Below are 57,671 nucleotides of genomic sequence, written 5' to 3'. Positions count from 1 at the left end.
GCTGATCCGATGCGCGATGATAATCGTTGTTTTATTTTTGCGGGTCAGCCGCAGGTTCTCGATAATTTGTGTCTCCGTTACCGCGTCGACGGCACTGACGCTGTCATCGAGAATAAGTATCGGAGCGTTCTTGATCAGGCCTCGCGCGAGGCTCGTTCTTTGTCTTTGCCCGCCCGAGAGCGTAACTCCGCGTTCGCCGAGCTTCGTCTCGAACTGGTCGGGGAATTCCATAATGTTGTCGTGAATTTGCGCTTGCTTGGAAGCCGTGGCAATCGGCTCGAACGGCAAGCTTCGGTTATGAAACGCGATATTGTCGCGGATCGTCGTGCTGAACAGGAAGCCGTCCTGAGGCACATAGGCAACATCGCTGCGCAGGCTCTCCAGCGTAATATGGCGAATATCCTCGTTGCCGATCTTAATCGTTCCTTCCGGAGGATCGTAAATCCGCAGCAGCAGCTTGACGAGCGTCGTTTTGCCGCTGCCCGTTTTTCCGATGATACCTACGGTCTTGCCTGGCTGTATTGTCAGATTAATATCATGCAGCGCATCCTTGGACGAATCCGGGTATGCAAACGTTAAACCTTCCATGCGAATCCCTGCGTTATTCACCTTGAGCGGCTTGGATTCGGCGTATTCCTGAATGTCCGGCTCAATGCCGAGCAGGTTGTTGATTCGCTCGAGCGAAGCCCGCGAACGCTGCATCGTGTTGATAACGTTGCCAATTTGCTGAAGCGGGTTCACCATCATGCGCAGGTACAGCGTAAGCGAGACGAAATTACCGAGCGTAATTTCATTTTGAATCGTCAAGTAGCCTCCGTACAGGATGGATACGATCAGAGACAGCGCCCCGAGAAACGGCAGTGTTGCTTGGAAGAGGGAAGACATCCGTACCAGACTCACCTGATTTTCAATGATTTGATCGACGGTTTTGCCGAACCGGTTGCGCATAATGTTTTCTACAGCGAACTTTTTGGTCACTCGGATGCCGCCGAACTGCTCTTCCGCACTTTCGGTCATTTTGGCCAGCGATTCCTGAACCTTCATGGACCGTTTGCGAATAACCGGGCCGAAATAGACGACGACAAACGGAATGGCAATCAGAGGGATAATACTCGTTAAGATCAAATACAATGGAATATTGCTGATGTACATCATGAAAATAACGGAAATGATGAGAATGACGGCGTTCGTCGTCTGGTTCAAACCGATCGAGATGGACTCCCTGACACTCGTTACATCGTTCATAACATAGCTGAGCAGCCGGCCGACACCGTGCTTGGAGTAGTAATTTTCACTCAGCGTCGTAAAATGCTGGAACAGTTTTCTGCGGGTGAAAAATTCAAATCGGCGTCCCAACCGCATAACCGTGTACTGTCCGCTTCCGACAAGAATGCCGAACACGAGGCCGATCGCCAGCAGCTGCAGGCTGTAATCCTTGATGATTTCCGGTGTGATGCCGTCCGTTTGCAGCTGGTCCGTGAAATTTCCGAGCACTTTCGGATAGTAGGACTGCGTAATATTCGCTACGGTGATGAACAAAATGGCCAGCACATAAAAAAACCAATGCGCCTTAAGATAATCTGTTAGCAATCGTCGGTCTTTCAATAGGTACCACATCCTGATTTTTTAATGTTGGTTCATCGCCGGTTATTCCCTAACGCTTCATGTGCTAAGGAAAATAGTATGTCACGACTACCAATTATACTTCGGCAGCCTAAATAATTCACCCGGGCTTTCCTTTCTGAAAGGGCTATATTCTGAGCAGTACCCCGACTACGGCAAGCTGATGCCGGGTATTCTTCCAATATCTCCATTTTACGGCTTCTCTAAGGGGGGGATGGAAAAAAAGACAAGACGAATGAACGGATTCATTGCGTCTTGCCTTGAATTACAGCGTGGCAGCTGCTTTTTTCAAAAAAGTGGAGTCTGCGCTCCGGTGCTTAAGGAGTTTCATTTTCCGGCGGTAGCGGCACCTCGAGGCTTTGAACAAAGGAGCTGGCAGGCGTATCGAAGTAAGATGAGCTGGTGATCACATTGGCATCCCCGACCAGAACGAGCGAGGAGCTGCCGACGCCTTCAATAACGAGTTCCCCCACCTGTATGCACTTATTGTTTACCGTCATCCTCATAGGCTCACCCTCCTGATTCGGTCATTTCGCATGGGAATCTACACTATCGTACGCGGAAGGGGCATAAATTATGTTTTTTGCAGCGGATGGACAACGGGTAGTATGAATACATGCAAATGCCCGTCATAAAGTATAGTAAGCACATTTTCATAAAAAGGGATGTTGTGCCATGCCGGCTATTGTTGGTGCTGTAAATGTTATCACCGTCAGCGGTGTGTTCAATATCGGGGATGTAGGCATCATTTCACCTACTACGTACAGTAAAACCTATGCCGGCGGCGGTTCTTTCAATACGGGCAAAAGGTTGAACGTCACTAACGCGCCAAGCGTCATCAACGTATACGGATCGACAGCGTACGATCAAATGACGGTCGGACCGCCATATCGAACTACCGTGAAGGAGGCTGATGAGACTTGAATTTGTTTATTCAGCAAAATATCGTCATTCATTCGATACGGGTTGACGGCATTTCGAACTCATCGGTATTGCAAATCGGCAGCGCCGGAATCATCAAGCCCTTATCCCAGCTGTTTAATACGGGGGGATTCAAGGGGCCCGCGCCTCAGGCGGAGTTTTCTTTTATCCCGTTTATTCCTTTAACAGAGCCTACCGCCTAGATATCCAGCAGACTTTGTAGCGAAAGGTTGATTGATATATGTACATGAGTCCGGAGTTGCTGCGTTTCCTCCAACAAGTGAATGACTATTTACAATATCAAAATCAACAAATCCAGCAGTTGAACAGCAAGCTGGACGGCTTGATCCAGGAGATGAACCAGCTGAAGCAATCGAACGACGACAAACAGCAGCCGCCGCAGCCGCAGCCGCAGCCGCCCGTCATCCGCAACGAATACCACTTCGATCTGTTAAAGGTGGAGAAGCTGGAAGGTACGTTGAACATCGGTATTAATCCGAACGGATCGGATTCCAGCATTGACGAGATGTCGGTAGGACAATCCGTAGATGCTCCTTCCGTGACAACCGGGCCTGCGGAGCAGCCGGACCCGCTCATGTACAATTCCATACAGGAGCAGATTCACGATTACTTGCGCGGCGAAGCCTTTCATGCGCTGAAAGCTTTTGAAGCTGAATATGAATATCCGCTGGATGATCCTTACAGGAGCTTTATCGTCAATGACGTGAAGAAGCAGATCGATAAGCGGATCCGCTACTATATGAGCAAGCTGAAGACGCGCCCGGCCAATGCGGAGCAAGCGGCAAGCATGCAGCAGCCTATCATCGAGGAAGTAAAGCGGGACATTGAGAAGACGTTCGAAGCGTTTATCAAAAATCTCCCCAGAAAGGACGGGAACGGGACCTGATGGATTTCGATGTGATTAACGGTGAAATCAAAGTATGCCGGATCGATATTACTTACCTGAGCACATCGTCGACATTGATGGTAGGAGATATCGATACCGTAGTTTTGGTCAGCGCATTCGAAACGCCTCCGGAGGAGGTCATCGTTGGAGTAACGAGCGAGTAAACCGGGGTATCGGGAGGGCAGCGGTATGGACGCTAGAATATCTAGAGTAGGTACGATCAACATCACGACGCTGGGATCGGCGACAGCTATGGAAATCGGCGATTCCAAGGACATCGCGCCCTTTAACAATACGATAGCCGTACAGCGGGAGCGAGCGGTTTTTTTGCAGAGCGAAATGGATTTCCAGGACTACAGCTTATTCTCGAGAGCACTCGCCGTTCCTATAGTTCATGAACCGATTCGCATAAACCGGATCAACACGTGTCCTCTCATTTCCGTAGACCATATTCATGTATTTATCATATCGGGATCGGCGGTAGTGCATGTCGGCTCCAGCGAAAGACTAAGATCCGAGACACGGATCAAGCACATCCGGCATCTACTAAGAGAAGAGCCCGCACCGACTGAATAGCAGATGGGCAGCGAGAAGCCGTCCATCGGATGGGAGGGATGCGTTTTGCCGTCAATTGTGCAATCCGTAAATATTAACAGCAACTCCGGGACCGTCAATTTCGGAGATACCTTGAGCATTTCGCCGGTATCAAGCTCCAAGGCGGTATCTGGGCAAGGCGGCGGCAACACCGGGAACGTAGTCAATACGCTGAACGGAGCCAACATTAACAACGTGCTGGATGCGGACTTGATCGATCAGCCGACCGCGAGCGTATAGGCAGTCTTCAGGAAAAGGAGGAGCTGTGATGAACGACAACAGGAACCCGTTTTCCGGTGTGGATTGGGAGCAATTCCAGAAATATTTTGCCGGAACGACCCCCTTTCCGCTGCATGACCATAAAGACAGTACAACCTGGGTCGAAAAATACGTACAGAGCATTCTGAAGCAGACCGTACCGGAAGGGACGGCTGCGCGTCAATATGATACGGAGCTTGTGGAAACGCATCAAGCGATCATTATGAAAATCCATATTCCCGACGTCAATCAAGCCAAAAACATGAGAATTCACGTTGCGTCGAATCAAGTCAAGCTGGAAGGGGCGGAAGGTCAACACCTGCAGCTGATCCGTTTGTCTCATCCGGTGGTCCCTTCCGACTGCAAGGCGGTCTACAAGGCTGGAATCATGCAGTTACATATGAGGAAGCAGGACCGGGACGAACATTTTTATGAAATCGATGTTAAATTTGTATAAAAAAAGAAGGGCGGACGAACCTAAGTTCAATCCCCCTTCTTTTTATTTGTATGCCCGAAAAAACGGTGGGACTTTCGCTGGCTGTTGCGTCAGCGCTGTCAGTTTTTCCGCTCGATGCAGTAAAGGCGGCCCGTTTCCTCCCAAATTTCGCCTGGCGCAAGCGACAGGAGACCGATCTGCTCGGCAGGCAGGGAGACGGAAGGCGCGTTCACCAAGTTGATCTGCGGCTCGGGGCAGAAAAATCCTTCGGTCGCATTGTTATTCCATATCATCCAATGTTTGAAGGCGGTACCGACGTCATATACGAGAGTGACTTGAAGACGGGTATCCGTCAGCTCCATCCGGTTGCGTCCGTTTTGCGGCTCCGATGTATAATGGTTATCCATCGGCTCGAAGAACGGGGAGATCCCGGTCGATTTCATCAGCTCCTCCTCCGGCTTGAGAGGCTGGAACTGACCGGTCGGCAGCATTCTGTCGTTCAACTCCCAGCGTTTTCCGGTAGTCATAGTGAACTTGTAGTCAGCCGCCGTGCTGCCAGGGGCGAACGGAGCGTTGATGGAGGTATGAAACGCCAACAGGCAAGGCATCGCATCCGTGCCGTCGTTACGGACCACAATATGCTGCTGCAGGCCCAGGTCGCTCAAGACATAGCTTAGCTTGATCGTAAATTCATGCGGAAGATAACGGTACACGGGATGTCCTTCGCGAACTTGCTGGACAAGCGTAATCCGGCTTGCATATTCGTCAGCGGCGTATTGCTCTACCGTCCAAGGAATGTTGTGAAGGAAGCCGTGCAGATGGTTTCCGGTGCTTGGTTCGTTAACCGGCAGCTGATAGCAGGTTCCGTTCCATGGAAACTTGCCGTCCTCGTAACGGTTCGGTGGAAAAAGCACGGGGATGCCGTGGATGATCGGCTTTTCCTTAAACGATTCCATCTCTTCTTCTGCCGGCTCGTGAAGAAACCGGTACCCCTTCTCCTTATCGCGGAAAGCGATCAAATTGCCGCCGATCTCGGGAAGTACAGCGGCCTCATACCGGCCGTAGGAGAGCCATACCGCTTTCTCTCCTTGATAGAGGCCTTCATAGGCTTTTGATTCCGTAGTAATCATTAGTCAAGCTCCTCCTATACGCTAATCCATATTCCTATTCAGCATACCATATGGCCGCGCGCATGGATATGCCGCATTGTCAGCCAAAAAGTATGACCCGGGTTCATCTGGTCGGATCGTCCTATTTTTCATCTTTCTTGTTACCGGCAGAGGCAGCGAACCGTATAGCTATGTAGCGCTGTATGGTTGTAGGCAGTAAAACTAACATGAAATCGGGTGATTCGAATGAGTGATCTGTTGATGTGGACGTCCGTAGTAGGCACGGGCGTCTTGGAATTATGGGCGGCGATACCGCTCGGCTTCACCTTGAAGCTGAATCCGGTCACGACGGCGGTCTTGAGCGCTTTGGGCTCTATGATCAGTGCGGTAATCGTTATTTTTTTCGGCACCTCGCTGCGCAATTGGCTCATCCGGCGGTTTCAGAGCAAGAAGGGCGGCAGAGGCGGCAGCATGGCCCGGATTTGGGACAAGTACGGCATTCCGGGGTTAGGGTTCTTGTCGCCGTTGCTTACCGGGGCACCATTGGGAGCGGCGATAGGCATTTCGTTCGGAGCGGAGCCGAAAAAGCTGTTTGTATGGATGGCGACCGGGATCATTTTTTGGAGCGCAGTATTGACGTGGGCCGTAGCCATGGGCTTGACCGCATTCATGCCGGGGCTAGCCCTATAGCGATAAGCACGTAAGAGGAGCGGGCTAGGATGAATACGGAGCCGGGAGAGCGAGGCATACTTTAACGGTAATGCCAATGTAAACGAGAGGAGGAGTACCTATGTCCCGCAACAATGCTAACAATAACGGGAAAAAGTCGCAGCCCGGCAACAACCAGGATTCCGAGGTAGCCGGCTCCAGCAATAGGAAGAAGGAATAGCGCGCATGAAGCATCCGACCGCCAGCAATGGCGGTTTTTTTAATGGCCGCTCCTTTGTGAAAGGACCCCGATATAGGTTTTTCTCATTTGTAGGTTACCTTTTGTAACAAAAGCGAAAGGGGAACTTTCGGCTTGTGTAGAATGTGTAAACTAACGTAAATTCCCAGTATAGGAGGACCATTGTCCGGTGAGCCAGTATGACCAAATCAGCCATCCCGGTGCTACCCCGTACCCGCTGCTTAGCACGAAATTATACATTCCCAAGCAGCCGTCTTATCTCGTGACCCGCGAGCATTTATTGAAGAAAATGTCGTGGGCGATGAAGCGGAAGCTGACGCTGCTTACCTCGCCCCCGGGGTTTGGCAAAACGACGATCGTCAGTCATTGGGTGCATAATGAACAAATAAACGCAGGGTGGGTCTCTCTGGATCAGGGGGACAACGATTTAATGAGGTTCTGGAGCTACGTAATCGCCGCTTTCGATCGGCTCCATCCTGGGGTCGGACATAAATCGCTTCCGCTGCTGCAATCGATATCATTCTCATTTGAACAGATGATCGGCTGGCTCGTTAATGACTTGTTTGAAATCGACGGCGAAGTCATTCTTGTACTGGACGATTATCATCTGATCGTTTCGGAGGAGGTGCACCGCTCGCTTGCATTTTTTCTGGATCGGATGCCGCCGCAAATTCATCTTTGCATTATGAGCCGTCAACAGCTTCCCATCCCGGTGGGAACCCTTCGCGTACAAGGTGAGCTGAATGAAATCGGGCTTTCGGATTTGAAATTTTCCGAACGGGAAATATCATCGTTCTGGCATCATCAAACCGGTGATGTGCCTGGAGAATCGTCGCTGAAATTGCTTTCTGAACGTACGGAGGGCTGGGTCGCCGGAGTTCAACTGGCGGTTTTGTCCCATGTATCCGGCCAGCAGGATACACTGAGCCATTTTATGGGGAATCATCGTTATGTGGCCGACTACTTGATGGAAGAAGTAATACTTCACCTTCCCGAACGGCTGCGTCTGTTTTTGCTAAGAACCTCCGTTCTGGAAAGGCTCAATACCGAGCTATGCGCCGTATTGACGGGCGAACAGGTTGAGGAGGGACTCCTGCGGGAAATCGAGAGGTCGCATTTGTTTCTCATTCCTCTCGACGGCGAGGGACAATGGTTCCGGTATCACCATTTGTTTGCCGATTTTCTTCGCAGCCGTCTTAAACAGGAACGAGCCGAGGAACTGGTCACCCTGCATCAGAGGGCAAGCGTTTGGTACGAGCGGCACGGCCTGGTGAGGGAAGCGATCGAGCATGCTTTGGTAGGAGGCGTGACGGAGAAAGCATGCAGCCTCATACAAAGCATCGCGACTGAGATGCTGAAGCTGCGAGAGCTGACAACGCTGCATCGTTGGCTGAAGCAGCTGCCGGATCCGTTCCGGCATAGGCCCGGTCTGCTTATTCTGCAAATATGGACCGAACTGCTGCTGGGCCGCAAGGAGCCATTGGATGAGTATGTGATCTTATTCCAAAAGGCAATGGACCCGCTTAGCAAGGAAGAAGCCGCTCATTATGCGGGAGTTCGGGAGGATCTGGTCGTAGCGCAAATTTATCAGGCGATGCTTGTCGCGGATAACAAGCGCGCATACTCCCTTATGGAAGCATTGGCCATGCGCGAAGATATACCCGAGATCGCGGGCTTGCCCATGCTGTTCGGACTCGGTATGGAGCTTAATGACCGAATCGTTCCTTTTACCCGCGGTTATTACGGTTTCAACGGACAATTGAAGCTCGCCGAGCGATATCACCGGCTATACCATACATTTATTTCCAACCATCATTTCGATAACTTTCCTTTTACGGCTTATCAACGCGCAGCCCTGGGCGAGATTTGCTATGAACGAAACCAATTGACGGAATCGCTGCAGCTGGCGGAGGATGCGATCCGTATCGCCAAGCAAAGCAGCGTATGCGGGGCTTACGTTCCTGCGGTTATCGTACGGTCCAAAATATATTGGGCTCAAGGAGCCGAAGGTGAAGCGCTAACCGTCATCTGTGAAGCGATGGATTGGCTGCAGCAGACGCCCTATCGTTACTCTCATTGGATCGACCTGCTGCAAACCCAGCTCGTTCGCTTTTGGCTGCTCCAAGGCAATACGAGTGCGGCTAATGCATGGCTGGACCATGTCCCCTGGAGCAAGCAGCAGGACTGGAACGACCATCACGAGTTTGAAATGCTGACCTCCATACGAGTATTAATAGGAAAAAAAGAGGTTCAGACCGCCTATACGTGGTCGGAGCGGCTGTTGCAAAAGGCGAAGCGTTCCGGACGCATCCTGACGGAGCTTGAAGCGCTGCTGTGTCTCGCTGAAATTCATCATGAACGGGGGAACCTCCATACATGTATGCTGCATTTGCACGAAGCCCTTATCATCGGTGAACGGGAAGGATATGCGAGAATTTTCGCCGATCATCCTGCGGAGCATTTGTTAAGCCAATATGCCGAAGTGCGAAAAAACCGGTACATGCCGGAAGTCCAGACTCCGGGCGTTTCCTTGCCCTACTTGCAGCAAATCATGGCGCTGTCTTCGGCAACAAGCTTATCCGGCGATCCTGCGGCGCTTGACCGATCAATTGTAGTCCCGTTAACGGCAAGGGAGCAAGAGGTGCTTCAATTAATCGCTGAGGGTTTGTCCAACAAGGCGATTGCGGAAAGGCTCGTCTTGGCTGAAGGTACGGTCAAGCTTCATCTGCATCGGATCTACGGCAAGCTGCAGGTGAACGGGCGTATTCAGGCGATCCAAAAAGCGAGCCAGCTTCGGCTTCATTGAGAGCAATGGCTTAGCTGCTGCCGAGTTGAGTTAGCATAAGCTAAGCAATGATTTCCTTACAGTACGGAAAAAGATATAACCGTCGCATATATCGTTCGTCAGATGGTTCCCGGTACCTCTTCTGATATGATGAAAAAGTTGATATCGACTAAGCTTTTTATCATCTGATTTCATTTCGGAAGGTGTGTGAAGGGAACGATGAAGCGAATATGGGCTTGGATGCTGGTTGTGAGCCTGCTGCTGGAGCTCGCCATTCCGGCAGGGATAACCGCTGAGGCAGAAGCGTCCGGAGCATGGCGGCAGGAGCACGGTGGACCCACCGGCGTTCCGCTGCAAACCGTCAGCCGGAAAATCGGCGATCTGACGGCGGCGGTGATTCCCGCTGTGTATGAAATCCCTGCTTCGCCGAAGGGAAAGGAGCAGGGGAGCACTGTGTCTAAGGCGGTATATCTGCTGCCGGAGGCGCCCCGTTTATTGCCGTTACCTGCCTTGACCAATCTGCAAACGGTCGAGGTTGCCGGAACGGCTGCTTTGCATGCCGTCGTTACAGTATATGCCAGTGTGGGCGGACACCATCGGGAGGAGATCGGGCAAGCCGAAGCATCGGTGGAGGATGGACCGGGCGTAGGACGGTTTCGGCTGACCCTTCCCCTTACGTCGGAGGGGGAGTACAGGGTTACTGCTGCAGCGGAAGTGAACGGACAGGTAAGTCCGGAGTCAGAGCCGGTCCAATTTACGGTCGATCGTACTGCTCCAACGCCCACGTGGGAGGTGCGCTGGACGAATGTAGGCTATAACGAAATAGAGCTGCAGTGGGATCATCCGATGATGGAGGACCCGAGCCATCCGGGCACTTACATAGAAGATCCTACCGTCGATCATTACGTAGTCGAGAAAAACCGCCAAGTCGTTGCCGTCACGAAGGATCGGTACTATTTTGAAGGCGGCCTGGGTGAGATGGAGAAGATAGAATACGGCGTCCGTTCCATCGATAAGGCAGGCAACCAGTCGGAAGAATACAATCTGTGGACATCCACCTTTCATAAAAATGCGCTGCTTGTAGCCAAAATTCCGGATCAAGCGGAATATCGGGAGGCGTACTGGCAGCCGACATTGAGTAAAGACGGCAAATCGGTCGCTTATATCGCCTATGATGCGAATCCGGCTCCGCCCCGACAGAGCGGTTACGGTATTTACGTATACGACATCCCGACAGGGCAAACGGAATGGATTGCCGAAATGTTCGATGTCCAGTACAGGCTAGAAAGCGAGCAGCTGATCGACATCAGTCCGGATGGTCGATACGTAGCCTATTTCGAGAATACGGACAATGGCGGGAACAACGTGGCGGTTTACGATAGAGTGGCGAAAACCAAAGACAGGCTCCCGCACGAATTCGGCAGCATGGCGTTGTCGGTATCGATGAGTGACGATGCGCAATGGCTCGCTTTCTCATCTGTCGCCGATGACGTCGTCAGCGGCGATACGAACGAATATAGCGATGTGTTTCTATATAACCGGTCCAGCAAGGAGCTGAAACGAATTTCCGTTTCCGCTGAGGGCAATCAGGGGAATGATGCCAGCTACAAATCGTTTATGTCCGCTGACGGCCGTTATGTCCTGTTCGTGTCGCTAGCCGGCAATCTGGTCACAGGGACAACGCAGTCCATGTGGAGACTGTACCAGTATGACACAGCAACCGGGAAGCTGGAGTATGTCCCTGCGCTCAGGGAGGGCGGAATTGAGCTTCCCGTCTTCGATCCGAGCCTGTCGTCGGACGGCAGATATATCGTGTTTACTTCGGCATACGGAACCGAGGATAAGAGACTCTATATTATGGATCGTCAGACCGGACGAAGCGAAATCGTAATATCGTTCCCGCGCAATGAGGATATAGGCATCAGGGATCCGAAAATGAGCAGCGACGGTAGATTTATCAGCATGGAATATTACAATTACGATCCCGGCAGCAGACCGGGGCCATTGGGTATGTTTGACTCCCAATGGGGCGCCTTGCGGTATGACCGGGTAAACCAGGAGTTTCAGCGGCTCGGCAACCGGGCTGGAAGCACCTATGATACGAGCTTGAGCGGTGACGGCTCCAGAGTCGCATTTACCGTTGGCCGAAATTCGGTGTATGTCGTCTGCTTTGCGGAAGAGGAGCAATGCGACTTTTCGTCCGGGCAAGAGGATCGGATCATGCGGCCCAGCTGGTCGCTTAATCAATCCGTATCCGGTTTCCCTGTAATGGGCGGCAGCTTTACCGTTCGCGCATACAGCGAAACAGGGGGAAGGCTAGAAGCTCTTGTTGATTACAAGGCACATGCCGGAAGCGGGGCAGTGGCGAAACAGCTTGTATTGCCGATGCCCGAGGCGGCAGGAAGCCCGGGATTATTTCTTGCCCAGGTTCAGGTGCCTTCGGATGCCCTCGAGCTGACCGGGATCAAAATCCGCTTAACTGACGAACCGGAACAGTTTAAGCAATTGACTTCGCTGCCCGTAAAAATAGCAGGGAAGCTTAAGGTGACGATCCAGACCGATTATCCCAATGCTTTGAGCGGTACTTCCGTAAACGTCTGGAGCAAATCGAAGCAGCTTGGTAACCGAAGCAGCCTGTCCAGACAATCCAATGCATGGATTGCTGGGATCGACTTGGCTGAAGCGGACGATTATGAAATCAAGGTTGTCGATTCTTCCGGCAAGATCTTACAGATCCAAGAAGGGATAGCTGTGCAAGGCGGAAGGGAAGCAAGCGTATCGGTTGCCGTTCGTCCGCAGGCTGAGCTTCATGTCAACGTGCGCAAAGATAACAACGGGGCTTCCGGCGAGCAGGTTGAATTTTACGATAGCCAGGATCGGCTGCTGTTCAGCGGTAGAACGGACAGTAACGGAGACATATCGTTGTGGGGAGCACGGTTTGCCGGAGAGACCATCGGCATTCGCGTTGCTGCACGTTCCCCGTATGCTGAGCCGGACAGGATGTCCGTCCGCCTCGAGCCGGGCAGAAATGACCAATCGTTCTCTCTGGTCAAGATGACGACGGGGACGTTAAAAGGAAAAGTGACCGACGAAACAGGAGATCCGGCCGCGAATGCCAAAGTCGAGCTGTTTGCACAAGAAAAGGGATTGTGGCACGAGACGGTTACGGACGAGTCGGGCGTTTACCAGCTTTCAGCAGACGTAGGGAGCTATCTCGTTACTGCGAGCAGCGTTCGTCCGTTTGCCCAATCGATCCAGAGCCGGGTCGTGCAAATAATTCCTGGCGGAGCCTCGGTTGCAGATTTGACACTATATAAGCAAATGACCGGCACCATAGCTATCGATGCCCGAATGAAGCCGATTGACGGCGATTGGCAGCGGATCGATATAGCCGATTGGAGGACGGCTGTACATTACGGCTTGCAGATCAAATCGCCTCGCAGCTCGTTTTACTATAACACGGATAGCGTCATAGGAAATAAGCTGTCCGTAGGCAATTCGACAGAGGGCGATACATTAGGCGTATGCATTAACGGGCGGGAGGCCGGACTGTCCGACCACTGCGATGAACTGGTTCTCGATGAGCGGCTTAGCGGTACGGCGGAGCTTCGTTTGGAGGAGAAGGGAAGAATACGCGGCGTTCTGGTTGGGGAATCGAAGCTGTCCGATTACCGTATTTCGGTCTTTTCCAAAGGGAGCGGGGGATCTTATGGCTTCAGCCATTACGGCAGCATGGACGGGAACGGCAGCTTTGCCGTATCGGTTCCGAAAAGCGGCGATTATCGAATTACGATCAGCAATATATATGGATATTACTGGAACTCCCCTCGAAGCTCCTATTCCATCGATGTAACGGTGGGGGAAGGCGAACTGAGGGATCTTGGCCCGGTATCGATCCCTCCGGCCAATGCACTATTCCAAGGGAAACAGGGCAACGGCTACAATTCTCAGGAAGCAAGAGCTATGCCCGGCGATACGGTGACGATGCGAGGCAGCTACCGGCTTGCTGACGAAGCAGCGGTGAATGATGCTTCCATTGCCGTTTCGGTGCCGGCCGGTACTTCGCTTCTGAACGAAAGCGTCATGCTAAATGGCGTACTCGTCATGCCGATAGTGAAGGATGGCATTGCGACGATTCCTGTTGGCCGGATCGAGAAAGGGATAGACGGCTCTATCAGCTACCGGTTAAAGATCGAAGACCAAGCGTCACCGGATATTCAAGCACAAATGAATATTCAGTATTCGCGGCGCAGCGCGGTTGAGCCCAACGTCGAGCTGCTCGGCACCTCCTTCATCCGGGTCGGCCCTATTACACTGGAAGCTCCCGCCCGGTTTTTGAAGCACACGATGAAAGTGGGAGGGCGTGCGCCTGCTGGACAGACGGTAACTATCTATGCCGACGGGCGGATAGCAGGCCATGCCCAAGCGACACCGGGAGGACTTTGGTACACCGATATTACTCTTCCCGTGAAGGAAGCGGATGCGGTATGGGGAGATATCAGCCGTTACCGGCTCCTTGCCAAGACGGAGAATGAGGAAGGGATGTCCCAGTCGCAATCGGTCATTGTGGCGATAGACCCCAATCAAGCCGTAATGACCAAGTTTACCATGAAGCAAGCCGGCGGACGCGTCATTGAATTTGATCCGGGTGAAGGCATTGCCCGATTCCCATTCGTTATAGTTCCCGGTATGCCTATGCATTTGGCAGCAGCCTTCAACGACCCGGAGAGAGTATCGAACGTGAGGGTGACTATTGGCGAGGAAGAGCTGACGGCGCAATGGAACGAGTCGTCCAAAACGTATGAAGCGATCTTTATTCCTTCAAACGGGGTTGGCACCGGTGTTTATATCACATATGACGAAAAGCCGAAGGATTACAAACCGAGACCGATCCCATCGACGAGGGATTGGGAAGCCTCGCTCAGCGGGCTTCCGGATATTTGGAGCCAGGCCGTCTATGAGACGGTGGAGGAAGAGGAGCTGCCGCCTTCGAAGCAAGCAAGCTTGGCCGACGACGGATATTACCGATCCAAACCGTTGAAGGTGACGTTTCCGACGAAAGATAAAGAAACGCTGTACGTCAGGTGGAAGATGAAGCCTGCGCCCAAACCGGCCGGCACCAGTAATAAACGGATTCCGTATGGGGATTATTCCATGGATGTCAATGAAGCTGCTGGTACCGTCACCATCAAAGCGACACTGCCGGCCTCCTTGTTAAGCCCTCAACAGCAGCAGGAGCTGTCGGCAGCATTTGGCGCCAAAGGAATTGAGGATCATGTAATCAACGTTCTGGAGCTAGTATTTAAAGACAGCGAAGCGTTCGGCAAGTTCGCAACCGGCATGGATTTGAAAGACTATGTCATGGATAGTATGGACTTCGCCAAATACGCGGACGATTTGATTGCATTCCAGGATTATGTCATTAACAGCGAATGTCACAGTCCTACAGTCAACCACTACATTAAGATGACGGATATGCTGTACGAACAGGCGGCAAGAACGTTAATCGTCAAAAATACGATGACCGGTCTCGGTTTGGTTGCAGGAACGCTGACCTTGGCGGTGCCTCCTGTTGGCGGCTTCGTTTTGGCCACTACGTTTACCGTCATCGGGGACATTGCCAAAGACAGCTGGGAGGAGAACTTGAACCAGCTCAAAGCCGAATTCGAGAAGGATAAGCAATGGCGGGACGACATGGCCGCTGCAGGAGCGATAGACCGCTGCAAGAAAAAAGATGATGACGACGAAGATGAAAAGAAAAAACGGCGCAAGGATGACGATAAAGTAGCCGACCCGACATGGATCTGGGATCCGAGCGGGTATGTGTATGAAGCGGTTCCGGATAACCGGGTGGAGGGGGCGACCGCGACGCTGCTTCAGTTGGATCCGTCTTCAGGCCAGTGGCATGTATGGGATTCATCGTGGTTTGGCCAGCAAAATCCATTGATTACCGACAGCAACGGACGCTACGGCTGGGATGTGCCGGAAGGCAAGTGGAAGGTACTGTATGAGAAGGAAGGGTATCTTCCTGCAGAGAGCGCGGAGCTGACCGTATTGCCTCCGCATTTCGATGTCAACGTCCCAATGACATCACTTGAGGCGCCCAAAGTGTCCGTAATTGAAGCTGTGTATGGATCGGGAGTTCAGGTAGGCTTCACGAAGTATATGCTGAATGAGACTGTGACCGGACCATTCTCCATCAAGGTTGAGACGGCTGAAGGCGATGGGATTGCCGGCACGGTAGTGCCTGTCAATCCCCAAATGGATGGGAGCGGCCGGCCGGTCGCCAAGCGCTTCCGGTTCATTCCCGACCCGGCTGACGGCAAGTTCAAACAAGGTGCCGCCTACAAAGTCACCGTGGCTGCACAGGCGTTCAGTTATGCCCACGTGGCAATGGAGGCCGATCAAGTAGCGGATTCGATTATCGTGAAGGCCGCCGATGCGGCTCCTGCTGACGCTGCATCCGGTTTAGTCGCGGCAGGCGGCTCCAAACAAATCGTTGTCGAATGGGAAAAAGCGCAGAACGCCGATTTCAAGGCGTATAAGCTTTATTGGCAAAGCAAGTCGGGGACATCTTCAGGATCCGAGGAAATAAGCGCCGGCCAGTCGTTCGCTGTTTTAAGGGGACTGCAGCACAGTATGACTTACGACTTGAAGCTGGTCACTGTCGGCTACAACGGCATGGAGTCGCCTGGACTCAGGACGTCGGCCGCAACGATAAAGGAGGAAGAGCTCGTCATGGATACAATCGGTCCGGGACAACCGGCCGGGATCGCAATCGTTGCCGACAAGAGCGCACTGACGCTGAACTGGGCGGATCCGGCAGATATCGATTTGCGCAAAATGCTCGTTTCCTGGAAGCAGGAGGGTGATGCCCGGTTCGGCAATCCGGAGTATGTCAATAAGGGCACTCAGACATGGACCGTGAACGGCCTTAAGCCTGGCACCGATTACATCGTTCGCCTTGTTGCTGCGGACACGTACTGGAATGAATCCGCAGCGGCAGAAATAAAAGGCCGCACGCTGAATTATGAGGGACCGGATGAGACGCCGCCGGGTAATGTAACTTCAACGGCCGCCAGCGGAGCGTCGGGGACCATTCACGTGAGCTGGAAGGATCCTGCAGATACGGATCTGGACCATATTCTTATCTCGTGGAAAAAAGAAGGAGCATCCGGAACGTTCACTAATCCGGTCATCGTAGCTAAAGGGACTCAAGCATACGATATGACAGGGCTTCCATCGAACACGCTGTATGAAATCAGACTTGTCGCCGTGGATACGAGCGGCAATGCGGCGCCTGGCGTATCGGTTAGCGCCCGTACTTTTGCATCTAGCCGCTCAAGATCGGGCGGTGGAGTAGGGGGGATTGTACCGCCTGCAGATCCGAACGGATCTGCGGAAGCCGTTACGGTTCCTGTATTTCCGGAAGCCCAAACATGGAGCGGATTCGGCGGCACAGTGAGCCTGAATATTCCGTCGGGAGCCTTTGACGAAGCCGGGCAGTTGACGATTCGGCGTCTGAAGGAAGACGAGGTGGCGATTCCGGCCGCGTTCAACCGATACAGCGAAGCGTTTCAGCTTCAGTTGGATAGGGGGAGTATGGCAAAGCCGGTCAATCTAACGTTGAAATACGAAGCGGCTCAACGGCTTGATTTCGATGCGCGCAAGCTGGGATTGTTCCGGCGGGATGAGGCGAACTTGACCCAATGGCACTATGCAGGAGGAGTGTACGACTCCGGTTCAAGCACCGTTACCGCCAAGATAGACAGCGCCGGTATTTATGCCATCATGGATTACAACCGCAGCTTCGCCGATTTGAACGGTCATTGGTCGAAGCGGGATATGGAGGTGCTGATATCGCGCCGTATCGTGGATGGCATGACGGAATCCGAATTCCAGCCGGATCGTCCGATCACAAGAGCCCAGTTTACAAAGCTTCTTGTTGAGATGACAAAATGGCCGAGTCACGCAGAAGTATCACCGGCTGCTGCAACGGCTTCTACAGCAGCTTCCAGCAGTGCTTCTTCTGCCGTCGAGGAACCGTTCCGGGACGTTCCGAACAACGCATGGTACTACCCGTACATTGCCGAAGCGAAGAAGCGGGGGCTTGTACAGGGTGACGCAGCGGGAGCCTTCCGCCCGGATGAGTCACTAACGCGGGAAGAGCTTGCCGTACTGATTGTTCGTGCCCTGGGACTGGAAGGGCAAGCGGCGGACAAAGCAAAGCAGCTTGAAGCTGCTGATGCCGTTCCGGGCTTCACAGACGGCAGCGCAATTGCCGCATGGGCAGCCGGCTATGTTGAGCTGGCCCGGGAGCAGGCGCTTATCGATGGTGTCGGCGAAGACGTATTCGCGCCGCAGGCAACCGCCTCCCGAGCGCAAGGCGGCGTCCTGGTGTTAAGGGCGATGAGCAAGCTTGGACAGATCGGACATTAAGCGGTACCGGTCAGCTTTTCTCTCTTTAATGGATTGCGGCAGAGGGCTGACCGGGCTGTATTTAGCAGTGGAAGGGTGATCGCTTCATGACCTTGGAAAAGGTTACGGCCAGTCTCGGCTTGATTGCCGTCATTAGCGGAATTTCCAGAATGCTTATGGCTCCGTTCGCATTCATTTGGGGAAGCAATAGCATGCCTGAGCTGTGGGCGGGTCTCATAGCCTGCTATTTGATGGCTGTCGGATCGCTTGGCCTTTACTTATACCAGACCATCCGGACGGGGGTTGTCGGCTTGGTCGGCTGCCTGCTCCTATCGTTCAGCAATATGATCACCGGCTGCCTCGTCTGGAGCACCATGTTGAACGCGCAGCCTGTCGATGGGGTGACGATACTGCCAATAATTAATGAAGTGACCATGCTGGCAGGGATCATTTTATTTTCCGTCGTCTCCATAAAAGCACGGCAGCTGCCGCTATGGGCCAGCATTTTGCTCCTAGTCTGGCCGATTCTGGGCTTCATTCCGGCATTAAGCCAATGGTTCACTCTGTTATGGGGATTAGCTTATGTAGGGCTAGGGTACAAAGTATGGAGAAGCGGATTTCCGGGCAAGTATGACTCCGCATTGACTTTATAAAGCTTCAGCGGGAAGCGCCTGATCTCGAGCTAATGGCAGCATTGGCGGGAATCAGGTGCTTTTTTCATTGTTGTAAAAACATGAACTTATTTCCTCTTTTTGAAGGAGTTCCCCTTCGTACTGCAGAATAAGCAAGAATCCACACTATGGTTGAGAAGAGGTGCAAAGCTGTGATGCAAAAGTATGGTCAATGCCAAATTCCTATATTACCGGTCAGCAATTTTCAAGAATCGGTCCGGTATTATACCGACGTGCTCGGCTTTGAGGTTGCATGGATTTGGGACGAGGACGGTTACGGAGCGGTATCGTGCGGAGGAATCGAGCTTCATCTCGACCGGCAGGACGTCATTTCGCCTGCAGCATTCTACTGGTTTGTCCATAACGCGGACGAGGTGTACTCATATTATAAAAGCCAAGGTGTCGATATCGTAAAGGACATCGAAACGAAGCCTTGGGGAGTTAGAGAGTTTACATTCAGGGATCTGAACGGCCACATGGTCCGCATTGCACATAACGTGGAAGATCACAAAGGATAGACGATAGAAGCAGAAAGCAGCAGCTTCTTCCCGGTTATTAATAGCCCGGGCAAGAGGCTGCTGCTGCACGTCATACTTATAAATCGCTCTCGATCCACTCCGCGCGGGAGTATTCCCGCTGCGCCTTAGGCGGCTCGGCGAACGTTACCTTGAACACTGTAAAATGAGGCTCGCTCGGCATGTCCGGCAAATCCTGCAGGATGAGCCTTCCGAAGCCTTCCTGACGATAAGCGACGGATTCGCCGCTTCCGACTATCGTTACCGACTCGACCTTACCCTCGATTCGGACGCTCCAAAACTCGCGGCCGCTCCATCCGATGGCAGCCAAGTAGTGCACCCGCGGATCGTCGGAGCCGATCCATCTGCCGAGGCAGCCGTTCGGTCCGTGTGGACCGAATTCGTTAAGCGGGCTACGTCTCGCATGGTACACCATCTCCGCATTCCGCTTGACCCAATCGCCTGCTTCGAGGATGCTGCCGATCTCGGTTTCATTCATGGAGCCGTCCGGCTTCGGTCCGGTATTCAGCAGCAAATTTCCGCCTCCGGCGGCGATCTCGATCAGATCCCGGAGTATAGCGGCTGCAGTTTTCCGGTTAGGACTGTCCGGCACATAGCTCCAGCTGAGCGGGCATATGCTTAAGCAGCTTTCCCAAGGGAGGCCTTCTTTGGAGGCTTCAATTTTTCGTTCCGGCGTTACATAATCTTCGACCGTGCCGGAGCGGTTGTTGATGACAATGTGCGGCTGCAGCCCGCGAACCATGGCGTTCAGCTCACGGGCTCTCCAGAACTCGGCGATATCCTCGTGTTCCTTCCATTCCCAGGTCGTCACCTGCGCCCCGTCATACCAGAGCAAATCGATGCGGCCGTAGTCGGTCATCAGCTCGCGGACCTGATCGTGGGCTTGCTGTACCATTGCAGCCACTGATTCCGGATACCGGTCATGATCCCAGGCTCCCTTGTATCTCCAGTCGACCAGCGAATAGTATAGGCCGACCTTCAGTCCCGCGCGCCGTGCGGCATCCGTGTATTCGCGGATAAAGTCGCGCTTCGGCGTCCCTTTAACCGATGTGAAGGGGCTGACCTTGCTGTCAAAAAGGCAATACCCGTCATGATGCCGTGCGGTCAACACGATATATTTCATGCCAGCTTTCACAGCCATGGCGCACCACTGATCCGCGTCGAATCCATCGCCTGTGAAGCCTTCGGCAACTTTTTCGTACTCCTTGACCTTGTAGCCGTCCAGCCGGAACGCCCATTCACACCGCCCCAGCAATGAATATGGACCCCAATGGATGAACAGTCCAAGCTTGGCGTCCCGGAACCATTGCATTCTTTCTTGTTCTGTCATTTTCCTTATCCTCCGCATGTACCAATTGGTTAACGATTTAATTGTACTAGCTTTTGTGTTGGTTTAGGATGCATGATCCTAGGATAATGAGCATAATCCTAAGATTTTAGCTAAAAAGTATCCCAACCTTTGGGCGCGATGAATAGCATATAAGGAATATGCTTCACAAAGGAGAAAAGCCAAGTGATTACTTATGTCGTACAGCAAGGAGATTCCTTGTATTCGATTGCCCGGCGGTTCGGAGTTACGGTGGATGCCTTGATGAAGGCGAACCGGCTCACATCCCCGTCGCTTAGTGTCGGTCAGGTCATATCGGTCCCTGTATCCGGTCCTGTCATATACACTGTCAAAGCAAAAGATACGCTTTATACGATAGCAAAACAGTTCAGCACAACGGTGGAAGCAATCATGCTGCTTAATGGACTGTCGTCAACGGAGCTGCAGATCGGGCAAAAGCTGCGAATCCCGATTTATACGGAGGTCATCGTCAAGTCTGATACAGCCAATGTCCACCAGTATGCCAGTGTGCAGGCTCCTGTGCTGGCCCAAATGGATAAAGGAGCCCGGCTGCCGGTGACGGGGATTGTCGGGGATTGGATCCAAGTGCGTATTCACAACGGCAGACTCGGTTGGATGGCGAGAGAAACGGTGACGCTCATGCCGCATGACGGAGCGCGTCCCGTAGAGGAAGTGCTCGGTTACTATACGGAGGAGGAAGGCCCGACGCTGCCAAGCTCGTATGATGTATTTACCAAGAATACGGCGCAGCTGTCGAATGTCGGGATGTTTCATTTCCGTATTTTAAGGGCCGATCCGGTACAAATCGAGAAGTTTCCTTCCACCTTTACCGACGAATATATGCGCAGTGTGGTGGATTTCGGCCATCGTCACAATGTCAAAATGCTGGCAACGGTCCACAATCTGTTGTATGAACGGGGAAATCAGAACGCGAATAAAGAGGTTATCCACGGCATGCTCGCCAGCAACGCTACAAGGGCCGAGTTCATTTCGAATGTCATTAAGCTGATTGAAGCTTACCAGTTCGATGGGGTCGATATCGACTTTGAGGATGTCCGCTATGAGGACCGGGAGCTGCTGTCCATGTTTTACCGCGAGCTCGGGAGGGCGCTGAAGGAAAGGGGATATTATTATTCGGTGGCCGTGCCCTCCAGAACCTCGGATCAGCCGACCAATCCGTTTTCCGCTCCGTTCAATTATTCTGTGCTCGGCAGCGTCGTCGATGAGCTGGTGCTGATGCTCTATAATGAGCACGGCTGGCCGGGAAGCGGTCCGGGGCCGGTCGTTTCCATCGGCTGGATGAAAGAGGTGGTCGGCTACGCGTTGATGAAGATGCCGGCCAGCAAAATAACCGCCGCTGTCTCCGTGTTCGGCTTCGATTTCAATTTGACGACCAAACGGAATACGTATGCGACCTACCAGATGGCGATGGATTTGGCCCAAAAGTATAACAAGGAGGTCATCTTCGACGAGAAGACGCAAACTCCTATGTTCGCCTACACCGATGAGTCGGGTAACCAGCACGAGGTTTGGTTCGAGAATGAGCAAAGCATCCGCGCCAAAATGGAAACCGCCCATCAGCTCGGCATCCGCGGCATAGCGCTCTGGCGGCTCGGCATGGAAGATCCGGCTATATGGACGATGATGGCGGAAGATTTTGTCATCCGCAAAAGCGTCATGTAATCCACTAATAGACGGCAATTGAGGCAACTGAACATGGTTTCGGATAGGTTGTCCTCGTCGGGAGACAACTGCACGTATGTTTTATTTCATAGGTGATTCCAATGTGTTAATGCCCGCCGTCGGGGAATGTTGCTCAAGTTGGTACGGACCGTAGATCCGTTATTTTACCCAAAGCGGTTCTTTTTGAAGGGTGATCGGACTACAGATCCTTTATTTCGTGAAAAAACACAATTTTTCCGGGTAAAAGTAGCTAATAACGGACTCTCGGTCCGATCACGCTCCCAAAGCAGCATCATTTCAGGAAATAACGGATCTCCTGTCCGATCTAAGTAAGCCGGGCTGGAAGGGCATACCTCACGGATTATACAATCAATATTTGATTTCCTTTGAATCCTTCGGTTTCATTCAACAAAATAGCCCGGGAACCAATAACGTTCCCGGGCTTTTCCTTGCATGGTTTACATGGCCGCCTGTCCCTCGGAGACGGCTTTTCTTTTTCGAAACAAAATCAGGATAAGGACACAGGGCACGAAGCACATGAGGCCGCATGCGAGATAAGCGCCGTCCGCGCCGAACCGGTCCGCTATAAAGCCGGCGAACAAATTGCCGACAGGGGCGGATCCGGCGAACACGAGCGAGTAAACGCTCATGACCCTGGCGCGGTATTCATCCTTGGAATGAATTTGCAGGGTGGAGTTGCAGTTGGTCGAGAACAAAATGTTAAAAATCCCGGTACAAGCAAGAAACAGCCCGGCTAAGTAAGACGATTTCGTCAACCCGATCAAGAACAGAAACAGCGAAATCATCATCGAGGCCACAACGATCACCTTCATGTTGGGGCCTTTTTTGCTGCGAAGCGACACGGTCAGCGCCCCGATTAATGAGCCGACTCCCAGACAAGACATCAGCAGGCCGTAGGTTCGTTCATCCATTTGCAGCACCCCTTTGGTAAATACGGGGATCAGGACGCTGAAATTAAACGCGAACGTACCGATAATCGTAACCAGCAGCAGGGTCAAGGCCAGAACGTTATCCCTCGCTATGTATACCATCCCGTCCTTGATTTCCTTAAAGATGCTGACGTCCTTTTTCTTGGCTCTCACGTACGGGGTCGTCTTGATACGCGTCAATCCGTACAAAACGGCCAAGAAGCTGATCCCGTTCAGCAGGAAGCACCATCCCGGACCGAGCAGAGCCATCATGGCGGCCCCGATCGAAGGGCCTAATATTCTAGCAAGATTGAACGTCATAGAATTCAACGCAATGGCGTTCATCAAGTCCTCCTTGCCTACAATTTCGATATTGAACGATTGCCTGGTAGGCAAATCAAACGTGTTCGTTAACCCGAGAATGAGAGCGAAGACAAGAATATACTCATATTTAATCGTGTCGGTAAACACCATTAGCGATAACAGCAGCGCCAACAGCATGGATATCGTCTGGGTGACGATCAAAATGTTTTTCTTCGGAAATTTATCGATGAGCGTCCCTGCAAATAATGAAAAGCATGTAATAGGCAAAAACTGAATCGTTCCGACAAGCCCCAATAATAACGGGGATCCGGTTAACGTTAATACGAGCCAAGACTGACCGATATTTTGCATCCAAGTCCCTATCAGGGAGACGCATTGTCCTGTCCAGAAATAACGGTAATTGGGATGGGTCAGAGCGTGAAAATGATTGTCAACCATCCGCTCGCCCCAAGCTTTAATGCCCAAGTGAGTCACCTTCCTGCTTGTTATGTTGTTTCCTTGCTGCCCTTCATGGTTTCTTCGTACAGCTGGGCTGCATTGGTTCCCATTTTTTCCAATACGGTTAATGCCATCTGCTTCTCTTCCTCCGACAAGCCTTCCGTAACCTTGGTCCGCCAGTCGGCGAGAACCGCTCTGACCTCGTCCTTAATCAGGAGCGCTTTTTCTGTCAAAAAAATCCGGTAGGACCGCTTGTCCTCATCGCGGACTTGACGGGTGACATAGCCTTGCTCCTCCAGCTTTTTAAGCGCTTTGGCCGTGGTGCCTTTATCGATTTTGAGGTAGCTGGAAAGCTCCTCCTGGCTTAAACCGTCTTCTCTGTACAATGTATTCAAAAAAATATGCTGCCCGCGGCCGATATCCAGATGCTTCAGCCGGTCGCCGATGTACATTTGCCCGTACCGGTAAAGCAGAGATACCCATCGGGGAATCGTATACTTTTGATCGACCATCCCGTTCCTCCCCCAGGAAAATTAGTTGCATATGCCACTAATTAGTATAGTAGCGGAATCGTTGTAAATGCAACTAGTTTTTGCAGCTGGAGTGCTGAGTCTAGCGAACTATTTTATTTGTTTACATGTGTATTTACGACTAATAGACTCTAGTGTATATTTAATGCATTGTTGCTAATTTTATCAAAAAAAGGAGACGTTCTGATGAACCGTCAAGTGTCCAAAGCCTTAATCATGATGCTTGTATTTTGCTTTATTTTCTCGACTGCCAGCTTTGCAAGCGCTGTCTCCTTGAATGAAGCTGTACAAGGGTATAAGGATGTGCCCAAAGATCATTATGCCAGCAAGGAAATCGCGGTATTATCGCAACGGGGGATTTTACAAGGCGCGGAGGACGGTACCTTTAAGCCGGACGAAGAAGTAACGAGAGGCGTGACGGCCCTTTGGCTCAGCAGGGCGTTGAAGCTCGGCAAGCCTGCATCATTGAAAGGCTTCGTCGATGTCCCTGAGACCAGTGAGTATGCGTCAGCTATTAACGTTCTGGCTGAGAAAAAAATCGTCCAGGGCGACCAGGGGAAGTTCTCGCCTGATGCGTCGTTAACCCGTGAACAGATGGCCAGCTTGCTGGTAAGAGCCTTCCAATTGAAAGATAACGGGATTAACGTATGGTTTAAAGATGAAGCGGCCATGGGCGACAGCCACTTCCAGGATATTATCCGCTTGAAGCAATTTTTTCTTACGAATCAAGTCGAATTCATGCCGAAGAATAAAGTGACTCGCGCTCAACTGGCGCTATTCTTGTACCGGGCCATTATGATAGGTGAATTGGAGACCGGCCAAATCCCGATCGAAGATTTCTTCCGCAAATCCGATGTAGGGAGTGCGCAGGTTTCTCCTAACGGAGTTACTTATGCGCTGCTGAAGTCCGAGAATAATCAGAATGAGATTTTTGTGTATACATTAGGCGAGGACATTTCAAAGGCCGTTCGCATTACCAATAGCAAGGATAGGTCCATTGAAGATTTCGTTTGGTACGATAATAATACGATCGTTTATATGACGAGCTCGGGCGGGGATGAGGATTATCATATCCATTCCATACAAAAAGACGGAACGAAGGATATAGATCTAACGCCGTATCCGAAAGTCAAAGCGGATATTTTGGAGCTGTATACAAAGAAACCCGATTATATTCTGTTTACGATGAACAAGCGATCCTCAACGGCATCCGATGTTTATGAGATGAACATTCTTACAGGGGAATCTAAGATGATCGCCGAAAATCCGGGCAATATTACCCAATGGGTGACGGATTTGTACGGTGAAGTCAGAATGGCTATGGCTACCGAGGGTACCGATACGAAAATGCTGTACCGGCGGTTCGAATCCGATCCTTTCGAGACGTTTATGACGATTCCATTCGGCGATACCTTTATTCCGGTCATGTTCTCGTTCGATCAATCGCAGCTGTACGCGTTGTCGAATATAGGACGGGACAAGCTGGCGCTGGTCGCTTACCAGTTCAACACCAAATCGATCGTAGAAACGATCTATGAGAATCCGGACGCCGACATTACCAATATTGTCGTTTCATTCAAGAAGAAGGCGATATTGGCCGTCGAGTATGAAACCGACAAAATTTACTACCATTATATGGATGATGAGTTTGAAAAGCTGAATCAAGAAATAGCCGCTCTGGTTCCTGGACAGCAGTTCCGAATCGTCGGCAATCCGCTGCCGGATACCAAGGTGTTTTTCCGCACCTACAGCGACAAATCGCCCGGAGCGTACTACTATTACAACCGTAAGACCAAGGTGATGGATAAATACGCCGATCCGCAGCCATGGATCAAAGAAGAGCAAATGGCTGACATGAAGCCGATTTCGTATCCTTCCCGAGACGGGCGCACCATTCATGGATATTTGACGATGCCTAAAAAGGTGGGCACAACCAACCTGCCGGTCGTCGTTCTTCCTCACGGCGGACCGTGGGCACGGGATTCGTGGGGCTATGATCCGGAAGTACAATTATTGGCAAACCGCGGCTACGCCGTTCTGCAAGTCAATTTCCGCGGATCGACAGGGTATGGCAAATCATTCATGAACGCAGGCAATAAACAATGGGGCCGCGCCATGCAGGACGATATTACCGATGGCGTTCAATGGCTTATTAAGCAAGGGATAGCGGATAAAGAACGTATTGCCATTTACGGGGCATCGTACGGGGGCTATGCTGCTTTGGCAGGCGCAACGTACACGCCGGAGCTTTATGCAGCCGCCGTCGATTATATGGGGCCGTCCAGTATGTTCACGTTCCTGGATTCCATGCCGGACTATTGGGAGCCGGACCGTCAAGTAATGTACGAGCGGGTAGGACACCCCGAGAAGGATAAGGCAATGATGGAAGCAAGCTCTCCATTGATGAACGTAGACCGTATCCAAGCGCCGATCTTCTTCGCACAGGGCTTGAACGACCCGAGGGTGAACAAGAAGGAATCGGACCAAATGGTCATGGCGCTTCGCAACAGAGGCATCGATTCGCATTATATGGTCAAAAACGATGAAGGGCATGGCTTCCACAAGTTTTCTAACAAGATCGACTTTTACAATGCGCTTTTGAAATTCCTCGCGATACATCTGAATAATAAGTAAGCTTTTTCCGGTAAAAAACGCTATCCCGTGCTTGGTACACAGGATAGCGTTTTTCTCATTCACCGTTTTTGGGCGGCGGATCTATGGCATGCTTAGGGCGAAAATGGTTCGGCGACTGTCCCGTCCAACGCCGGAACTGCCGGGAGAAATGAGTCGGCGAATGATAACCGAGCAGCTCGGCTATCGCTGCAATCGACTTGTCCGTCGTGACCAGCAGCTTCTTGGCTTCGTTCAGCTTCAATTGGCTCAGAAATTGGCGCGGGGATACGCCGTAAATATGGGAAAATACCTTAGAGCACTGATACCGGCTCATATTCATGGCCTTGGCCATTTCGTTGACGGTAATATCGGAGTACACATTCGCGCTCAGCAGCTCTTCCATCCGGTGAGCGGTCTCCGCGGTGAATTGGGTCGCGTCCTGCCCGGGATCCGCACCAAGTACTTGCCGCTCGTTCAAGAGGCGAACCATCTCCGCAACGATCAGCAATATCGTGGCCTGAACCGTAAGGCGCTGCTGCACGTCCAGGATGACATGCTGCTCAGCGGGGATCCCTTGCAGACGGTCGTCGGCGATACTTCCGCCGAGAATCGCTTCAAGCTGCTTAACGTAGGAGGACAGCTCGCTGCCTCCCGCTTGGTGGTCAGGAATGAACTGATAAGACTCCGCACCTAGCGCCCTGCGCATTTCGGAATCGTCCAGATCGAAATGAAGATTGAAAAATACATAAGGCTCATCGCTCTCATTGATCGTCTCGTGCTTCACGCCCGATTTCACCAGGAGCCAGTCTCCTTGTCGCATAATCACGACTTCCTGCCCGATCTGCTGCTTCACTTCACCGCTCAGACAGCAAACCAATTCGATCAAGTGATGATGGTGCTTCGGATACGACCACATCGGGGGCTTGATGCCGAAATGGCATCCGCTTACCTGCAACGTATTGGTGAAATTTTTGAATGTCCACTGCCGATCCATGATCCGCTGCCGCATCCTTTCCTTGATGACATTTTGACTTCACTATACCGCATTCTCACGGATTGCACAAAAGGTTATACAATCGACACGTTTGGTCATTCAGATTTTCCGCTGCTTTTCTTACAATGAAAACAAAATCAGGAGAGGGTTGAGCATATGACGGTACGGTTTGAAGCTGTCGGAAATCAATTTAGGCTGAACGGAGAGCCGATTCGGATCGTCTCCGGGGCTATCCATTATTTTCGCGTAGTGCCTGAATATTGGAAGGACCGCTTGTTGAAGCTAAAAGCATGCGGGTTCAACACGGTAGAGACTTATGTTGCTTGGAACATTCATGAGCCGGCAGAAGGGCAATTCTGCTTCGAAGGCATTGCCGATATCGAGAGATTCGTTCAACTGGCGGGGGAGCTTGGACTTCATGTCATCGTGCGGCCAAGCCCGTATATTTGCGCAGAGTGGGAGTTCGGGGGACTGCCTGCATGGCTGCTCGGCTATACAGACATGCGTTTGCGCTGCATCGATCCGCTCTATTTAAGTAAGGTGGACGCTTACTATGATGCGCTCCTGCCCAAGCTGAAGCCGCTATTGTGCACAAACGGCGGGCCGATCATTGCAGTCCAGATCGAGAACGAGTATGGAAGCTACGGCAACGACAGCGCCTACCTCGATTATTTGCGCCAAGGCCTCGTGAATCGAGGAATCGACTGCCTGCTGTTCACATCCGACGGCCCGACGGACCAGATGCTGCAGGGCGGTACGCTGCCTGGCGTGCTGGCTACAGTCAATTTCGGCTCCCGCGCTGCGGAATCGTTCGCCAAGTTCAAGGAGTACCGGCCTGACGAGCCGCTGATGTGCATGGAATATTGGAACGGCTGGTTCGATCACTGGATGGAGGAGCATCATACAAGGGATGCGGCTGACGTAGCGGCTGTACTGGACGACATGCTGGCTGCCGACGCATCCGTCAACTTCTACATGTTCCACGGCGGCACGAACTTCGGCTTCTACAACGGCGCCAACCATATCAAAACGTACGAGCCTACCATTACGAGCTACGATTATGATGCTCCTCTGACCGAGTGGGGCGACATTACGCTCAAGTATGAAGCCGTTAAACAAGTGCTGTCCCGATATGTGAACATCGAGGAAACGCCGCTGCCGGAGCCGATTCCGCGCAAACGGTACGGCGAGGTCCGGTTAACACGCCGCGCCGGATTGTTCGAGCAGCTGGATTCCGTATCCGCTCCGATTAGCCGGGTAAATCCCGACCCGATGGAGAAGGTAGGGCAAAACTACGGTTTTATCGTGTACAAGACCCGTGTATCGGGACCCCGCCGCGGACAAGAGCTGCATCTGCAGGAGGTGCACGACCGGGCGCAAGTATTCTTGAATGGCGACTACATCGGCGCCGTAGAACGGTGGAATCCTCAGCCGCTGCACGTGGATATTCCGACGGAAGGCGCGGATTTGACGATTTTGGTGGAAAATATGGGCCGCATCAACTACGGTCCATTGTTGAAGGACTACAAAGGAATTACGGAAGGAGTCCGTCTCGACAATCAATTTTTGTTCGGGTGGGAAATTTATCCTTTGCCTCTCGAGGGCGCTCTCCAGCTGCAATATGAGGAGACGGAAGCGCGTCCCGACAAGGACGAACCGGCCTTTTATCAAGGAACGTTCGAAGCATCGGAAACGGCGGACACGTTCATTCGTCTGGACGGATGGAAGAAAGGTGTTGTCTTCGTAAATGGCTTCAACCTGGGCCGGTATTGGGAACGGGGGCCGCAAAAGGCGCTTTATGTGCCGGGTCCTTTGCTGAAAAAGGGTACGAATGAAATCGTCGTATTCGAGCTTCATGGAGCCTGTGCGGCCGTCGTGACATTGGACGACAAGCCGGATCTTGGGGCGGAAACCGGTGTGGACGACAGCATCATCAGCTTTACGGAGTCCGATAAGGCGGAGGAAGCGCAAGCTTAAGCAATATTGTATAAAAGGAAGCCGCATGCTTCGGATGGCTATGTCCGGGGCTTGCGGCTTTTTTTTGCCGATAACCGAGTTTCGATTTAACGGCGAACCCTACGGGTTAACGATCTTGTTGAGAAGCCAGAGGAAACTTTTGATAGATACTTCGGTGGGGTATGCTTCTCCTCCAGTCATTCCTACAAAGATCGGACAGGAGATCCGCTATTTCCAGAAATGATGCTGTTTTTGGAGGGGGATCGGACTGAGATTCCGTTATTTGCTATTTTTACCTGAAAAATAGGTGTATTTTCGCGAAATAAAGGATCTGTTGTCCGATCACCATTCAAATAGCACCATTTTTGGAGAAATAGCGGATCCATTGTCCGAACCAACTTGAGCAATGCTCCGAATGTACAGGCACTAACGAATTGGATTCGCCCTATGAGTTAGGTCAAAGATATAGCGGGATTCTGACGAGTGACATCTTTCCTGTGCATTACTTTCATTTATCCCTTTCCGTCGTCATTCCAGAAACGGAGGTACTATCTAACCCCACATTAGCAGTTCGGGTATACAGGAATACCAACAGCATAACTACCCCTACGGGTTAGCATGTAAAGGATGTCGAAGGGAGCAAGCCGTAGAAAAAAGAGGGAATGGGTGAGGGGTGGAGAAGCGGCAGCGTCCGCCTTTGAAGTCTGTGTTCCAACCGCTCTAATCTTAAAAACAAGGAACACGGACTTCAACAGCGGTCGGAATCCAACACCTATTTCCCTCCCCTTGTACAAGCGTATGGGTTTAGCTTGATCTTCTTGGACGGTTTCCGTGAGAGGATCCAATACTCAGTATTGCTTATAAAACCAAGCGTACCGTAAAATAAGAATGATTTTTATCCTACAAGCACGGGGAGTAAGCCACAATATGCGGATTGAGAAAGACCCGTTCGACAGACATTTTGACAGCTTCATCACCCTGGCGGACGCCATATGTGAAGCGCTTCAATGTCCCGTCACTATCGAGAACGCCAACCATCAGCTCATTGCTTACAGCTCTCACAGTCCCCACACCGACCCGGCGCGCATCGCCACGATCATCGGCAGACGGGTTCCGGAGCAGGTCATCGGCGCGCTTTGGCGCAACGGCGTCATTCAGAAGCTGATGTCGAGCGACGAGCCGGTGCGGATCGGGGCGGTTCACGATGTCGGTCTCGGACAACGGATTGCCATAGCCATTCGCAAGCACAATGAGGTGCTCGGTTACATATGGGTCATGGAAGAAGCGGACCGGGGGCCATTGAACGAGCTTGAGCTGGAGCTGCTGAAGAGGGCTGCGCTGGCTTCCAGACATAAAATGCTGCAGCTGCAAATCCAAAAGCGCAAGGAAGAGGAAGGCCAGCAAAATTTGTTTTGGCAGCTGTTGATAGGACACTTGAAATCCCCTGCTGCTATTAAAGAACAAGCGGAGCAGCTGAACATTTCGCTTCCGCCCCGTTATCAGGTGACCGTATTCCAATTCGGACAAGACATTACGGAAAAAATGTATCAGCGCATTCAATACATGATCACAACGACACAGCGCGTCAAAGTGATTTTGCACGTGCTGGACGGCGCCCGGCTTATTATGCTGACGGCGCATCCGAAGCTTGCAGCGGATCGGGAGGACCACGCCAGGTTCATCCGAGATTTTATGAAACAGATGGAGGACCGGTTCGGGGTATCTCCGAATGACGGAGCGAGCGGCAGCGAGTACGACGACTATACGCTGGTTGCAGCGGCTTGGCGGGAAGCCTTGGCTGTGCTGCAGCTGAAGCAGCGGTTTCCGGAAGCGCTCCGGGATGCATCCGCCTACGAGGAGCTTGGATTGTACCGTTATTTGCTGCTGCAGCTGAGCGACAAGGAGCCGCCACGCCGACTGCAAAATCGCATTTTGCAGAAGCTGAGACAATACGATCGCGAGCATAACGGCTGCTTGCTGGACACGCTCGAGGTGTTTCTCAATCTGGACAGCAGCCTGAAGGATACGGCGGAAGCGCTTCACGTTCATATCAACACGTTAAATTACCGCTTGAAGCGAATCGCGGAAATCGGAGACGTCGACTTGAAGAACGTCGATCAAAAAGTATCTCTTTATCTCGATTTGAAGCTGGAAAAGCTGATGGAAGCCTCTTGTTGATTTCCAACAAATGAGAGCCTGTATTTTCTGTATTTTCAACAAAGCCAACCGTTCTCCAACCTTTTATAATCCTCTCATGAGCTTCATTTCATGAAAATCAAGGAGGATGGGCAATGAGAATCGGCATTCCGAAGGAGATCAAGAACAACGAGAACCGCGTGGCGCTGACCCCTGCAGGCGTCGCAGAGCTGGTACAATACGGCCACGAGGTATGGGTGGAGACCGGTGCCGGGGCAAGCAGCGGACTGAGCAACGAGGAGTATGCGGCTGCCGGAGCACGAATCGCGGATCGGGCGGAGGACGTGTGGGCATTTGCGGATATGATCATGAAGGTGAAGGAGCCGATAGCGGACGAATACCGGTATTTTCGGCGCGGCCTTGTGCTGTTCACGTATCTTCATCTGGCAGCCGATCCGGAGCTTGCCCGTGAGCTGGTGAAGCAGGGCGTTACCGCCATCGCTTATGAAACGGTGGAGCAGAGAGGTATACTGCCGCTGCTTGTCCCGATGAGCGAGATTGCCGGGCGGATGTCGGTTCAGATCGGCGCACAGTTTCTGGAGAAGCGCTATGGCGGCAAGGGTCTCCTCCTTGGAGGCGTTCCCGGAGTGAAGCGGGGGAAGGTGACGATTATCGGCGGCGGCGTAGCAGGGATGAATGCGGCCAAAATCGCCGTGGGCCTAGGCGCCGACGTTACGGTCATTGATCTGAGCGCTGACCGGCTGCGTTATTTGGATGACGTATTCGGACCACGCATCCAGACGTTAATGTCCAATCCGGGCAATATTGCCCAAGCCGTGGAGCAATCCGATCTGGTGATCGGAGCGGTATTGATTCCCGGCGCCAAAGCGCCGAAGCTGGTAACGGAAGCGATGGTCCGCTCGATGGCTCCGGGCTCGGTCATCGTAGATATCGCTGTCGATCAAGGAGGCATCGTCGCAACGGCCGACCGCATATCGACCCATGATGATCCCGTCTATTTGAAGCACGGCGTGCTCCATTACGCCGTGGCAAACATGCCGGGCGCCGTACCGGCTACGTCGACGCTGGCGCTGACCAATGTGACGCTTCCGTATGCGGTGCAATTGGCCAATCTCGGCGTCGGGCAAGCGATCGCCAGCAATGCGGCATTGCGGAGCGGGGTCAACGTCGCAGGCGGAAGGATTACTCACCAGGCGGTTGCTCAAGCGCTCATGTTCGACTATGCTCCCGTTGAGCAGGCCGTTTAGTCTGCAACAACAACGGCTTGCTGCAGCACGATCATAAATAAGGGAGTCATGGAGATGTATAGTTACCGGGATACACGAGCCGAGGTGTCGCTGGATGCGATCCACTCGAATGTCGTCCGGCTGAAGCGGCATCTTCAGCCTTCATGCCGTCTAATGGCGGTCGTCAAAGCGGACGGGTACGGCCACGGTGCGGTCGAGGTTGCTTTAACGGCCGTGGAAGCCGGAGCGGATTATTTGGCGGTTGCCTTCGTTGACGAGGCGCTGCAGCTTCGTGACGCCGGGATCGAACAGCCGATCCTTGTGCTGGGACATACCCCGCCTCGTTCGCTGGAAGCAGCGGTGAGACAGCGAATCGCGCTGACCGTATTTTCCGAGGACATGCTGGATTCACTGGCAGCTTGTGCGGAAAATCTCAAGGAGACGGCCGTGATCCATATCAAATTCGACACGGGGATGTCTCGGTTGGGATTGACGGACGCGGAGGAGACGATCCGGCTGGCACAGAAAGCGGCGGCTTCTCCAGGAATCCGGCTTGAGGGGATTTTCACGCACTTTGCCGACGCCGATGCGGAGGACGCTGTTTGCACTTATGCCCAATTTTCCAAATTCGCGTATTTGCTTATTCGGCTCAAGCAGGAAGGGCTGCACATCCCTATCAAGCATTGCTGCAATAGTGCGGCGGCGCTGCGGTTTCCTTGGATGCATCTGGACATGGTGCGCATCGGCATCGCAATGTACGGGCTGCACCCTTTAGCAGCAGCCAACAACGACGCTGTTGCGCTGACGGCGGCGCTGCAGCTTAAAACGGCGGTTTCCTCGCTGAAACGGATTCCTCCCAATCAGCCTATCGGCTATGGGGGGACGTTTGTCCCGGCCCGGGAGACGGTGATCGCCGTCCTGCCCGTCGGCTATGCGGACGGCTATGCCAGATCGCTCTCGAATCGCGGCTATGTGTTGATTAGAGGCCGCAGAGCGCCTATCGTCGGCCGGATTTGCATGGATCAAACGATGGTTGATGTGACAGGGCTCCCGGAAACGGCAGTGGGAGATGAGGTTGTTTTATACGGTGCCGGTGATAGTGATTGCATCTCTGTCGATGAGGCGGCCGATTGGACGCATACGATTCATTATGAGACGGTTTGCCTTGTCGGAAAAAGAGTGCCCCGAATCTATTTCCGTCACGGGAGGGCTGCAAGCTTTACCAATGTGACATTAGATCGCCGTCCGAAGGCCGGCGTTTTGCAAGGAGGAATTACCGACGATGAAGCGATGGGAAGCGAAGCTGGAAGCTCATTTTGATACCTACGCTCAGGAACAGCAATACAGCGGTACGATATTGGTCGCTCAACACGGTGAGGTTCTTTTTCATAAAGCTTACGGTATGGCAAGTTACGAGCATGACGTGCCCAATCGTCCCGATACCCGGTTTCATATTGCATCCATTACGAAGCCCGTCACGGCCCTGGCGGTGCTTATGCTTGCGGATCGGCAGCGGATCGACGTGGACCGGCCCATTGGGGATTATATAGAGCTAGGCCCGCAGCTTAACCGGAATATAACCATCCATCACTTGTTAATCCATACGTCGGGCATTCCGGACTTCGAGAAGCTGCCGGACTACGCTTACGGCACAGAGCGGACTTTATACAAGGACGCGCATATTTTGGAGCTCATTCAGGACGTTCCGTCAAGCTTTGAGCCTGGAGAAGGCTGGTCGTACTGCAATACCGGCTATAATCTGCTCGGGCTTCTGATTGAACATGCCGCAGAGATGAGCTACGAGCAGTTTGTTGGCCGCAGCATCCTGGAGCCTCTGGGAATGAGCGGCACCGGGTTCGGAGCGTCCGACCGGGTTGTGCGCGGTTTGGCGAGCGGCTACTCGCAGGACGGGAATGGAATGCTCGTGAAGGCAAGATATCACGAGCTGGAGAATTTCAAAGCATCCGGAAATATGGTATCTACCGCTGCAGATTTGCTGAAGCTGGATCAGGCGTTGTATTCCGGGCGCAGTCTGCTATCGGAGCCGCTGCTAAGCCGGATGTTCACTCCTCACGCTTTCATTGAGCAGGGCAGACATTACGGCTACGGCTTGTCCATTTATGGCGATGGAAGCAGGGGGCACGGCGGCTGGCTGCCGGGCTATTGGTGCAAATTCAGGCAGTTTCCGGCAAGCGGAAGAGTGATCGTCATGCTGTCGAATCATGATTTTACGAAAGAAGACTCCATTGTGGACCGTACGGAGCAGCTGCTGCTCGCCGAATAATTACCGGTTATTTTTTTTCGTTGACAAATAGCGCTTTCAGTTCTATAATTCATATCAATTCAATGCATTGAACTACGGTAGGTTCGAGTAAATGGAGAAACCCTTATCCGTAATCATGCCTTTCTCGTCAGGAGAGGTGTGTTTACTGTGGATAGGGGTTTTTGTGTTATACGGATATTCCGGAAGCTTGTGTCTGTTAAGCCTGGATTCATCGTAATGCGGGTGGATTCGTGGCTGTAAGGGCGGCGTATTTGAACTAAAAGCGAGGAAGAACGACATGAGAGGATATGTATTTGATCTGGATGGAACCGTCTATTTGGGCGATAAAATGATCGATGGGGCGGCCGAGGCGATAAGGATTTTGCGGGAGCGCGGGGACAAGGTTGTATTTTTGTCCAACAAGCCGATCGCAACCAGACAATCGTACGCCGATAAGCTGACCAAGATGGGAATTCCTACATCGGTGGAGGACGTGCTGAACTCTTCGCTGATCGTTGCGAGGTATTTGCAGAAGAGAGTAAGCAAAGAAGATAAAGTGTTTGTCATCGGCGAGGAGCCGATCTACGACGAGCTGAGGGAGCATGGAATCGAGCTGACCGAGGACAGCAGCAACCCGGATTACGTCGTGCTTTCCTGGGATCGTCAATTCACCTACGATAAGCTGAATGTTGTGTATCAGGCGGCCATTCGCGGCTCCAAAATCATAGCCTCCAACCCGGACGCCACCTGTCCGCTCGATAACGGACAAATTCCGGATACGGGCACGTTCATCGCGGCTTTGGAAGCTGCGACCGGCAAGGCGATCGATCTGGTCGTCGGCAAGCCTTCGCTTATTGCGGCGCAAGCCGCCGTCGAGCATTTGGGGCTGAAATACGAGGAGTGCTTCATGATAGGCGATCGACTGGAAACGGACATCAAAATGGGCAATGATGCAGGCATGGCTTCGGTGCTGGTGCTGACCGGAGTGGCTACGGCAGAGATGGCGGCGCTCGCACCTTCTCCTCCGAAACATATCGTGCCAAGCATTAAAGAAATCGTCCGGTTGTAGATAATCCGTGATATAATAGGGTCACCTTTTGAAAGGGGGGGACGTATGTATCCGATCGTCGATTTGGTCGAACATCAAACTATCGCAGCCGTCCAGAGAGAAGAAGAGTTGGAGCTGGCATTGAAGAGTGATGTCAATATCGTATTTTTGCTGACCGGCTCCATTTTCAATATTAAAGAACTGGTGGATCGAGTCAAAAGCGCAGGAAAGCATGTGTTTCTTCACATGGAATTTATCGATGGAATAGCGCCCGACAAGAGCGGGGTTGCCTATATGGCCCAAAATGTCAAACCAACGGGCATCATATCGACCAAGAGCAATCTGATCCGGGTAGCCAAGGATTTGCAGCTGATGGCCATCCAGCGCATATTTCTAATCGACCGCAGCGCCGTAGCGCGAGGCATCAAAGCGGTAGAGCAGAGCCAGCCGGATGCGATAGAGGTTATGCCGGGCATCATGCCCCGCATTGTTAGAGAGATGACGAATATGACACCGCTTCCGATTATTGCCGGAGGGCTGGTGGGCAATCAAGAGGAGATTGACGAAGCGCTCAGAGCCGGCGCCTTGGCGGTATCGGCAGGCACGTCGCAATTGTGGTGATATTCGAATAGTCACGGAGTCGTACATGCCGACTCATATGCATTCGCCAACTGAATATTATGAAATGACTGCAGCGATTCAAAGCGGGATGAGACAAATGGAGAAACCTCTTTGGAAAAGTGCAGCCGGAATATACCCGGTTGTTCTTTTTCATGGAGGTTTTTATTTTTTGCAAGCAAATTGTATGAAAAAGTGTGTTGGAGGCGAGTCCAGTGGAAGGGAAATCATCGTTCTCGGCGAAACGCCGGGAAACGGTTTTAAAGGCAATGGAGCAGGAGACGCCGTTGGATCTGCTGGTGATCGGGGGCGGAATAACCGGCGCGGGGATAGCATTGGATGCGGCAACCCGCGGGATGAGAGTAGGCGTTCTGGAGAAGAACGACTTCGGATCCGGAACAAGCAGCCGTTCGACCAAGCTGATTCACGGCGGATTGAGGTATTTGAAGCAAGGCGATGTCAAGCTCGTGCAGGAGGTCGGAAGAGAACGGGCGATTTTGTACAAAAACGCTCCGCATCTCGTCGTTCCGGCTCCGATGCTGCTTCCCGTCTATAAGGGAGGCACCTACGGATATTTGGCGACTTCGATCGGCTTGTACGTCTACGATTGGCTGGCCGGCGTTGCGCGGAAGGAAAGGCGCAAAATGCTGAGCCGGAAGCAGACGATGGAGCTGGAGCCTCTGCTGAAAAAAGACGGTCTCAAGGGAGGAGGGCTCTACTTCGAGTACCGTACGGACGATGCCCGATTGACGCTCGACATCATGAAAACAGCCTGTCAGCGCGGGGCGAAGGCCATCAACTACACAGAGGTAACGGATTTCGTGTATGAGAACGGCAGAGCGGCCGGCGTCACCGTCCATGACCGGATCAGCGGCCGTCATCACGAGATTCGCGCCAAGCATATTGTCAATGCCGCGGGTCCATGGGCAGACGAGATTCGCAGCATCGACGGTTCGTTGAAGGGCAAGAGGCTCTTTCTGACCAAAGGCGTCCATCTTGTCGTCGACAGCCACCGGCTGCCGGTTCATCAGGCAGCGTACTTCGATACGCCGGACGGCCGCATGGTGTTCGTTATCCCGCGCGGGCATATCACCTATATCGGCACGACGGATACCGCCTACTCGGCTTCGATAGATCAACCGCGCATGACGCAGGAGGACCGCGATTATTTGATCCGGGCCGTTAATGCGATGTTTCCGGCTGTGAAGCTGACGGAGCGTGACATCCGATCCCACTGGGCCGGACTTCGTCCGCTGATTTATGAAGAAGGCAAGGGCCCTTCCGAGCTGTCGCGCAAGGATGAAATTTTCATCTCCGACAGCCAGCTCATAACGATTGCCGGAGGAAAGCTGACCGGATTTCGCAAAATGGCGGAGAAGGTGGTCGATCTGGTGGCCGGGAGATTGCAGCAGTCCGGCGGGAAAGCTTATCCGTCATGCTCTACCGACAAGATCACCATTAGCGGCGGGGAACGGCCGGAGGGCGTATCGTATGAAGACTGGAAGCGGCAGATGATCCAGGATGGGATCGCCGCTGGGGTGGACGGGCAAACGATGCAGGAGTGGGTGGACCTGTACGGCTCCAATGCGCTGCGGATTGTGAAGCGGCTGCCTGAATCCGCACGACTCAACATTCCGCCTCAGCTTCAGTGGCTTCACGCTCAGCTCACCTACTCGGTGGAGGAGGAAATGACCGTAACCCCAGCGGATTTTCTAAGATTGCGCTCGGGATGGTCCTATTTCAACCTGGCCAAGGCAGAGAAATACCGGAACATCGTAGAGAAGATGATGAACGATTTGCTGGATCTTCAACCGGAGCAGAAGGAAGCGCAGCTGGCGATGCTGAACCAGTTGTTCCGTCAATTGCACGAGCTGCCGGTAAATGAACAACAGCTTCAATCGATGACATCGTAGGGAGGCGGATCTATGAACAGCATTTGGTACATCTCTCACATGGATCTGACCATCCGCATATTGGCGGCGGCTGCAATGGGAGGCCTGATCGGCTTCGAAAGAGAATGGAGCAACCACGCTGCGGGACTAAGAACTCATATCCTCGTCTGCATCGGCTCTGCCGCCATTATGCTCCTGTCGATTTACGGCTTTGGAGAATTTGCCACCGAGTCAAGCGTCCGAATGGACCCTGCGCGTCTGGCTGCGCAAGTGATCAGCGGGATCGGCTTTCTGGGGGCGGGAGCCATATTGCGCACCGGGTCGACCATCTCCGGATTGACGACGGCGGCCTCGATCTGGGTTGTTGCCGCCATAGGCTTATGCGTTGGGGCAGGCTTTTTCTTCTGCGCCATTCTGGCGACCATTATGGTTCTCCTCAGCCTGTTCGCCCTGAACAAGTGGGAGAAGCATTTGATGCGGAACCGCAGACAGCAGGAGATCACGATCAAGGTATTCGACAGGCCCGGAATTATGGGGAAAATCGCCACCTTATTCGGTGAACAGGGGGTGCAAATCGTCAATGTCAAAATGAGCTCGGAGGAGCCGCAGTCCGCAGGAGAGCTGCCGGATGCCGTGATGGAGCTGAGGTTCGTCGTGAAGTCGGCCCACCCGGAGAAGCTGATGCGCGCCATTCAAAATATATCCAGCGCCGGAGGGAAGGACGTCATTTCCTTGGATTCGTCGCATTTGAAATTGCCGATCCACAGCAATGCCGCTTCCTCCCATGCCATGTGATGGAAAAGGTCGAAAATTAATGTCTTGTATGCAGCTAGGATTAGTGGTATCATTAATAATTTATTAACAATCCAAAGGATTGACAATGTGCTACCCTGTATGTCATACTTTTTTCTAGGAAGCGAGCTATATTCAATTGTATATGCGATTTTCACTTGGATGCGGAGATCATGAGATAATCCAAGGGACACCGGGTTTGACTGTATGATGATTCATGCAGGCAGTGTCTCTTGCTATTGTCTTTATTGATCTCTTTTTGTCTGCTCATAAATGCAGATAAGTGCGCCGAGCCTAGTACGCTTCGACCGACATGTAAGCCTTTACATTACAATTGTCCAAAGACGAAAGGGGTATTCAGAATGAAAAACAAGAGATGGGTAACCTTAACGGTTGCTGCAGCACTATTAAGTTCCGTTGTGGGGTGCTCGAGCTCCGGCCAACAAGCTGCAGGGAAAATAGAGGATGCCAAGACGGCAGCGGAAGACAATTCCCCGATCACGATTCAATATTGGCACTCCCATGCCGAGAATCAAATGGCCGGCCTTAACTATATGATCAGTGAGTTTAACAAGAAATATCCTAACATTACCGTAGAGCCCGTGTTCCAAGGCGGCTATCCGGATCTGCATAAAAAGCTTCAGGCAGCCGTTGCGGCCAACGATGTGCCGGCCGTTACCAACGTAGAGGTGTCCTCCCTTCCTAACTTTGCCGACGGCGGAGTGTTTGCGGACCTGACGCCTTACATCAAGCGCGACAATATGGACTTGAACGATTTTTCCAAAGGCATGCTCCAGGCGTACGCATATAATGACAAGCAATTCGGATTTCCTCTCATTGTAAGTACGAGCGTGATGGTGTATAACAAAACGTTGCTCGACCAGCTTGGCGTGAAGCCGCCGCAGAAGTGGGATGAGATCGAAGAGTTCAACAAAAAAGTAACGGTGAAGGAGAACGGCAAGACGACTCGTTACGCATTCTCCGTGCCTGGCTGGGATACTTGGTACTACGATCCGTGGATTACGAACGGCGGCGGTACGATTTTGACCAAAGACAACAAATCGGGCTTCGATCAGCCTGACAGCATGAGATGGATTCAAAACTACCAAAAATGGATTAAAGACGGATCGCTGCAAATGGGCTACGGCAAAGGCGCATCCGATGTCATGAGACAGATGTTCCTCGAAGGCAAGGTAAGCATGGTGCAGCACTCTTCCGCCATTATCAAGACGTATGTGGAAAATGCGAAGTTCGAAGTCGGCGTTTCCTTCATCCCGGGTGATAAAGAAAGAAAATCGCATATCGGCGGAGCGGGTATCGTTATTATGAACGGTGCGGACGCGAAGAAAAAAGAAGCGGCATGGAAGTTCGTTAAATTCATGGTATCGGCTGAGCACAACATCAAATGGGCGGATTACACAGGCTACCTGCCGACTCATAAATCGGTGGTCAATACCGAAGAAGGCAAGAAATATTTCGAGAAATGGCCGCAATACAAAGCCGTATTCGAGAACTTCGACAACGTAGCGCCACGCATCCAGCATCCGGCATATCCGGAATTCAGCGAGAAGTATAAAGAAGTCGTCGGTAAAATGATTCTGAACAACGAAGATCCGGTACCTCTGCTGAAAGAGACCGTGAAGCCGATCAACGAAATTATTTCCGATTATAAGTAAGCCCCGAGAGGAGCGGCACAATGAAGGAAACGAGCGGCACGAATGTAAATGTGCAGGTTCAAACGATAAGTAAGTCGAAACGGGCGTCGAGTCGTATGTGGGATGGGCTAAAGGATTTTTCCTTTGCCCTTCCGGCATTGGCTTTCCTGGTTATGTTCATTTATTATCCGTTAGTCAATTCTTTTTACTTAAGCTTTACGAACTGGAACATGACGAAGCCTGTGAAACAATTTGTCGGGCTTGATAATTACGAGAAGCTGCTGACGAACGAGACGTTCTACAACGTACTCAAAATTACGTTTACTTACACCATATTGGACGTAGTTCTGACTTTGGGCATCGGCCTGCTGCTGGCGCTATTGTTCAATGTGTCGACGCGGTTTTTCAACTTTTTGCGCATGCTGATCTTTATGCCTCACTATATTTCGATGGTTATCGTATCGATGATTTTCCTGTGGATCTTTAATGCACAGTACGGCTTGATGAACGAGGTGCTGGAGCTGTTCGGCATGGAGAAGGTGCAGTGGCTGCAAAATCCGCGCACGGCGCTATGGGTGCTTATTGTCGTGTCGGTATGGAAAGGCGTAGGGTTCGCCATGATCATTTTCATCGCAGGCCTGCGCAGTATCCCCGTCGAATATTATGAGGCTTCGAGCATAGACGGCGCCAGCAAATTCCATCAGTTTTGGAGCATTACGCTGCCGTTGCTGTCCCCGATCACCTTATTCCTGGTCGTAACGAACTTCATTTCCTCCATGCAGGTGTTCCAATCGGTCGACATTATGACGAACGGCGGACCGCTGGAATCGACCAAGGCGATGGTGTACTGGATTTACACGATGGCGTTCTCGGAATTCAAAACGGGCAGAGCCTCGGCGCTCGTCATTATCTTCTTCTTCATTATCGTCCTGCTGACGATGCTGCAAATGTACATTTCGAAGAAGAAAGTTCATTACGAAGGGTAGGTTATACGTTCAATGACGAAATCCATAGGGGTAACCTCCCGTTATATTCTCGCCATTGTGATTACGGCTATTATCTTTTTCCCGGTATACTGGATGCTGATTACCGCCTTGAAAACGCCTTATGAGCTGCGGATGGCGGTGCCGACCTTCTGGCCGGAGAAATTAATGTGGAGCAACTTTCTTGATGCGTTCGGATCTATCCCGTTTTGGCGGTTTGCCGGGAATACGCTGGTACAGACGGTTGGCATTATCTTTTTGCAGATCAATATTGGTCTGATGGCTGCCTATGCCTTCGCCAAAGGGAATTTCCCGGGCAGGGAGAAGCTGTTCATTCTCGTGCTGGCCGCATTGATCGTCCCGGATCAGGTCACCTTCGTTCCCGTGTACGTGATGATGTCCAAATTGGGCTGGATCAACACGTTTTACGCATTGATCATTCCTCACGCAGCGTCGGCTTACGGGATCTTCCTGCTGCGCCAGACGTTCAAGTCGATTAACAATGATGTGATCGAAGCAGCCAAGGTCGATGGCGCGAGCCGGATCCAGGTGCTTTACCGGATTTTGACGCCTATGGCGTTCCCGACGGTCATCACTTTGCTCGTTATCAGCTTCATCAACAGCTGGAACTCTTACTTTTGGCCGCTTGTCATGACGAATTCGAACAATATGCGCGTGCTGACGGTCGGTATTGCGATGATGCGGGATTCCATTGCGGGCAACGAAGCGCTGAATTTCCACCTGCTGATGGCAGCGAGCGTAGTGGTCATATTGCCTATCGTCGTCGTCTTTATTTTTGCGCAAAAATACATTGTGGCTGCGATGGCTAACTCGACCTTTAAATAAGGGGTCAAGTCATGGAATACGGTAACACGGTAAACGATAAAAGGAGACTGTCCATTGAAGCGAAAAACGGTTATGATCTTACTAACCGGCATCTTGTGTACTGCCATGATCGGCTGCCAAAAGGCCCCGGAGGGCAGCGCCGCCAAGCCGGCGGATAAGTCTGCTTCTGTTGCTGCGCAAGCGGGAGAAGGGGCCAAGACAAATGCAGCTGGCGGAAAAATTACACAAGAAGAAGCCGGAATCAAAATACGCGTCAACATGCCGGAGATCAAACCATTCCTGGAGCAGAGCAAGGCCGGGCCGATTGTGCCCGCTTTGCAGCAAAAAGCGGTTCCTCAAGGGATCGGATTCATTGAAGAGAAGAACTGGATTCTAATCAGCCATTACCGGGAGGGCGGCTTACCAAGCCTCTTGACGGTTGTGGATGCGGGATCGGGCGAGATGGTCAAGGCCATGGAGCTGTATAAGGACGCCAACACCCCTTATACCGGCCATGCCGGCGGAGTCACGGTCAGCAAACGCCATGTGTGGATTTCCTCGGACAGCTATGCCTATCAGCTGAAGCTGGAGGATGTGATCCAGGCGAAAAGCGACTCCAAGCTCACGTTCGCAGGCTCCATTAAGACCGACACGCGGGCTTCCTTCACTACTTATGCCAACGGCGTGCTATGGGTTGGGGAATACGCTAACGGCAAAGACTATCCGACCGAGAAGTCGCACTATATGAACAACCGCGACGATAAGGAATATAAAGCGTGGACCGTGGGCTACAAGCTTGACGAGCAGACGGACCTGCTTCCTGCCGGCAAGAAGGCCGAGTCGAATGTGCCGGTCGTTCCCGACTTTATCCTGTCGATACCGGACAGTATTCAGGGGATGGCTATTACGCCGAGCAGCATCTTGCTCAGCCAATCGGCAGGCCGTAATGCGGCAAGCACCTTGATGAAGCACAGCAATGTGCTGTCCGAGCAGCCGCACAGCAAGGCGGCGATCGGAAGTGAGACGGTGCCGGTCTGGTTCGTGGATAGCAAGAACAAGAAGGAACCGATGCAAATCCCTCCCATGTCCGAAGGAATCGTTCACTCCAAGGGAATGCTGTACATTTTGTTTGAATCCGGCGCGAGTATGTACAAAGCGTCTTCCAGCTATGCGCTGGACCGCATTCATCTTTTACAAATGAACGATTAATTAGGAGGAGCAGCAATGAGCATTGTCGGATTGGCGCATCGCGGGTATCCCAAACAATATCCGGAAAATACGCTTGTATCGTTTCAGGCCGCATTGGATTTGTCTTACAGCCACTTGGAGCTGGATGTCAATTTGACGAAGGACGGCGTTCCGGTCGTCATTCACGATCCGACGGTGAACCGGACAACGAATGGCAAAGGCCGTGTCCTGGACTACACGTGGGAAGAGCTGCAGAAGCTCCGCACGGACGGGGAGCAAACGATTCCTACACTGGAAGACGTATTGAAGCTCGCCCGAGGCAAAGCGAAGGTCGATATCGAGCTTAAGCAGAGCGGAAGCTTATACACGGGGATGGAAGAGAAGGTATTGGAGGTCATTCGCTCCTGCGATGTGCAGGATCAAGTGTTCATCACTTCGTTCGACCATTACTCGATTCAGCGCACCCGCCAGCTGTCGAGCGATATTGAAATCGGTTTGGTTATCTACGGAGCTACTCCGTCTATCTTCCCTTATGCGAAGGAGCTCGGAGCCAAATATATATCGGTCAAATACATATATTTAACCGATGATTATGTCCGGATGTGCGAAGAAAACGGGATTCAGCTGATCGCGTGGACGATTGACGACGAAGCAGCGATGCGCCAAATGCGCAAGCAATATCCTCAAGTATGGGTGTGCACGAACGAGCTGGAGAAGTGGAAGGCCTGCGTGCTGGAAACCGCAGCGAATTAGTGCCTGTTCCAATGGAATGTTGAAGGAGTCGCAGCTGCGGCTCCTTTTTCTTATGCCTGACGTCAATTAGACGCAGGCTATTTTTTCTCCATATCATTTCACTGCATCAGAAGATAGATTCCGGCGGCCAATAGAGCTGTGACGGAGAGCACAAGCAGAGCACCTCTCCGTGATCGGGGCGAATCAGATTCATGATGGATCGAATGAGCATCGTTTTGCCCGACCCGTTGGGACCGATTAACCCTGTAATATAGCCGCTGCGGATTTGAAAATTCAGATTGCTCAGGACGAACTCTCCGCATTGCTTGGTAAACTGACGAAACTCTACGGCATTCATGATCCATTCTCCTCTCCATAAAGAATTGATACTAAATTCGATAGGTCTTGTCGCATTAGCCCAAGGGCCCGGCTTTCTTTGATGATGGCTTTGATCTGATCTTCCAGCTCACGGAATTTCATCTCCCGGATCGACTCCTTGTTGGTCCCGGTCACAAAGGTTCCTTTGCCGGTGACGGAAGCCACCAGTCCTTCCTGCTCCAGCTCGTCATAAGCCCGTTTTGTCGTGATCACGCTGATTTTCAAGTTTTGAGCAAGATGGCGAATGGAAGGGAGGAGTTCTCCTTCCTGCAGCTGTCCCGATAAAATTTGGATCTTAATCTGTTCCTTGATTTGCAAATAAATGGGTTCTCCCGAGGATAGGGATACGGAAAGATGCATGAGTGTACCTCTTTCATAAGTGTATATATCGTATATATACACTATATTACACTTGTGATCAAATGAATAATATGGAGTTCGTTAAAATTAGGCTGAATCGATTAGGATAGGAAAGGAGACGAGAGGGTTCAAGATGTACTTACAACTTGGAAAAATGATATAATATACGAAAATTCAAACCGCAAGAAACGACAGCCAATCCATTCGAGGTGACAGATGACAACCAAGCAGCAGCCCAAATATATGATTTTGAAGCAGGAAATCTTAACCTGGCTTCATTCCGGACGATTGAAGCCGGATGATCAGATGCCGACGGAGAACGAGATCGCCGATCAGTTCCAGATGAGCCGGCAAACCGTCCGCCAGACGTTCGGCGTGCTGGAGCAGGAAGGCTGGATATATCGAATCCAAGGCAAAGGGACCTTCGTATCCAGCCCGCAGTCAGGCCCCAAGCTCCAGGATGTGCAGACGATCGGAGTTATTACGACGTACATATCCGATTACATATTTCCTCACATCGTCCGGGGAGCGGAATCCGCGCTGCGAAGCCGAGGCTACCGGATGCTGCTGTCGAGCACGGACAACGACAAGGTAAAGGAGAAGGAAAGCCTGCACATGATGATGAGTCAGCCGCTGAGCGGACTTATCATTGAGCCGACCAAAAGCGCGGAGGGCAACCCGAACCTGGATTACTTTTTGTCGCTCTGCTACAAGGACATCCCTTATCTCATGATCAATGAAAGCTATCCGGAGCTGAGTTGTCCGTACATCAAAGTGGATGATGAAGCCGGGGGCTATAAGGCGGCGGAGCATTTGATCAAGCTTGGGCACCGCAGGATTGCCGGTTTTTTCAAAATAGACGATTTGCAGGGAGTCAATCGGCTAAAAGGATTTATGAGGGCGCACCAGGAGCACAAGGTTCCTCTGGTACCGGAAACGGTAATACGCTACACGACCGAGGAGAAGGCGATCAAGCCGTTCGAAACCGCTTATGCGATGCTGAAGCAGGAGGATACGAGACCGACCGCGATGGTTTGTTACAACGACGAGTTGGCGGTACATCTGCTTGAAGCGGTAAGGCAGGCGGGGTTGTCCGTACCGGGAGACTTGTCCATCGTCGGGTTCGACGACTCGACCTTGGCGGTGGCTACGGAAGTGAAGCTGACTACGCTGACGCATCCGAAGATGGAAATGGGAGCGATGGCCGCCCAGCTTTTGATGGACCTCATCGAGCAAAAGAAAGGGACAGCGAGCCATCATGTGTATGATCCGGAGCTTGTGATCAGAGAGTCGACAAGACAAATTTAATGCAGATGTTGTTTGAAGTATCGAGTAAGAAATAAATAAAATGGACTAACAACAAAAAGATTTCAAAAAAATGTGGAATAAATGTACGTACAAATGTATAATTTATTTAGAACTTATTCATTTTTTTGAAAGGCGATGGTACAAGTTGTTAGTACAACTAAAAAAGGCCGTATGGGAAGCAAACATGGATTTGCCGAAGTACGGCCTTGTTACGTTTACATGGGGTAATGTAAGCGGTATCGACCGCGAACAAGGGCTTGTCGTCATCAAGCCGAGCGGCGTACCGTATGAGCAGCTGAAGTGGGAGGACCTTGTCGTTGTAGACTTGAACGGCAACGTGGTAGAAGGCGATCTGAGGCCATCGTCGGATACTGCCACGCATCTTGTGCTGTACAAGGCGTTTCCGGACATCGGCGGCATTGTGCATACGCATTCTCCGTGGGCGACCAGCTGGGCTCAGGCGGGAAGAGGGATTCCGGCGCTCGGAACGACGCATGCCGATTACTTTTACGGGGAAGTGCCGTGCACTAGGCCGATGACCGAGAAGGAAATCCGCGGAGCATATGAATTGGAGACGGGCAATGTCATCGTGGAGACGTTCCGCGACCGCGACCCGAACCAGATGCCCGCTGTGCTCGTTCACAGCCATGCACCGTTTAACTGGGGCAAGGACGCGCATCAAGCCGTTCATAACGCAGTCGTTCTGGAGGAAGTGGCCAAGTTGGCCCATCATACGTTCGGGCTGAACGCAGGCGCACCTTCTATGGACCAGACGCTGCTGGACCGACATTTTTTGCGCAAGCACGGCGCCAACGCCTACTACGGACAAAAGTAGTACCATTCTTAATTACCGGGAGGAACGAGTGAAGCTATGAGCAAAACATATGCCATAGGCGTAGACTACGGCACGGAGTCGGGCCGCGCGGTGCTGGTGGATTTAACGGACGGCACGGAGGTTGCCGAGCATGTGACGCCGTATCCGCATAATGTAATAGATGAGAGACTGCCGGGCTCCGGTGTCCGCCTGGAGGCGGATTGGGCGCTGCAGCATCCGGGAGATTATATCGAGGTACTGCGCCGTTCCGTTCCGGCCGTAATGCAAGCCTCCGGTGTCGATCCGCGTGCTGTCATCGGGGTCGGGATTGATTTTACGGCTTGCACGATGCTGCCGGTGGACGCGGACGGAGAGCCTCTATGCTTCAATCCGGAGCTTCAGCATCTCCCGCACAGCTGGGTCAAGCTGTGGAAGCATCATGCCGCCCAGGATGAAGCGAATTTGATCAACGAGATCGCGGAGCAGCGGGGCGAGCCGTTCTTGCCGCGCTATGGCGGCAAAATTTCGTCCGAGTGGATGATCGCGAAAATTTGGCAAATTTTGAATGAGGCGCCGGATCTTTATGAGAAGACAGACTTGTTTCTAGAGGCGACGGACTGGGTTGTGTATAAAATGACTGGCAGCCGGCTGAGAAACAGCTGTACGGCAGGCTATAAAGCGATCTGGCATAAGCAGGACGGATATCCCGATTCCGATTTCTTCTTCGCTCTGGATCCCCGGCTGGCCAATCTGACGAGCACAAAGCTGCGCGGCGACGTGGTGCCGCTAGGAACGAAAGCGGGAGAGCTGTCCGATGAAATGGCCGCCGTGATGGGACTCGCGCCAGGCACGGCTGTTGCGGTCGGGAATGTCGACGCTCATGCGGCGGTTCCTGGAGTCGGCGTCGTTACCCCAGGCAAGCTGGTTATGGCTATGGGAACGTCGATTTGCCATATGCTGCTCGGTACGAAGGAATCCAAGGTCGAAGGTATGTGCGGCGTCGTGGAGGATGGGATTATTCCCGGTTATATGGGATATGAAGCAGGACAGTCTGCTGTCGGGGATATTTTTGCCTGGTTCGTGGATCAGTCCGTACCGGCTTATGTTAGCGAAGCAGCGCAAAAGGAAGGCATCTCGGTGCATGAGTGGCTTGAGCAGCGGGCGGCTGCATATAAGCCAGGCGAAACGGGGCTGTTAGCGCTGGATTGGTGGAACGGCAACCGCTCCGTATTGGTCGATACGGATTTAACCGGGCTGTTCGTCGGCTGCACGCTGCTGACCAAGCCGGAAGAAATGTACCGGGCCTTGCTCGAAGCGACTGCGTTCGGCACGCGCAAAATTGTCGAGGCGTTCCACAGCAACGGGGTGGAGGTCCATGAGCTGTACGCATGCGGAGGGCTTCCGCAGAAGAACAAATTGTTAATGCAAATCTATGCCGACGTGACGAACCGGGAAATCAAGATCGCGGCCTCTAAGCAAACGCCGGCGGTCGGCGCGGCGATGTTCGGAGCTGTCGCTGCAGGCTCGGCTAAGGGCGGCTACGATTCCATCGTAGAGGCTGCCGCGAAGATGGCGCGTGTCAAAGAAGAATCGTTCAAGCCGATTCCCGGGAACGTCGCCGTATACGAGCAGCTGTATGCAGAGTACAACAAGCTGCACGATTATTTCGGCCGCGGTGAGAACCAGGTGATGAAGCGGTTGAAATCTATCAAGGAAGCTGCGCGCTAGACTGTGATCTTATTTCATTGAGAGTTATTTGCACTCATAGGGAGGAAATAGAGATGATTTTGCAAAGAGAATACGTATTTTGGTTTGTAACGGGAAGTCAGCATTTGTACGGACCCGAGACGCTTCAGGAAGTGGATGAGCATTCAGCTCGCATCGCCGAAGGGCTGAGTCAGGATCCGGCGATAGCTTTTCCTGTCGTATTCAAGCCGGTCGTCACGACTCCGGATGCTATACATACCCTATGCAGGGAGGCTAATGCCGATGAGAGCTGCGCAGGGATCATCACCTGGATGCATACGTTCTCTCCTGCCAAAATGTGGATCGCCGGCCTGGCCGAGCTCCGCAAGCCGCTGCTTCATCTGCATACCCAGTACAACAGAGATATTCCTTGGGACAGCATCGATATGGACTTCATGAATACGAACCAATCTGCGCACGGCGACCGTGAATACGGGTTTATCGGCGCGAGAATGGGGATTGCCCGCAAGGTGATCGCCGGTCATTGGGAAGACCGGGACGTTCGCCGCAGAATCGGCGGATGGCAGCAAACCGCGGTCGCTTATACGGAAGGACGCAAGCTGAAGGTAGCCCGGTTCGGCGACAACATGCGCCAGGTTGCGGTAACGGAAGGCGACAAGGTGGAAGCGCAAATCCAATTCGGCTGGTCCGTGAACGGTTATGGGATCGGCGATTTGGTGCAAAGAATGAACGATATTTCCGAGAGTGAAGTGAATCGGCTCTTTGAGGAATACAACGATTTGTATACGATTGCGGATGCAGCCCGTACGTCAGGTCCTGTTCGCGAGTCTATTTTGGTGCAGGCCCGTATTGAGCTTGGTATGAAAGCATTCCTGGAGGAAGGCGGCTTCGGAGCGTTCACAACGACATTCGAGGATCTTCACGGGATGAAGCAGCTTCCCGGTCTTGCCGTACAGCGTTTGATGGAGGCGGGCTATGGCTTCGGCGGCGAGGGCGATTGGAAAACCGCAGCCTTGGTGCGGACGTTGAAGCTGATTGCAGCCAATAAAGGCACTTCGTTTATGGAGGATTACACGTATCATTTGGAGCCGGGCAACGAGCTTGTTCTGGGATCGCATATGCTAGAGGTATGTCCGACGATCGCGGCTTCCCGTCCGTCGATTGAAGTGCATCCGCTCTCCATCGGAGGCAAAGCGGATCCGGCCCGCCTGTTGTTCGACGGCCGCAGCGGTCCGGCGTTGAATGCTTCCGTCGTCGATCTGGGCCGGCGGTTCCGTCTCGTAGTCAACGAGGTTGACGCCGTGAAGCCGGAGCAACCGATGCCGAAGCTGCCGGTCGCCCGGGTGCTGTGGAAAGCGCAGCCGTCGCTGGGACTTGCTGCCGAAGCCTGGATTCATGCGGGCGGCGCCCATCATACCGCCTTTTCGTATGTCGTGACCTCGGAGCAGCTGGCCGATTGGGCCGAAATGACCGGGATCGAGTTTTTGCTCATTAATAAAGACACGACGATCCCTTCTTTCCGCAACGAGCTGAGATGGAACGACATGTATTGGAGCGGACGCCGTTAATTTTTGCATCTAGTGCTATAAGAGTAGAAAGCCGGGAACCAGCGTATGCGGTTTCCGGCTTTTTGGTATTCACAGAGTGGAACAAAAAAGGGAATGGGTGAGGGGTAGGGGGGCGGCAGCGTACGCCTTTAAAGCTCGTGTTCCGACCACGGCAAGCCTGCCATTCAAAGAAACAAGACTTCAACAGCGGCCGGGAATCCAACATCCAATTCCCTCCCCACGCACGAACGTGTATGGTACACCGAGGAAGTTGAGCAGCGTTCAGCCTGTTGATAAACCTGGTTTGCCCAAACAAGCGTTGCCCAAGTTGGAACGGACCGTAGATCCGTTATTTTACCCAAAATGGCTTTGTATGCAGGGTGATCGGACTACAGATCCCTTATTTCACGAAAATACACCTATTTTTCAGGTAAAATTAGCAAATAACGGACTCTCGGTCCGATCGCACTCCAAACGCAGCATCATTTCAGGAAATAGCGGAACTCCTGTCCGATCGATCCTCGTAAGGCCTGACTGGAGGGCGTCCCCGCCACCACCAAACTGAAGATGCATCAAAGCTCGCTCGAGTACCTTTGGTATCTCAACAAGTTCGACGCCGCAAAGCGTTGTTCTCACCACATAGGAAAGTTTAAGACCGGTAAAGCGATAAAGTGCATCAAAGATCTTTCCTATTGGCGATAAAACCTACCATTGACCGCGGCCGCTCATCTTTGAAAGGCCTCGATAGCGGTTTTCTCATATCCGGCAAAATGGTTCCGATAGTTAGAAGGATGTTCTTAATCTGATAAGACGGCCGGATCGATACCCGTTAGTATGATACATGTAGATGTACCGATAGCGAAGCGACGTTTCGCTACTGCAACTTAACCACTAAACCACGTACTAAGGAGAGGGGATTGCTGCAATGGCTGTACAAAATATCGGAATTATTATGAATGGGGTAACAGGTCGTATGGGAACGAATCAGCACTTGATTCGATCCATCATCGCTATTCGCAAACAAGGCGGCGTTTCTCTGCCGAACGGAGACGTCATTATGCCCGATCCTATCTTGGTAGGACGTCAGGAACATAAATTGAAAGCGCTGGCAGAAGCTCACGGCCTGACTCGCTGGAGCACCGATCTGGACAGCTGCTTGGCTGACCCGAGCAATGTCATTTATTTCGATTCGCAGACAACGGTTCACCGTGCGGAGAGCATCCGTAAAGCGATTAAAGCAGGCAAGCATATTTATTGCGAAAAGCCGACCGCTACGAACCTTGAGGAGTCGCTGGAGCTGGCAAGTCTTGTCCGTGCAGCGAATCTGAAGAACGGTGTCGTTCAGGATAAATTGTTTTTACCTGGCTTGCTCAAGCTCAAAAGACTGGTGGATTCCGGATATTTCGGCAAAATTTTGTCCGTACGGATGGAATTCGGCTACTGGGTATTCGAAGGAAACTGGCAGCAAGCTCAGCGTCCGTCGTGGAACTACCGCAAAGAAGACGGCGGCGGCATCATTGTCGATATGTTCGCGCATTGGAGATATGTGCTGGATAATCTGTTCGGCGAAGTTCGCTCGGTGTCTTGCTTGGGCGTGACCCACATTGATGAGCGTGTCGATGAGCAGGGCAATACGTACAAATGTACGGCAGACGACGCTGCTTATGCTACGTTCGAGCTGGAAGGCGGCATTGTGGTGCAAGCTAACTCCTCATGGGCTGTTCGCGTCAACCGCGACGACTTGCTGACAATTCAAGTCGACGGTACGGAAGGAAGTGCGGTAGCGGGCTTGCGCGATTGCAAAGTGCAGCATCGTGTCAATACGCCGAAGCCGGTATGGAATCCGGATATTCCGAATCCGTTCGCTTTCGAGGAGCAATGGCAGGAAGTGCCGGATAATCAGCTGTTCGATAACGGATTTAAAGTGCAATGGGAGCTGTTCTTGAAGCACGTAGTCATCGACACGCCGTTCCCATGGGATTTGCTCGAAGGAGCAAAAGGAACTCAATTGTCGGAGTTGGGCTTGCGTTCGTGGGAAGAAAGACGTTGGCTGGAAGTGCCTGAGCTGAAGATCAGCGAATTGGCTTCGACCAAAGGGTAGGAGGGAAATTCCATGAGTCGGGAATTACGTCTCCCCCAAGCGGGGGGTTCGCTATATTCGTATACACCGGGACAATCGGTAGTCATTGAGCTGCCGAAAGGTCCGCTGAAAAGCCGGATCGCCTTCTCGGCGGCGCATGTCGTGTGCGATCCGTTCGCGGACGCAGACCCGTTGACGAACGCGCAAATCGATTGGGACGGAACGCTTGCTTACCGCCGTCACTTGTGGTCGCTGGGCCTAGCCGTGGCGGAGGCCATGGATACGGCGCAGCGCGGTATGGGACTCGATTGGATCCGGGCCCAGGAGCTGATCCGCCGTTCCATCGCCGAAGCGAAATCGGTCGGCGGGAAAATCGCATGCGGTGCGGGAACGGATCATCTGGCTCCCGGACCTCATGTGACACTGGCGCAAGTAGAGCAGGCCTACGAGGAGCAGGTATCCTTCGTGGAAGGCCATGGCGGCCAGGTCATCTTGATGGCGAGCCGCGCACTGGCTGCATGCGCCAAGGGACCCGAGGACTACGAACGGGTATACGGACGCATCTTGAGTCAAGTGTCGCAGCCGGTCATTCTGCATTGGCTTGGCGATATGTTCGATCCCGCTCTTGCCGGTTACTGGGGAGAAAAGGATTTGGATGCGGCAATGGATGTATGCCTCCGCGTAATCCGTAACCATGCGGACAAAGTGGACGGCATCAAAATATCGCTGCTCGATGACGAGAAGGAAATCCGGATGCGCCGTCTGCTGCCGGAATCGGTGAAAATGTACACCGGGGACGATTTCAACTATCCGTCCTTGATCCGAGGCGACGAGCAAGGATACAGCCACGCTCTGCTCGGTATTTTCGACGCTATCGCACCTGCGGCGGCTGCTGCGATTCATGCGTTGGATGCCGGAGACGAGGCTCGTTACAACGAGCTGCTGGAGCCGACCGTAGCCCTTTCGCGTCATATTTTCCAAAAGCCTACGTACGCCTATAAAACAGGGATCGTCTTCATGGCTTATTTGAACGGTCACCAAAATCATTTCCGCATGATCGGCGGGGCGGAAGGCTCCAGATCGATTGTCCACTTGTCCGAGCTGTTCGTGCTGGCGGATAAGGCGGGCTTGCTCGTCAATCCGGATTTGGCGGTACAACGGATGCGGCATGTTTTGACATTAGCCGGAGTTCAATAAAATGCAGCATGTTCTAAGAGCCTGACAGGCAACTGTTGGGCTTCTCTTTCAACTTGTAATATGAAAGTTTCCCAAAGCAAACTTTTAGGAGGATACGAATGGAAGCGCTGAAAAATATAGACCGGTTAAGCTTAAACCAAATTACTACGGACCGTTGGAGTCTGCGCGAAGCGGTGGAAGGCTGCGTGCGCGCGGAAATCCCTTGGATCGCACTATGGCGCCACAAAATCGCCGAAACGGGATTGGCGGAGAGCAAACGATTGGTTAAAGACGCCGGATTGCAAGTATCCAGCGTTTGCCGTGGCGGCATGTTTCCGGCGGCTACCGCAGCGGAGCGTCAAGTCCGAATCGACGATAACCGCCGTGCCATCGAGGAAGCGGCTGAGCTTGGAGCCGATACGCTGGTGCTCGTATGCGGCCCGGCACCGGATAAGGATATTGCGGCAGCAAGACAAATGGTCGAAGACGGGATCGAGCAGCTGGTTCCTTATGCGCAGTCCTGCGGAGTGAAGCTTGGCATCGAGCCTCTGCACCCGATGTACGCTGCCGAGCGCTCGGTCATTAACACATTGGCGCAAGCGAATACGATCGCCGAGAAGTATACACCGGAGCAGGTAGGCGTCGTTGTCGATGTGTTCCACGTCTGGTGGGACCCGCAATTGTACGAACAAATTTCCCGTGCCAGCGGACGCATCCTGGGCTTCCACGTGTCGGACTGGATTGTTCCTACGCCTGACCTGCTGATGGGCCGGGGAATGATGGGGGACGGCGTCATCGATATGCGCCGCATTCGTTATGCGGTAGAAGCCGCCGGCTACAACGGGCCGATCGAAGTGGAAATTTTCAACCGGGCTATTTGGGATATGCAGGGTGACGATGCGCTCGCCTTAACGAAGGAGCGTTACTTGCAGCACGTATAATTTTCATTTGTTCCGCAAGGCAACCGGATTCTCATTTTTCCCTATCGAAGGCGGTGTCCTGACTGATGGATACGGATTTTGTATGCCAATATTATTGGCCCCATGATAGTGTGAAAGACGAAGGCGGCGACCGGAAGAAGCGGGAGCGTCCATCCCGCAGCTGGTTGTCCAAGCTGTTCAAGAGAAATGCACGGCCAAGCTTGAGAAGAGTGAAATAATAGAGTCGGATTGAGCCCTCTGCCGTTTCTTCGGTTAGGGGGATTTTTCTATGGGATCGTACGAGATGGAAAATTACCGGCTCGGCTTGTTGATGTTGGCCAAAAACGGTAAAATAGGAAGAACAAACGGCCGGGCCTGCGGGTTGCCGGTTGGTTGAATACGCTCTCAAGGCGGGCAGGACAATGAGTGGAATTCATTTATACGAAAGCAAACATCAAGAAAGCTATGAAGTGAAAATCCATCATCACTCCAATGTGCAAATTTTGTATGCGATTGAAGGGCACGGCACCGTGCTGCTGGAGGGGCAGCAGTATGATTTCGAGCAGGATAACGCAGCCTTCATCGTGCCTTATTCCGAGCATGCGGTCTCGTCGGATTCGAACTTGACCTTGCTGGTGCTCGCTTTTGACGAATTTGCCGGGAGCAGGGATGTGCATCCGGACTGGAAGCCGTACTTGTTCACTAGCTCCGAGCTGTTGAAGCTGAATGCTTTCCAAGCGAGTGAAATGAGGCTGCTGCTCCGGAAGCTGCTCTTCGAGCAAAAGCAGTCCGATCCGCTAAGCGGATGGGCGATGCACAATTTGCTGCAGGATATTTATTTGCTCATGGTTAGGGCGCGGGAGACGAAGCCGGTTCAGGATGCCAATGGCCTGAGAGCTGAGCGGATACGCAATTATATAGATTTGCACTACTACGAGTCGATAACCTCGGAGGAGCTGTCGTCCAAGCTAGGCATCAGCATTCGGCAGATGAATAAAATTTTCAAAAAAGAATATCAAATGACTCCGATGCAATATTTGACGGAGGTACGGATGGGGCTCGCCCAGAAGCTGCTTGCCGAATCGGATAAAGATATCGTGTCGATCTGCTTTGAGGTCGGATATGAATCGCTGCCGACGTTTTACCGGACCTTCAAGCTGGTCTTGAATATGTCGCCGAACAAGTACAGGCAGCAGCATCAGGCAGTGGATCAGCCCTATTCCGGATAGGATCAAAAAAAAGACTTTACCGTTACCGCAGCATATGGTTATAATAATATCAGGAATGGAATCGCTTACAAAAAACAGTCCCAGTCTTAAACAAAGTGTTGACGACATGTTAGAAGCGATGCTATAGTGTAAACAACAATTGAAAACTTTCATCACATAACGTGTTACCTTAAGAGGGCATTAGTTATGGGGAACGAGCATTTTCCCTGTAACTATGCCCTTTTTTGCTTGTCCGATGGAAGGTTTCGTTGCACATTTACCAAGAAAAAGGGAGCGAAGACGTCCATGAAATGGAAAAAATGGTTGAACATCGCACTGGTTAGTACATTTGCTTTAACTGCCGCAGGCTGTGGAGCACCAGCATCACAACAGGGGAGCACGGATGCCAAATCGGGAGCGGATTCCAAGCCGGCACCAGCAGCAGCGACCGGAACAACCTCATCAACGGGCGGCAAATTGACCGGCGAGCTGGAGGTGCAATACTTCGTAGGCGGTTACGGCGATGCCTGGTGGAAAGAGATGATCGGCGAGTTTCAGAAAAAGTACCCCGATTTGAAAATCAAAGAGTCGGCCGGCGCCAAAATCAACGACCAGATGAAGCCGCGATGGATTCAGGGCAATCCTCCTGACTTTGTATACATTGACGGAGCCGGGGCTAATGCCAGGCAGATGGTCAAGGACGACCAGTTGCTGGACATCACGGACTGGGTGAAGGATGCCAAGAACGCCGACGGGGAAAAAATTCTCGATCTGCTGATTTCCAAGCCGGAAGAATACGTTGCAGGTAAAAATC

47 protein-coding genes (2 of these 47 cut by a window edge) are annotated in these 57,671 nt (G+C 52.3%); 38 read left to right on the top strand and 9 right to left on the bottom strand.

Annotated features, from left to right (window positions below; all coding sequences use genetic code 11):
* Together ACFQ88_RS30365 and ACFQ88_RS30360 are read right to left on the bottom strand one after the other, a co-directional pair.
* Window positions 1-1,605: the 5' portion of an ABC transporter ATP-binding protein gene (locus ACFQ88_RS30365; RefSeq protein WP_239634198.1), read on the bottom strand. Its footprint begins 153 nt before the window's first position; only the first 1,605 of its 1,758 coding nucleotides appear in the window; it begins with the start codon at window positions 1,603-1,605; its stop codon lies off the left edge, out of view.
* A gap of 335 nt (window positions 1,606-1,940) precedes the next feature.
* A complete protein-coding gene (locus ACFQ88_RS30360; RefSeq protein ID WP_239634199.1) occupies window positions 1,941-2,129 on the bottom strand; it encodes a spore gernimation protein GerPD in 189 nt (62 codons plus the stop codon).
* A 169-nt stretch (window positions 2,130-2,298) separates the two neighbouring features.
* On the opposite strand from ACFQ88_RS30360, the gene ACFQ88_RS30355 reads away from it, so the two are divergent.
* Genes ACFQ88_RS30355 through ACFQ88_RS30325 form a run of 7 tightly spaced genes read left to right on the top strand, consistent with a single transcriptional unit; the run spans window position 2,299 to window position 4,760 of the window.
* The gene (locus ACFQ88_RS30355; protein ID WP_239634200.1) at window positions 2,299-2,547 is read left to right on the top strand and encodes a spore germination protein; all 249 of its coding nucleotides are present in this window, start codon (window positions 2,299-2,301) and stop codon (window positions 2,545-2,547) included.
* Window positions 2,544-2,747, top strand: coding sequence for a spore germination protein GerPB (locus ACFQ88_RS30350; protein ID WP_239634201.1), 204 nt, complete (start codon window positions 2,544-2,546; stop codon window positions 2,745-2,747). The genes ACFQ88_RS30355 and ACFQ88_RS30350 overlap by 4 nt, the downstream gene beginning before the upstream one ends.
* 38 nt (window positions 2,748-2,785) lie before the next feature.
* A complete protein-coding gene (gerPC, locus tag ACFQ88_RS30345; protein ID WP_379460224.1) occupies window positions 2,786-3,451 on the top strand; it encodes a spore germination protein GerPC in 666 nt (221 codons plus the stop codon).
* Window positions 3,451-3,615 carry a spore gernimation protein GerPD gene (locus ACFQ88_RS30340; RefSeq protein WP_239634203.1) on the top strand — a complete coding sequence of 55 codons (165 nt, stop codon included), beginning with the start codon at window positions 3,451-3,453 and terminating at the stop codon, window positions 3,613-3,615. The genes gerPC and ACFQ88_RS30340 overlap by 1 nt, the downstream gene beginning before the upstream one ends.
* Window positions 3,616-3,640: 25 nt before the next feature.
* Entirely contained in the window at window positions 3,641-4,027 is a 387-nt protein-coding gene (locus tag ACFQ88_RS30335; RefSeq protein WP_239634204.1) for a spore germination protein GerPE, read from the top strand.
* Between the two features lie 45 nt (window positions 4,028-4,072).
* On the top strand, window positions 4,073-4,285 hold the full coding sequence (locus ACFQ88_RS30330) for a spore germination protein (RefSeq protein WP_239634205.1): 213 nt from the start codon (window positions 4,073-4,075) through the stop codon (window positions 4,283-4,285).
* Window positions 4,286-4,313: 28 nt separating this feature from the next.
* Window positions 4,314-4,760, top strand: a complete 447-nt coding sequence (locus ACFQ88_RS30325) for a CS domain-containing protein (RefSeq protein ID WP_379460221.1) — start codon at window positions 4,314-4,316, stop codon at window positions 4,758-4,760.
* A 98-nt stretch (window positions 4,761-4,858) separates the two neighbouring features.
* Here the strand turns inward: ACFQ88_RS30325 and ACFQ88_RS30320 are convergent, their stop codons facing one another.
* Window positions 4,859-5,869 carry an aldose 1-epimerase gene (locus ACFQ88_RS30320; protein WP_379460219.1) on the bottom strand — a complete coding sequence of 337 codons (1,011 nt, stop codon included), beginning with the start codon at window positions 5,867-5,869 and terminating at the stop codon, window positions 4,859-4,861.
* Between the two features lie 225 nt (window positions 5,870-6,094).
* Between ACFQ88_RS30320 and ACFQ88_RS30315 the strand changes: the two genes are divergently transcribed.
* From ACFQ88_RS30315 to ACFQ88_RS30295, 5 genes are all read left to right on the top strand, one after another.
* On the top strand, window positions 6,095-6,538 hold the full coding sequence (locus tag ACFQ88_RS30315) for a small multi-drug export protein (RefSeq protein WP_379460217.1): 444 nt from the start codon (window positions 6,095-6,097) through the stop codon (window positions 6,536-6,538).
* A gap of 386 nt (window positions 6,539-6,924) precedes the next feature.
* Window positions 6,925-9,561 (top strand): winged helix-turn-helix domain-containing protein, encoded by a 2,637-nt coding sequence (locus tag ACFQ88_RS30310; protein ID WP_379460215.1) that lies wholly within the window; start codon window positions 6,925-6,927, stop codon window positions 9,559-9,561.
* Between the two features lie 198 nt (window positions 9,562-9,759).
* Window positions 9,760-17,979: an S-layer homology domain-containing protein gene (locus tag ACFQ88_RS30305; protein ID WP_379460213.1), complete on the top strand. Its 8,220-nt coding sequence runs from the start codon at window positions 9,760-9,762 to the stop codon at window positions 17,977-17,979.
* 86 nt (window positions 17,980-18,065) lie between these two features.
* On the top strand, window positions 18,066-18,611 hold the full coding sequence (locus tag ACFQ88_RS30300; RefSeq protein WP_379460211.1) for a hypothetical protein: 546 nt from the start codon (window positions 18,066-18,068) through the stop codon (window positions 18,609-18,611).
* Window positions 18,612-18,784: 173 nt separating this feature from the next.
* On the top strand, window positions 18,785-19,147 hold the full coding sequence (locus ACFQ88_RS30295; protein ID WP_379460461.1) for a bleomycin resistance protein: 363 nt from the start codon (window positions 18,785-18,787) through the stop codon (window positions 19,145-19,147).
* Between the two features lie 76 nt (window positions 19,148-19,223).
* On the opposite strand, the gene ACFQ88_RS30290 is transcribed toward ACFQ88_RS30295, so the two are convergent.
* Window positions 19,224-20,513, bottom strand: coding sequence for an alpha-L-fucosidase (locus ACFQ88_RS30290; protein WP_379460209.1), 1,290 nt, complete (start codon window positions 20,511-20,513; stop codon window positions 19,224-19,226).
* A gap of 165 nt (window positions 20,514-20,678) precedes the next feature.
* Here ACFQ88_RS30290 and ACFQ88_RS30285 point away from each other — a divergent pair, with 165 nt between their 5' ends.
* Window positions 20,679-22,196, top strand: a complete 1,518-nt coding sequence (locus ACFQ88_RS30285; RefSeq protein WP_379460207.1) for a LysM peptidoglycan-binding domain-containing protein — start codon at window positions 20,679-20,681, stop codon at window positions 22,194-22,196.
* Between the two features lie 458 nt (window positions 22,197-22,654).
* Here ACFQ88_RS30285 and ACFQ88_RS30280 read toward each other — a convergent pair whose 3' ends face one another.
* Window positions 22,655-23,914 (bottom strand): MFS transporter, encoded by a 1,260-nt coding sequence (locus tag ACFQ88_RS30280; RefSeq protein WP_379460205.1) that lies wholly within the window; start codon window positions 23,912-23,914, stop codon window positions 22,655-22,657.
* A gap of 20 nt (window positions 23,915-23,934) precedes the next feature.
* Entirely contained in the window at window positions 23,935-24,399 is a 465-nt protein-coding gene (locus ACFQ88_RS30275) for a MarR family winged helix-turn-helix transcriptional regulator (protein WP_239634216.1), read from the bottom strand.
* A 204-nt stretch (window positions 24,400-24,603) separates the two neighbouring features.
* Here ACFQ88_RS30275 and ACFQ88_RS30270 point away from each other — a divergent pair, with 204 nt between their 5' ends.
* A complete protein-coding gene (locus tag ACFQ88_RS30270; protein WP_379460203.1) occupies window positions 24,604-27,051 on the top strand; it encodes a S9 family peptidase in 2,448 nt (815 codons plus the stop codon).
* Between the two features lie 55 nt (window positions 27,052-27,106).
* Here the strand turns inward: ACFQ88_RS30270 and ACFQ88_RS30265 are convergent, their stop codons facing one another.
* Window positions 27,107-28,024 carry a helix-turn-helix domain-containing protein gene (locus tag ACFQ88_RS30265; RefSeq protein ID WP_379460201.1) on the bottom strand — a complete coding sequence of 306 codons (918 nt, stop codon included), beginning with the start codon at window positions 28,022-28,024 and terminating at the stop codon, window positions 27,107-27,109.
* A 156-nt stretch (window positions 28,025-28,180) separates the two neighbouring features.
* Between ACFQ88_RS30265 and ACFQ88_RS30260 the strand changes: the two genes are divergently transcribed.
* The 14 genes from ACFQ88_RS30260 to ACFQ88_RS30195 all read left to right on the top strand — a co-directional run bounded on the left by ACFQ88_RS30260 (window position 28,181) and on the right by ACFQ88_RS30195 (window position 45,380).
* Window positions 28,181-30,001 carry a glycoside hydrolase family 35 protein gene (locus ACFQ88_RS30260; RefSeq protein WP_379460199.1) on the top strand — a complete coding sequence of 607 codons (1,821 nt, stop codon included), beginning with the start codon at window positions 28,181-28,183 and terminating at the stop codon, window positions 29,999-30,001.
* A 906-nt stretch (window positions 30,002-30,907) separates the two neighbouring features.
* Window positions 30,908-32,158, top strand: coding sequence for a PucR family transcriptional regulator (locus tag ACFQ88_RS30255; protein ID WP_379460197.1), 1,251 nt, complete (start codon window positions 30,908-30,910; stop codon window positions 32,156-32,158).
* Window positions 32,159-32,271: 113 nt separating this feature from the next.
* Window positions 32,272-33,384 carry an alanine dehydrogenase gene (ald, locus tag ACFQ88_RS30250; protein ID WP_379460195.1) on the top strand — a complete coding sequence of 371 codons (1,113 nt, stop codon included), beginning with the start codon at window positions 32,272-32,274 and terminating at the stop codon, window positions 33,382-33,384.
* 54 nt (window positions 33,385-33,438) lie between these two features.
* Window positions 33,439-34,683: an alanine racemase gene (gene alr, locus ACFQ88_RS30245; protein WP_379460172.1), complete on the top strand. Its 1,245-nt coding sequence runs from the start codon at window positions 33,439-33,441 to the stop codon at window positions 34,681-34,683.
* Window positions 34,646-35,647, top strand: coding sequence for a serine hydrolase domain-containing protein (locus ACFQ88_RS30240; RefSeq protein WP_379460170.1), 1,002 nt, complete (start codon window positions 34,646-34,648; stop codon window positions 35,645-35,647). Before alr ends, ACFQ88_RS30240 begins: the two co-directional genes overlap by 38 nt.
* A 277-nt stretch (window positions 35,648-35,924) precedes the next feature.
* Window positions 35,925-36,695 (top strand): HAD-IIA family hydrolase, encoded by a 771-nt coding sequence (locus ACFQ88_RS30235; RefSeq protein ID WP_379460168.1) that lies wholly within the window; start codon window positions 35,925-35,927, stop codon window positions 36,693-36,695.
* Window positions 36,696-36,740: 45 nt separating this feature from the next.
* A complete protein-coding gene (locus tag ACFQ88_RS30230) occupies window positions 36,741-37,295 on the top strand; it encodes a glycerol-3-phosphate responsive antiterminator (RefSeq protein WP_239634225.1) in 555 nt (184 codons plus the stop codon).
* Between the two features lie 212 nt (window positions 37,296-37,507).
* Complete coding sequence (locus tag ACFQ88_RS30225; protein ID WP_379460165.1) at window positions 37,508-39,205, top strand: glycerol-3-phosphate dehydrogenase/oxidase; 1,698 nt, start codon at window positions 37,508-37,510, stop codon at window positions 39,203-39,205.
* A 12-nt stretch (window positions 39,206-39,217) separates the two neighbouring features.
* Window positions 39,218-39,979, top strand: coding sequence for an MgtC/SapB family protein (locus tag ACFQ88_RS30220; RefSeq protein ID WP_239634226.1), 762 nt, complete (start codon window positions 39,218-39,220; stop codon window positions 39,977-39,979).
* Window positions 39,980-40,338: 359 nt separating this feature from the next.
* Window positions 40,339-41,652, top strand: coding sequence for an ABC transporter substrate-binding protein (locus tag ACFQ88_RS30215; RefSeq protein WP_239634227.1), 1,314 nt, complete (start codon window positions 40,339-40,341; stop codon window positions 41,650-41,652).
* A 20-nt stretch (window positions 41,653-41,672) separates the two neighbouring features.
* Window positions 41,673-42,617 carry a carbohydrate ABC transporter permease gene (locus ACFQ88_RS30210; RefSeq protein ID WP_379460163.1) on the top strand — a complete coding sequence of 315 codons (945 nt, stop codon included), beginning with the start codon at window positions 41,673-41,675 and terminating at the stop codon, window positions 42,615-42,617.
* Between the two features lie 12 nt (window positions 42,618-42,629).
* On the top strand, window positions 42,630-43,460 hold the full coding sequence (locus tag ACFQ88_RS30205) for a carbohydrate ABC transporter permease (RefSeq protein WP_379460161.1): 831 nt from the start codon (window positions 42,630-42,632) through the stop codon (window positions 43,458-43,460).
* A 54-nt stretch (window positions 43,461-43,514) separates the two neighbouring features.
* Window positions 43,515-44,648 (top strand): hypothetical protein, encoded by a 1,134-nt coding sequence (locus tag ACFQ88_RS30200; protein WP_379460159.1) that lies wholly within the window; start codon window positions 43,515-43,517, stop codon window positions 44,646-44,648.
* 15 nt (window positions 44,649-44,663) lie between these two features.
* Complete coding sequence (locus tag ACFQ88_RS30195; protein WP_379460157.1) at window positions 44,664-45,380, top strand: glycerophosphodiester phosphodiesterase; 717 nt, start codon at window positions 44,664-44,666, stop codon at window positions 45,378-45,380.
* 106 nt (window positions 45,381-45,486) lie between these two features.
* On the opposite strand, the gene ACFQ88_RS30190 is transcribed toward ACFQ88_RS30195, so the two are convergent.
* Both ACFQ88_RS30190 and ACFQ88_RS30185 read right to left on the bottom strand, forming a co-directional pair.
* The gene (locus ACFQ88_RS30190) at window positions 45,487-45,717 is read right to left on the bottom strand and encodes an ATP-binding cassette domain-containing protein (protein ID WP_239634232.1); all 231 of its coding nucleotides are present in this window, start codon (window positions 45,715-45,717) and stop codon (window positions 45,487-45,489) included.
* Window positions 45,714-46,097, bottom strand: a complete 384-nt coding sequence (locus ACFQ88_RS30185; protein ID WP_379460155.1) for a GntR family transcriptional regulator — start codon at window positions 46,095-46,097, stop codon at window positions 45,714-45,716. The genes ACFQ88_RS30190 and ACFQ88_RS30185 overlap by 4 nt, the downstream gene beginning before the upstream one ends.
* A gap of 216 nt (window positions 46,098-46,313) precedes the next feature.
* On the opposite strand from ACFQ88_RS30185, the gene ACFQ88_RS30180 reads away from it, so the two are divergent.
* The 10 genes from ACFQ88_RS30180 to ACFQ88_RS30135 form a co-directional block, all read left to right on the top strand.
* Window positions 46,314-47,405, top strand: a complete 1,092-nt coding sequence (locus ACFQ88_RS30180) for a GntR family transcriptional regulator (RefSeq protein WP_379460153.1) — start codon at window positions 46,314-46,316, stop codon at window positions 47,403-47,405.
* Between the two features lie 145 nt (window positions 47,406-47,550).
* On the top strand, window positions 47,551-48,240 hold the full coding sequence (gene araD / locus ACFQ88_RS30175) for an L-ribulose-5-phosphate 4-epimerase (RefSeq protein ID WP_275590471.1): 690 nt from the start codon (window positions 47,551-47,553) through the stop codon (window positions 48,238-48,240).
* A 36-nt stretch (window positions 48,241-48,276) separates the two neighbouring features.
* Window positions 48,277-49,947, top strand: a complete 1,671-nt coding sequence (locus ACFQ88_RS30170) for a ribulokinase (protein ID WP_379460151.1) — start codon at window positions 48,277-48,279, stop codon at window positions 49,945-49,947.
* A gap of 53 nt (window positions 49,948-50,000) precedes the next feature.
* Window positions 50,001-51,494 (top strand): L-arabinose isomerase, encoded by a 1,494-nt coding sequence (gene araA / locus ACFQ88_RS30165; protein ID WP_379460149.1) that lies wholly within the window; start codon window positions 50,001-50,003, stop codon window positions 51,492-51,494.
* A 904-nt stretch (window positions 51,495-52,398) separates the two neighbouring features.
* A complete protein-coding gene (locus ACFQ88_RS30160; RefSeq protein ID WP_239634238.1) occupies window positions 52,399-53,574 on the top strand; it encodes a Gfo/Idh/MocA family protein in 1,176 nt (391 codons plus the stop codon).
* A gap of 12 nt (window positions 53,575-53,586) precedes the next feature.
* The gene (locus tag ACFQ88_RS30155; protein ID WP_379460147.1) at window positions 53,587-54,750 is read left to right on the top strand and encodes a dihydrodipicolinate synthase family protein; all 1,164 of its coding nucleotides are present in this window, start codon (window positions 53,587-53,589) and stop codon (window positions 54,748-54,750) included.
* A 98-nt stretch (window positions 54,751-54,848) separates the two neighbouring features.
* Entirely contained in the window at window positions 54,849-55,670 is an 822-nt protein-coding gene (locus tag ACFQ88_RS30150) for a sugar phosphate isomerase/epimerase family protein (RefSeq protein ID WP_239634240.1), read from the top strand.
* A 65-nt stretch (window positions 55,671-55,735) separates the two neighbouring features.
* Window positions 55,736-55,888 carry a hypothetical protein gene (locus ACFQ88_RS30145; protein ID WP_379460145.1) on the top strand — a complete coding sequence of 51 codons (153 nt, stop codon included), beginning with the start codon at window positions 55,736-55,738 and terminating at the stop codon, window positions 55,886-55,888.
* 183 nt (window positions 55,889-56,071) lie between these two features.
* The gene (locus ACFQ88_RS30140) at window positions 56,072-56,878 is read left to right on the top strand and encodes a helix-turn-helix transcriptional regulator (RefSeq protein ID WP_239634242.1); all 807 of its coding nucleotides are present in this window, start codon (window positions 56,072-56,074) and stop codon (window positions 56,876-56,878) included.
* A 285-nt stretch (window positions 56,879-57,163) separates the two neighbouring features.
* Window positions 57,164-57,671 carry the 5' portion of an extracellular solute-binding protein gene (locus ACFQ88_RS30135; RefSeq protein ID WP_379460143.1) on the top strand. The gene runs 866 nt beyond the window's last position, so the window shows 508 of its 1,374 coding nt (coding positions 1-508); the start codon lies at window positions 57,164-57,166; the stop codon falls past the right edge of the window.

The sequence above is a fragment of the Paenibacillus sp. NPDC056579 genome, from assembly GCF_042793215.1.
Lineage (GTDB): Bacteria > Bacillota > Bacilli > Paenibacillales > NBRC-103111 > Paenibacillus_S.
This window is presented reverse-complemented; position numbering and strand designations above follow the sequence as displayed.

Coding starts and splice junctions, on each gene's coding strand:
- ACFQ88_RS30315 (WP_379460217.1), top strand. CDS start 6,095: ATGAGTGATCTGTTGATGTGGACGTCCGTAGTAGGCACGGGCGTCTTG.
- ACFQ88_RS30190 (WP_239634232.1), bottom strand. CDS start 45,717: ATGAATGCCGTAGAGTTTCGTCAGTTTACCAAGCAATGCGGAGAGTTC.
- ACFQ88_RS30255 (WP_379460197.1), top strand. CDS start 30,908: ATGCGGATTGAGAAAGACCCGTTCGACAGACATTTTGACAGCTTCATC.
- ACFQ88_RS30220 (WP_239634226.1), top strand. CDS start 39,218: ATGAACAGCATTTGGTACATCTCTCACATGGATCTGACCATCCGCATA.
- ACFQ88_RS30145 (WP_379460145.1), top strand. CDS start 55,736: ATGGATACGGATTTTGTATGCCAATATTATTGGCCCCATGATAGTGTG.
- ACFQ88_RS30180 (WP_379460153.1), top strand. CDS start 46,314: ATGACAACCAAGCAGCAGCCCAAATATATGATTTTGAAGCAGGAAATC.
- ACFQ88_RS30185 (WP_379460155.1), bottom strand. CDS start 46,097: ATGCATCTTTCCGTATCCCTATCCTCGGGAGAACCCATTTATTTGCAA.
- ACFQ88_RS30150 (WP_239634240.1), top strand. CDS start 54,849: ATGGAAGCGCTGAAAAATATAGACCGGTTAAGCTTAAACCAAATTACT.
- ACFQ88_RS30360 (WP_239634199.1), bottom strand. CDS start 2,129: ATGAGGATGACGGTAAACAATAAGTGCATACAGGTGGGGGAACTCGTT.
- ACFQ88_RS30270 (WP_379460203.1), top strand. CDS start 24,604: ATGAACCGTCAAGTGTCCAAAGCCTTAATCATGATGCTTGTATTTTGC.
- ACFQ88_RS30300 (WP_379460211.1), top strand. CDS start 18,066: ATGACCTTGGAAAAGGTTACGGCCAGTCTCGGCTTGATTGCCGTCATT.
- ACFQ88_RS30160 (WP_239634238.1), top strand. CDS start 52,399: ATGGCTGTACAAAATATCGGAATTATTATGAATGGGGTAACAGGTCGT.
- ACFQ88_RS30210 (WP_379460163.1), top strand. CDS start 41,673: ATGAAGGAAACGAGCGGCACGAATGTAAATGTGCAGGTTCAAACGATA.
- ACFQ88_RS30215 (WP_239634227.1), top strand. CDS start 40,339: ATGAAAAACAAGAGATGGGTAACCTTAACGGTTGCTGCAGCACTATTA.
- ald (WP_379460195.1), top strand. CDS start 32,272: ATGAGAATCGGCATTCCGAAGGAGATCAAGAACAACGAGAACCGCGTG.
- ACFQ88_RS30340 (WP_239634203.1), top strand. CDS start 3,451: ATGGATTTCGATGTGATTAACGGTGAAATCAAAGTATGCCGGATCGAT.
- alr (WP_379460172.1), top strand. CDS start 33,439: ATGTATAGTTACCGGGATACACGAGCCGAGGTGTCGCTGGATGCGATC.
- ACFQ88_RS30240 (WP_379460170.1), top strand. CDS start 34,646: ATGAAGCGATGGGAAGCGAAGCTGGAAGCTCATTTTGATACCTACGCT.
- ACFQ88_RS30260 (WP_379460199.1), top strand. CDS start 28,181: ATGACGGTACGGTTTGAAGCTGTCGGAAATCAATTTAGGCTGAACGGA.
- ACFQ88_RS30355 (WP_239634200.1), top strand. CDS start 2,299: ATGCCGGCTATTGTTGGTGCTGTAAATGTTATCACCGTCAGCGGTGTG.
- ACFQ88_RS30325 (WP_379460221.1), top strand. CDS start 4,314: ATGAACGACAACAGGAACCCGTTTTCCGGTGTGGATTGGGAGCAATTC.
- ACFQ88_RS30305 (WP_379460213.1), top strand. CDS start 9,760: ATGAAGCGAATATGGGCTTGGATGCTGGTTGTGAGCCTGCTGCTGGAG.
- gerPC (WP_379460224.1), top strand. CDS start 2,786: ATGTACATGAGTCCGGAGTTGCTGCGTTTCCTCCAACAAGTGAATGAC.
- ACFQ88_RS30235 (WP_379460168.1), top strand. CDS start 35,925: ATGAGAGGATATGTATTTGATCTGGATGGAACCGTCTATTTGGGCGAT.
- araA (WP_379460149.1), top strand. CDS start 50,001: ATGATTTTGCAAAGAGAATACGTATTTTGGTTTGTAACGGGAAGTCAG.
- ACFQ88_RS30290 (WP_379460209.1), bottom strand. CDS start 20,513: ATGCGGAGGATAAGGAAAATGACAGAACAAGAAAGAATGCAATGGTTC.
- ACFQ88_RS30320 (WP_379460219.1), bottom strand. CDS start 5,869: ATGATTACTACGGAATCAAAAGCCTATGAAGGCCTCTATCAAGGAGAG.
- ACFQ88_RS30230 (WP_239634225.1), top strand. CDS start 36,741: ATGTATCCGATCGTCGATTTGGTCGAACATCAAACTATCGCAGCCGTC.
- ACFQ88_RS30335 (WP_239634204.1), top strand. CDS start 3,641: ATGGACGCTAGAATATCTAGAGTAGGTACGATCAACATCACGACGCTG.
- ACFQ88_RS30275 (WP_239634216.1), bottom strand. CDS start 24,399: ATGGTCGATCAAAAGTATACGATTCCCCGATGGGTATCTCTGCTTTAC.
- ACFQ88_RS30195 (WP_379460157.1), top strand. CDS start 44,664: ATGAGCATTGTCGGATTGGCGCATCGCGGGTATCCCAAACAATATCCG.
- ACFQ88_RS30265 (WP_379460201.1), bottom strand. CDS start 28,024: ATGGATCGGCAGTGGACATTCAAAAATTTCACCAATACGTTGCAGGTA.
- ACFQ88_RS30140 (WP_239634242.1), top strand. CDS start 56,072: ATGAGTGGAATTCATTTATACGAAAGCAAACATCAAGAAAGCTATGAA.
- ACFQ88_RS30170 (WP_379460151.1), top strand. CDS start 48,277: ATGAGCAAAACATATGCCATAGGCGTAGACTACGGCACGGAGTCGGGC.
- ACFQ88_RS30155 (WP_379460147.1), top strand. CDS start 53,587: ATGAGTCGGGAATTACGTCTCCCCCAAGCGGGGGGTTCGCTATATTCG.
- ACFQ88_RS30295 (WP_379460461.1), top strand. CDS start 18,785: ATGCAAAAGTATGGTCAATGCCAAATTCCTATATTACCGGTCAGCAAT.
- ACFQ88_RS30205 (WP_379460161.1), top strand. CDS start 42,630: ATGACGAAATCCATAGGGGTAACCTCCCGTTATATTCTCGCCATTGTG.